This window comes from Streptomyces sp. NPDC054842 (assembly GCF_053611025.1).
The window spans coordinates 1-56,916 of the sequence record NZ_JBSGZN010000011.1; the positions used below are offsets into that span (position 1 = coordinate 1).

The following is a 56,916-nucleotide window of genomic DNA, read 5'->3' on the forward strand; positions in this document are numbered from 1 at the left end:
GGCCACCGCGTGTGAGCGGTGGCCCGGGCCGGTAACTGCGGCCGCCGCCCGGGCGGGTGGGCCGGGGCGGGCGGCTTCGGCGGGTCCTACAGGTCGAACTCGTGCGGCGGCAGGTCCAGCGTGAAGCAGGCCTCGCGCACGATCGCCTGCTCGTCCTTGTCGAAGTCGCCGTCGGCGCCGCCGATGACGATGCCGATCTGGATGACGGCGCGGGCCTCGGCGGGCTTCTTCTTGGCCTTGGCGATCTCCTGGAGGACGCTGACCTTGCCCAGGGCGAAGTCGGCCGTCAGCTTGTTCAGGTTGTCGTCGAAGCGCCGCTGGAGGTCGGCAGCGTCGAAGTTCCTCAGGACCTCGTTCGTGGCGATCAGCTGGCTCACCCGCTGCCGCTCGGACGCGTCGATCGAGCCGTCGGCGGCGGCGACGAGCGCGCACATGGCCATGCTGGCGTCGCGGAAGGCGCCGCTGGTGAGGTCGTTCTTCTTCGCCACGAGCTGGGTCTGCATCGTCGACGCGGACTCTTTGATGCGGTCCCACAGGGCCATGAGAACTCCATACGTTGTCGAGGGCCGGCCCGCCCCGAGGGGCGGGCCGGAACCTCTTCGATTGCTACAGCACCGTGGGAACTAGTGGACCGGCACAGAAGTTCCTGGGCTGTTCCATTCGGCGATCACGGGGCGCCCGTGCTCGGTGGAGAGCCGCCCGACCGTGCCCGTGGCGAGCTGGAACAGCCGCCCGTCGGCGGCCGGGAGTCCCAGGTAGCGGGCGGTGAGCACGCGCAGGAAGTGCCCGTGGGCGACCAGCACCACGTCCCCGTCCCCGAGTGCGGGCGCCACCCGGGCCAGCACGCGGTCGGCCCGTCGTCCCACCTCTTCGGGCGACTCGCCGGGATGACCGTCGGGACCGGGCGGCACCCCGTCGTCCCACAGGAACCAGTCGGGCCGGGTCCGGTGGATCTCGACGGTCGTGACGCCCTCGTACGCGCCGTAGTCCCACTCGTGCAGGTCCGGGTCCGTCACGGCCCCGGACAGGCCCGCGAGTTCCGCCGTACGGAACGCGCGGGCCAGCGGGCTGGTGAGCGCCAGGGCGAAGGTGCGGCCGGCGAGCAGCGGGGCGAGGGACGCGGCCTGTTCCTCGCCGTGCCGCGTCAGGGGCAGGTCGGTCCAGCTGGTGTGCTGCCCCGACAGGCTCCACTCGGTCTCGCCGTGGCGGACCAGCAGCAGGTCGCCCATGACGCCTACTTCGCGGATTCGACGGCGTGGCCGCCGAACTGGTTGCGCAGGGCGGCGATCATCTTCATCTGCGGCGAGTCCTCCTGCCGCGAGGCGAAGCGGGCGAACAGCGACGCGGTGATCGCGGGGAGCGGGACCGCGTTGTCGATGGCCGCCTCGACGGTCCAGCGGCCCTCACCGGAGTCCTCCGCGTAGCCGCGCAGCTTGTCGAGGTGCTCGTCGTCGTCCAGGGCGTTGACGGCGAGGTCGAGCAGCCAGGAGCGGATGACCGTGCCCTCCTGCCAGGACCGGAAGACCTCGCGCACATCGGTGACGGAGTCGACCTTCTCCAGCAGCTCCCAGCCCTCGGCGTAGGCCTGCATCATGGCGTACTCGATGCCGTTGTGGACCATCTTGGAGAAGTGGCCGGCGCCGACCTTGCCCGCGTGCACGAACCCGAAGTCGCCCTCGGGCTTGAGCGCGTCGAAGACCGGCTGCACCTTGGCGACGTTCTCCGGGTCACCGCCGACCATGAGGGCGTAGCCGTTCTCCAGGCCCCACACGCCACCCGAGACGCCCGCGTCCACGAAGCCGATGCCCTTGGCGGCCAGCTGCTCGGCGTGCTTCTCGTCGTCGGTCCAGCGGGAGTTGCCGCCGTCCACGATGATGTCGCCGGGCTCCAGCAGGTCGCCGAGTTCGTCCACGACGGACTGGGTCGGGCCGCCCGCGGGCACCATCACCCACACCACGCGCGGCCCTTCGAGCTTCTCGACCAGCTCTTCGAGGCTGTGCACGTCGGCGAGGTCGGGGTTGCGGTCGTAGCCGATGACGGTGTGGCCCGCGCGGCGTATCCGCTCACGCATGTTGCCGCCCATCCTGCCGAGGCCGATGAGTCCGAGCTGCATCGTGGTCATGTCAGTTCACTTCTTCCTGAGAGTGCGGTAGGCGGCCACGAGGGCGGCGGTGGAAGGGTCGAGTCCGGGCACGTCGGCGCCCTCGGTGAGCGCGGGTTCCACGCGCTTGGCGAGGACCTTGCCCAGCTCGACGCCCCACTGGTCGAAGGAGTCGATGTTCCAGATCGCGCCCTGGACGAACACCTTGTGCTCGTACAGGGCGATCAGCTGGCCGAGGACCGAGGGGCTGAGTTCGGGCGCCAGGATGGTGGTCGTCGGGTGGTTGCCGCGGAACGTGCGGTGCGGGACCTGCTCCTCGGGCACCCCCTCGGCGCGCACCTCGTCCGGTGTCCTGCCGAAGGCCAGCGCCTGGCCCTGCGCGAAGAGGTTGGCCATCAACAGGTCGTGCTGCGCCTTGAGTTCGTCGCTCAGCTCGTCGACCGGGTTGACGAACCCGATCAGGTCCGCCGGGATCAACTTGGTGCCCTGGTGCAGCAACTGGTAGTAGGCGTGCTGGCCGTTGGTGCCCGGGGTGCCCCAGACGACCGGGCCGGTCTGCCACTCCACGGGGCGTCCCTCGCGGTCCACCGACTTGCCGTTGGACTCCATGTCCAGCTGCTGGAGGTACGCGGTGAACCGGGACAGGTAGTGCGAGTACGGCAGCACCGCGTGCGACTGGGCGTCGAAGAAGTTGCCGTACCAGACGCCCAACAGGCCAAGCAGCAGCGGTGCGTTGGACTCGGCGGGCGCGGTGCGGAAGTGCTCGTCCACGGTCCTGAACCCGTCGAGCAGTTCGCGGAACCGGTCGGGACCGATCGCGATCATCAGGGACAGGCCGATCGCGGAGTCGAAGGAGTAGCGGCCGCCGACCCAGTCCCAGAACTCGAACATGTTGGCCGTGTCGATACCGAAGTCCGCGACCTTTCCGGCGTTCGTCGACAGCGCCACGAAGTGCTTCGCGACCGCCTTCTCCTCGCCGTCGAGCCCGGCGAGGAGCCAGGTCCGCGCCGACGTGGCGTTGGTGATCGTCTCGATGGTGGTGAAGGTCTTCGAGGCGATGACGAACAGCGTCTCCGCCGGGTCCAGGCCCTGAAGGGCCTCGTGGAGGTCGGCACCGTCCACGTTCGACACGAACCGGACCGTCAGCGAGCGGTCGGCGAACGCCCTCAGCGCGTCGTACGCCATCGCCGGACCGAGGTCCGAGCCGCCGATGCCGATGTTGACGACGTTCCTGATGCGCCTGCCGGTGTGCCCGGTCCACTCGCCCGAGCGGACGCGCCCGGCGAAGTCGGCCATCCGGTCGAGCACGGCGTGCACACCCGGCACGACGTTCTCCCCGTCGACCTCGACCACCGCGTCGCGCGGGGCGCGCAGCGCGGTGTGCAGCACGGCCCGGTCCTCGGTGACATTGATCCTCTCGCCGCGGAACATCGCGTCCCGCTGCCCGAACACGTCGGTGGCCGTGGCCAGTTCCTGAAGCAGGGCCAGGGTCTCGTCCGTGATCAGGTGCTTGGAGTAGTCGATGCGCAGGTCGCCGACGCGCACGGTGTAGCGGTCCGCGCGCCCGGGGTCCGCGGCGAACAGCTCACGCAGCCGCGGGTGCAGCATCTCCTGCGCGCGGTGGTCCTCCAGCGCCGTCCACTCGGGACGGTGCGTGAGCCTGGGGGTGTCAGACATCGGTGGGAATCTCCTTGGTGCCGTCGCTCCGCAGGGCGACGGCGTACATCTCGTCCGCGTCGAGGCGCCGCAGCTCCTCGGCGATCAGCTCGGAGGTGCTGCGCACCTTCAGAGCGAGGGTGCGCGAGGGCTGGCCCGGCAGGGCCAGGGTGGCCAGCGGCCCCTCGGGGCGGTCGATGCGGATCTCGCCGTTCTCGGTGCCCAGCCGGACGGCGGTGACGACGGGACCCGCGGTGACGACCCGCTCGACGGCGACCCCGAGACGGGCCTCCAGCCAGCGGGCCAGCAGCTCGGCGCTCGGGTTCTCCGCCTCGCTCTCCACGGCGGCCGAGATGACCTTCGTCCGGGCCTGGTCGAGCGCGGCGGCCAGCATCGAGCGCCACGGCGTCAGCCGGGTCCACGCCAGGTCGGTGTCACCGGGCGCGTACGCGGCGGCGCGGGCCTCCAGCGCGGCGAGCGGCGCCTCGACCGCGTACATGTCGGTGATGCGGCGCGCGGCGAGTGCGCCCAGCGGGTCCTTGACCGGGATCTGCGGCGCGTCCACCGGCCACCAGACGACGACCGGCGCGTCCGGCAGCAGCAGCGGCAGGACGACGGAGTCGGCGTGGTCGGACACCTCGCCGTATAGGCGCAGCACGATGGTCTCGCCGGTGCCGGCGTCGGCGCCCACCCGGACCTCGGCGTCCAGGCGCGAGTTGGTGCGGTCGCGCGGGGTCCTGGCGTGGCGCTTGATGACGACCAGGGTGCGCGAGGGGTGCTCGCGCGACGCCTCCTCGGCCGCCTTGATGGAGTCGTAGGCGTTCTCCTCGTCGGTCACGATGACCATCGTGAGGACCATGCCCACGGCCGGCGTGCCGATGGCGCGGCGGCCCTTCACAAGAGCCTTGTTGATCTTGCTTGCCGTGGTGTCGGTCAGGTCGATCTTCATGGCCTGCGCCAGCTCCGTCCGTCTCGTGCGAGCATCTCGTCGGCTTCCTTCGGGCCCCAGGTGCCCGAGGCGTACTGCGCGGGCTTGCCGTGCTTGTCCCAGTACTCCTCGATCGGGTCGAGGATCTTCCAGGACTCCTCCACCTCCTGGTGACGGGGGAAGAGGTTGGCGTCGCCGAGCAGCACGTCCAGGATCAGCCGTTCGTACGCCTCCGGGCTGGACTCCGTGAACGACTCGCCGTAGGCGAAGTCCATCGACACGTCCCGGATCTCCATCGACGTACCCGGCACCTTCGATCCGAAGCGCACGGTCATGCCCTCGTCGGGCTGGACGCGGAAGACGATGGCGTTCGCGCCGAGTTCCTCGGTGGCGGTCGAGTCGAACGGGGAGTGCGGGGCGCGCTGGAAGACCACCGCGATCTCCGTCACCCGCCGGCCGAGCCGCTTGCCGGTCCGCAGGTAGAAGGGGACACCCGCCCAACGGCGGTTGTCGATCTCCAGTTTGACGGCGGCGTAGGTGTCCGTCGTCGACCGCGGGTCGATGCCGTCCTCCTGGAGGTAGCCGACGACCTTCTCGCCGCCCTGCCAGCTCGCCGCGTACTGGCCGCGCACGGTGTGCTCGCCCAGGTTCTCCGGCAGCTTCACCGCCCTGAGGACCTTCAGCTTCTCGGTGAGCAGCGACTCGGCGTCGAAGGCGGCCGGCTCCTCCATGGCCGTCAGGGCCAGCAGCTGGAGCAGGTGGTTCTGGATGACGTCACGGGCGGAGCCGATGCCGTCGTAGTAGCCGGCCCGGCCGCCGATGCCGATGTCCTCGGCCATCGTGATCTGCACGTGGTCGACGTAACTGCGGTTCCACACCGGCTCGTACATCTGGTTGGCGAAGCGGAGCGCCAGGATGTTCTGGACGGTCTCCTTGCCGAGGTAGTGGTCGATGCGGAACACCTGGTCCGGGTCGAACACCTCGTGCACGATCGCGTTCAGCTCGCGCGCGCTCGCCAGGTCGTGGCCGAAGGGCTTCTCGATGACCGCGCGCCGCCAGGAACCCTCCGGAGCGTCCGCCAGCCCGTGCCGCTTGAGCTGCTGCACGACCTTCGGGAAGAACTTCGGCGGCACGGAGAGGTAGAAGGCGTAGTTGCCGCTGGTGCCGCGCGAGGAGTCCAGCTCCTCGACGGCCGAGCGCAGCTGCTTGAACGCGTTGTCGTCGTCGAAGTCGCCCGGGATGAACCGCATGCCCTCGGCGAGCTGCTGCCAGACCTCCTCGCGGAACTCGGTACGGGCGTGCTCGCGCACGGAGTCGTGCACCACCTGCGCGAAGTCCTGGTCCTCCCACTCGCGCCGGGCGAACCCGAGGAGCGAGAAGCCCGGCGGCAGCAGACCGCGGTTCGCGAGGTCGTAGACCGCCGGCATCAGCTTCTTGCGGGAGAGGTCACCGGTGACGCCGAAGATGACGAGCCCCGAGGGGCCCGCGATCCGGGGCAGCCTGCGGTCCTGCGGGTCGCGCAGGGGGTTCTGCCAGTCGGCGTCGCCGCCGTCCACTCCGAGGGCCTTCACCACGTCCGCGGGAACGCCGTCCCCGGCCTCGGTCCCGGCCGCGCCGGCCTTCGCCTCCCGCGCGCCGGCCGCGTTCCCGGCGGCTTCCGCCTTCGGCTTCGCCGCGGCCCCCGCCCGCTTCGGGCCGGTCTTCGCCGTGCTGCTCTTGGCGTCCTTCGACTCCCCGGCGGGGGACGCCGGCGTCACGCCGGTCTCCCGCCCCGCCGTGTCCTCGGTGGGTGTCCCGGTCATGCCTCGTCAACTCCCTTGCGGTCCAGCGACGTCGCCACGGCCTCCAGCAGGTCCTGCCAGGCGGCCTCGAACTTCGCCACGCCCTCGTCCTCCAGCCGCGCCACGACCTCGTCGTAGGAGATGCCGAGGCCCTCGACGGCCGCCAGGTCGGCCCGCGCCTGCGCGTAGCCGCCGGTCACCGTGTCGCCGCGGACGTCGCCGTGGTCACCGGTGGCCCTGAGGGTGGCCTCCGGCATCGTGTTGACCGTGCCGGGCGCGACCAGCTCGTCGACGTACAGCGTGTCCTTGTACGACGGGTCCTTGACGCCGGTCGAGGCCCACAGGGGGCGCTGCCGGTTGGCGCGTGCCGCGCCGAGGGCGGCCCAGCGGTCACCGCCGAAGACCTCCTCGTACGCCTCGTACGCCAGCCGCGCGTTGGCGAGCGCGGCGCGGCCCTTGAGGGCGAGCGCCTCGTCGGTGCCGGCCTTCGCCAGCCGCTCGTCGATCTCGCTGTCGACGCGCGAGACGAAGAAGGAGGCGACGGAGTGGATGCCGGACAGGTCGATGCCCGCGGCCCTGGCCCTCTCCAGGCCGGCCAGGTAGGCGTCCATCACGGCGCGGTAGCGCTCCAGCGAGAAGATCAGCGTCACGTTCACGCTGATGCCGAGGCCGATGACCTCGGTGATCGCCGGGAGGCCGGCCTCGGTGGCCGGAATCTTGATCATGACGTTCGGGCGGTCCACCAGCCAGGCGAGCTGCTTGGCCTCGGCGACCGTCGCGTCGGTGCGGTGCGCGAGACGCGGGTCGACCTCGATGGACACCCGCCCGTCGCGCCCGTCCGTCGCCTCGTACACGGGCCGCAGCACGTCGGCCGCGGCACGGACGTCCTGCGTGGTCATCATGCGGACGGCCTCTTCGACCGTGACGCCGCGCACGGCGAGGTCGGCGAGCTGCTCCTCGTAGCCCTCGCCCGAGCCGATGGCGGCCTGGAAGATCGAGGGGTTGGTGGTGACGCCCACCACATGGTGGGTCTCGACGAGTTCGGCGAGGTTGCCGGACGTGATCCGCTTGCGCGACAGGTCGTCCAGCCAGATGGAGACGCCTTCGTCGGAGAGGCGCTTCAGGGCTCCCGCGGCTGCGGTTGCTTCGGTCACAGTGATCATCTTCTTTCTGGCGACGGGATCAACCACGCGCTGCGGCGAGTGATTCCCGCGCGGCGGAGGCGACGTTCTCGGCGGTGAAGCCGTATGCGGCGAACAGGGTCTCGGCGTCGGCGGAGGCGCCGAAGTGCTCCAGGGAGACGATGCGTCCGGCGTCACCCACATACCGGTACCAAGTCAGGCCGATGCCCGCCTCGACCGCCACGCGGGCCTTCACCGAGGGCGGAAGGACACTCTCGCGGTACTCGGCGGACTGCTCCTCGAACCACTCCACCGACGGCATCGACACCACCCGGGTGCCGACCCCCTCGGCCTCCAGCCGCTCGCGGGCCTCGACGGCGAGCCGCACCTCGGACCCGGTGGCGACGAGGATGACGTCCGGTGTGCCGGTGGACGACTCCCGCAGCACGTAGCCGCCCTTGGCCGCGTCCTCGTTCGGCGCGTACACCGGGACGCCCTGCCGGGTGAGGGCGAGGCCGTGCGGGGCGGGGGCGTCGGCGTGCCGGCGGAGGATCTCGCGCCAGGCGATCGCGGTCTCGTTGGCGTCGGCCGGGCGGACGACGTTCAGGCCGGGGATGGCGCGCAGCGAGGCGAGGTGCTCGACCGGCTGGTGGGTGGGGCCGTCCTCGCCGAGGCCGATGGAGTCGTGCGTCCACACGTACGTCACCGGGAGCTGCATGAGGGCGGAGAGGCGGACGGCGTTGCGCATGTAGTCGGAGAACACCAGGAAGGTGCCGCCGTAGACGCGGGTGTTGCCGTGCAGCGCGATGCCGTTCATCTCCGCGGCCATGGAGTGCTCGCGGATGCCGAAGTGGACCGTGCGGCCGTACGGGTCGGCCTCGGGCAGCGGGTTGCCCCGGGGCAGGAAGGAGCTGGTCTTGTCGATCGTCGTGTTGTTCGAGCCGGCGAGGTCCGCGGAGCCGCCCCACAGCTCGGGGATGACCCCGCCGAGGGCCTGGAGCACCTTGCCGGACGCGGCACGCGTCGCCACCGAGGTGCCCTCCTCGAACACCGGCAGCGCGCTCTCCCAGCCCTCGGGGAGCTGGCCCGCGACGACGCGGTCGAAGAGCTTCGCGCGCTCGGGCTGCGCCAGGCGCCACTCCGCGATCCGCTTGTCCCAGGCGGCGTGCGCCTCGGCGCCCCGGTCCAGGGCCTCGCGGGCGTGGGAGAGGACCTCCGGCTCCACCTGGAAGGTGCGCTCGGGGTCGAAGCCGAGGACGCGCTTGGTGGCCGCGACCTCGTCCGCGCCGAGCGCCGAGCCGTGCGCGGCCTCGGTGTTCTGCGCGTTCGGCGCGGGCCAGGCGATGATCGTGCGCATCGCGATGATCGAGGGGCGCCCGGTCTCGGCCCGCGCCCGTGTCAGCGCCGTGTGCAGGGCGTGCACGTCGATGTCGCCGCCGGCGGCGGGCTCGATCCGCTGGACGTGCCAGCCGTAGGCCTCGTAGCGCTTCAGGACGTCCTCGGAGAAGGCCGTCGCGGTGTCGCCCTCGATCGAGATGTGGTTGTCGTCGTAGACGAAGACGAGGTTGCCCAGCTTCTGGTGCCCGGCCAGGGACGACGCCTCGGCGGAGATGCCCTCCTGGAGGTCGCCGTCCGAGACGATCGCCCAGACGGTGTGGTCGAAGGGGGACTCGCCCTCCGGGGCCTCGGGGTCGAACAGGCCGCGCTCGTAGCGGGCGGCCATCGCCATGCCCACCGCGTTGGCGACACCCTGGCCGAGCGGGCCGGTGGTGGTCTCGACGCCCGCGGTGTGCCCGTACTCGGGGTGACCGGGCGTCTTCGAGCCGTGCGTGCGGAACGCCTTCAGGTCGTCGAGTCCGAGCTCGTAGCCGGACAGGAAGAGCTGGGTGTAGAGGGTCAGCGAGGTGTGGCCGGGGGACAGCACGAAGCGGTCGCGGCCCGTCCACTCCGGGTCGGCGGGGTCGTGTCGCATCACCTTCTGAAAGAGGGTGTACGCCGCCGGGGCCAGCGCCATCGCGGTGCCCGGGTGTCCGTTTCCGACCTGCTGCACGGCATCGGCCGCCAGCAGGCGGGCGGTGTCGACGGCACGCCGGTCGAGATCGGTCCATTCGAAGCCGTCGAAGGTCTGCGTGCTCATCTTCAAGAAGTCCTCTGCGAGAGCGGGATTACTGCGCGGACGTGTTCAAACTTAAAAGTCTGACTTTTGCCGGGGAAGGTGCCCCTGTGTCAGCCTTCGGTGAAAGTGGGACAGCGAGTGCGGGACCGATCGACGCGAGAAGGACATGGCGGACAGAACAACCCGAGACGGCAGCCGGGAGCAGGACGGGATCACGACCTTTCCTTTCCCCGTCGACCTCAGCGTCTCCGGTGTCGGTATGCAGGTCGGCCCCATGGGGGCGGGCCGCGCCTGGCACGCGGACGCGCCCCTGGACCGGGTGCACCGCATCGACTTCCACGTCGTGATGCTGTTCCACGAGGGCCCCGTCCGACACATGATCGACTTCGCCGAGTACGAGGCCGCCGCGGGGGAGCTGCTCTGGATCCGTCCCGGCCAGGTCCACCGCTTCTCCCGTACGAACGGGTACCGCGGGACCGCCCTCACCATGCAACCGGGTTTCCTGCCGCGCGCCACCGTCGAGGCGACCGGGCTCTACCGCTACGACCAGCCGCCGTTGCTGCGGCCCGACGCGGCACAACTCGCGGGCCTCCGGCACTCCCTGGACCAGCTGGAGCGCGAGTACGTCGACACCGCCACGCTGCCGCTCAGCCTGCACACCTCGGTGCTGCGGCACTCGCTGACCGCGTTCCTGCTCAGACTGGCCCACCTGGCGGCCAGTTCGGCCGAGGCGGCGCAGGAGCGGAGCGACACCACCTTCACCCGCTTCCGGGACGCGGTGGAGAAGGGCTTCGCCACCAACCACAGCGTCAGCGCCTACGCCGACGAACTCGGCTACTCCCGCCGGACCCTGGTCCGCGCGGTGCGCGCGGCGACCGGCGAGACACCGAAGGGCTTCATCGACAAGCGGGTCACGCTGGAGGCCAAGCGGCTCCTCGCGCACACCGAGATGCCGATCGGCCGGGTCGGGGCGGCCGTCGGCTTCCCCGACGCCGCCAACTTCTCCAAGTTCTTCCAGCAGCACACGGAGCTGACCCCGGCGCAGTTCCGGCTGGAGCTGCGCTGAAGGGGCGGGCCGCGTGGCCCGCCCCTCCCGTGTGCCCGTGCCGCTTGGCCGTCAGCGGCCGAAGTCGAACCAGTTCACGTTCACGAAGTCGGCCGGCTGCCCGCTGCTGAAGGTCAGATAGACGTCGTGGGTGCCGGTGACGCCGGTGATGTTCGCCGGGACCGTCTTCCAGCTCTGCCAGCCGCCGGTGCTGCCCACGGCGAAGCTGCCGACGGGACTGCTCGTGCGGCTGTCGAGGCGGACCTCGACCAGGCCGCTGACGCCGCCCGCCGCACCGCTGGCGACCCGGCCGTAGAACTGCCTGGCCGCCGTGGAGCCGAAGTTCACGCCCTTGAAGAGGGCCCAGTCGCCGTTGCCGATCGCGCTGATGTTCTGGCCGCCGCCCGAGTCGCTGGTCGCCTCGGTGCTCACGCCGCCCTGCCCGTCGAACGACTCGGCCTGGATCGCGCTGTACGCGTCCCGGTTGCCGGACGGGGGCGGAGTGGTGCCGCCACCGCCGCCGCCGGCGGCCTGAAGCACCTGCACGTAGTCGACGACCATCGGGTGGCCCGGTTCGGTGCCGCTGTCGGGCCCGCCGCCGAAGGCGTCCGGGAAGCCGCCGCCCATCGCCACGTTCAGGATGATGAAGTAGCCGTGGTTCGTGGCGTTCGTCCAGGTGGTCGTGTCGACCTGATTGGCCCTGACCGTGTGGAAGTTGAGGCCGTCGAGGTAGAAGCGCATCTCCTCCACGCTCGTGGACCTGTCCCACTCCACGGCGTACGTGTGGAACCCGGACTGGCAGGTCGTGCCGGTGCACGGGGTGTTCCCGCCGATGCCCGAGGTCTCGTTGCACGGACCGCCCGGGGAGGTGCCGCAGTGCATCGTGGCCCACTCGGTGTTGAGGCCCTGGACGTTCTCCATGATGTCCAGTTCGCCGATGCCCGGCCAGTTCCAGTAGTTGCCCCGGAAGGGTGCGCCGAGCATCCAGAACGCCGGCCAGTAGCCCTTGGCGGCGGGCCCCGTCACGTTCGGCATCTGGATACGGGACTCGACGCGCAGCTTGCCGCCCGACGGGGGCTGGAAGTCGGTGCGCCGGGTCTCGATACGGCCGGAGGTCCACTTGCCCGAGGAGTCGCGGCGCGGGGTGATCCGCAGGTTGCCGGAACCGTCGAGGGAGACGTTGTCGGTGCTGCTCGTCATCGTCTCGATCTCGCCGGTACCGAAGTTGGCGGGACCTCCGGGGTAGCTGGTGCCCGTCGTGTACTGCCAGTTGGTGGTGTTGACGCCCGTGCCCGCGGCGCCGGTGAAGTCGTCGACGAAGACCTGGGACCAGCCGGTGGGGGGCGGGGGAGCGGAGGCGGTGGCGGGGAGGGTGGCGGCCGTGGCCGCGGCCGCCGCCAGGCTGAGCGTGCTGAACACGGCGACGAGCACGCGCCGCAGGGGCGCGCGTCTGCCGGGTGTGCCGGACGTTTCACTCATGGGGGTGCCCTCTTCAGGTACGGAGTGAGGTGTGCGGGTGTTTTTTGAGAGCGCTCTCACAGCAGCTGCGCGGCCAATGTGCTCTCCGGTGGTCCAACCGTCAAGAGGTCAAGCCGAGAAAGTCCTTACGGGGGTGGGGAGTTCAAGGTGTGAAGGCGCCGGGGGAGCGGAACGCGCGGGGTCCTCCCGGGGGGGCCTTCGCGTGCGGGGCCGGCGTCCTCCGCTTGCGAGGTCGGCAGGGGCGGGGGGATACCGGCCGGGTACGGCGGGCGCGGGGGGCGTTCGGCGGGGTGTGGTTTCCGGGGCGGCGGCCTCCCGGGTGAGCACGCCCGGTGCCGGCCTGGGTGCGGCGGCCCGGGCGTGGCCTCCCGGGTACGCGCGCCGGGTGCCGCGGCCTTGATGCGGCGGCCCAGGTGCGGCCACCCAGGTGTGGCGGCGAGGGTGCGCCTGCCCCGGTACGGCCTCTCGGGTACGGGGCCCAGGTGCGCCTGCTGGGTGCGGCGGCCCGGGACGGCGCCGGGATACGGCCGCTCCGGTACGGCGGCCTGGTTGCGGCCCCATGGGTACGCCTGCCCGGGTGCGGCCACCCAGGTGTGGCGGCCCGGGTACAGCCCTCGGGTACGCCGGCCGGGGTGCTGTGGCCCGGGCACGCACGCCCGGGCAGGGCCGCCCAGGGCCACGGCCCGGCCCGTCCGCACGTCCGCCCGCCCGCTCAGTCCTCGTACAGGCCCGCCAGCGCCGCCGCGTACTTCTCGCGGATGACCCGGCGCCGAAGCTTCAGCGACGGGGTCAGCTCGCCGGTCTCCGGGCCCCACTCCTCGGCCAGCAGCTCGTACCGCTTGACCTGCTCGGTCCTGTTCAGGCGGGAGTTGGCGGCGGCGACCGCCCGGTCCGCCTCCGCCCGCACGACGGGATGCCGGGCCAGGGCGGCCGGCCCGAGCCCCGCCTCGACGCCGTGCGCCGCCGCCCAGACGGGAGTCGTCTCCGGGTCCAGCACGAGCAGGGCGACCAGGTACGAGTGGTGGTCGCCGTGCACGAGTGCCTGGCCGATCAGCGGATGCTCCTTGAGGGCGTTCTCCACCAGCGCCGGGGAGACGTTCTTGCCCGTCGAGGTGATGATCATCTCCTTCTTCCGGTCCGTGATCCACACGAATCCGTCCTCGTCCACGCGGCCGATGTCGCCGGTGCGCAGCCAGCCCTCGTCGTCCACCGCGGGCACCACCTCGCCGTCCTCCCGGAGGTACCCGGCGAAGACCGACTCGCCACGCACCTCCAGCTCGCCGTCCTCGGCGACGCGGATCTCCACCGACGGCACCGGGCGCCCCACCGAGCCGAGCCGGAACCCGCTGTGCGGGCTGTTCGCCGTGGTCACACCGGCCGTCTCGGTCATCCCCCAGGCGTCCATGACGACGATCCCGAAGCCGGCCCAGAAACGCACCACGTCGATCGGCATGGGCGCCGAGGCGCTGGCCGCCCAGGCGACCCGGTCGAGCCCTCCGACCGCCAGCAGCGGCACCAGGACCCGCTCCCGCGACTCGTCGTACGCCGCGGCCAGTTCGGGCGGCGGCTCCTCGCCGCGCTCCCGGTAGCCGACGTACTCCCGTGCCACCCGGGTGGCCTCCTCGACGGCCTCCCGGTGTTCCGGGGGCAGGGCGGCGAGTCCGGTGCGTACGGTCGCGGCGAGCTTCTCCCAGATCCTCGGCACCCCGAAGAACTGCGCCGGGCGCACCGTCCGCACGGCCCCGGCGACGCGCTGCGGGTCCGGGCACAGGTACACGTGGGCGAGGCGCAGGCAGGGCACGTAGATGCTCAGCATCCGCTCCGCGATGTGGGCGAACGGCAGATAGCTGATGTGCTCGGTCTGCGGCGGGAGTTCGACGACGCCTTCGATGGCGCGGGCGTTCGCCAGCACCTGCCGGTGGGTGAGCACCACGCCCTTGGGCTCGCCGGTGGTGCCGGAGGTGTACACGACGGTGACCGGATCGTCGGGACGGGACGCGTCCAACGACTTGCCGAACTCCTCCGGCACCGGTTCCGCGGTCAGGGCGGCGTACGGCAGGTGGGTGCCCTCGCTCCCGGGCTCCACGACGACGAGCCGGGTGAGCGGTGTGCCGGCGTCGTCCAGCAGCGCCGTCCACCGGTCCACCTCGGCGGCGCCCTCCACCACGGCCACGTCGGCACGGCAGTTGCGGGCGATGTGCGTCATCTGCGGCACGGCGGAGGTCCCGTACACACTGACCGGCACCGCGCCCAGGCGGACCAGCGCGACGTCGCAGAGCCAGTGCTCGGGCCGGTTGGCCATCATGAGCAGTACGTGGTCGCCCCGGCCGACACCGAGTGCCGCGAATCCCGCCGCCAGCCGCGTCGTGCGCTCCCGCACCCCGGCCCAGTCCAGAGTGCTCCACTCCTCGGCACCGGGCTCCCGCCAGGACAGGGCGGGCCGGTCGGCGTGGAGGCGGGCGTTGCGTTCCACGAGCCCGGGGACGGTCCACGGCTCGGACCGGTCTCCTGCGGTGCGCGGGGTGTGCGACATGTCGGCCTCCTGGCGGGCTGCGGCGGGATCGTCGGCAGGCTGGTCGGCGCTCGCTCGGACAGTAGGAGCGGCGTACGGGACGGTCAACGCCCGGCACCGCACCGGCCGAACTCCGCTGCCCCGGTGGCTCGTTCATGCCTCACGAGCGTCGGCCCGACCGGCGGACCGGCCGACCGCCCGACCGCGCGCCCGACCGCTGACTCCGCCGGACGTCCGCGTGGGCGCACGTCCCGCCGGTATCGCGCCCGTCCTCGCCCCACACCGTCCCGGACCGTCGTGGAGGATCAGTCCGTCGCGTCCGGAGCGGGCCGCCAGCCCAGGGCCCGGGAGATGCCGCGCGCGGCCAGCCGTACCGCCGGGACCAACGCGGCCACCTGCGCGTCCTGTTGCGGCACCACCACCGACACGGCCGCCGTCACCGCCCCGCCCCGGCCGCGCACCGGAGCGGCCACCGACACCGCGTCCTCGGTGACCTGACGGCTGCTCACCGCCACCCCGGTGCGCCGCACTTCGGCCAGAACCCGGCGCAGCCGCTCCGCGTCGGTGAGGGTGTACGGCGTGAACGAGGCGAGCGGGCCCTCGCAGTACGCCTCCTGGAACGCGCTGTCGCCGTGGGCGAGGAGCGCGAGGCCCACCCCTGTCGCGTGCAGGGGCCAGCGGGCGCCCACCTGGATGCGGACCCCGACCGCTGAACGCCCCGAGAGCCACTCGGTGTAGACCACCTCGGAGCCGTCGCGGACCGCCAACTGGACGTTCTCGTGCGTCGCTTCGTACAGGTCCTCGAGGTACGGCAGCGCGACCTGCCGCAGGGCGGGCCCGCGTGGCGCGAGGGCGGCGAGTTCCCACAGCCGCAGGCCCACCTGGTAGACGCCGCTCGCGTCGCGTTCCAGGGCGCCCCACTCGGTGAGCGCGCCCACGAGCCGGTGCGCGGTGGTCAGGGTCAGCCCCGCGCGCCGGCTGATGTCCGTGAGGCTCAGCGCCGGGTGCTCGCGGTCGAAGGCGGCGAGCACGGCGAGGAGTCGGCCGGGCGCGGAGCGCGCGGACGCGGGCGGCACGGCGTCGGCGGTCACGGCGCCGCGTCAGCCGGGTCCGGACTCGGCGAACCGCCCGACGGCGTGCGCGCGAAGGGGCGCGGACCCGACCCCGACGCGCGGAGGAATAGGGTCGACGACTGCCCGGAGTGCGGGTCCGGCGCGGTGCGGCAGCCGGCCGCTGTCCGGGTGCGGCCCGCGCGTCCACGGCTCCCGGCCGTCGACGGGGGCGGATTCGTCGGCTGTGGCTCGCGGGCGATGGCGGGCTCCCTGGTCATGGCCCGGGCGGGTTCGCGTGACCCGGGGCCGGGGCGGTCGTGCGTACCCCTGCCCCGGGCCGGGCGGGCACGCGGCGGTACGTGTACGGACCCCAGCATGACGCACACTCCCCCCGCCGTTCCGGCGCAGGTCTGCGGCGTCCAAGGGCTCGACGTGGTAGAGACGGACACGGCGATCGACGCTTCGACGCGGTTCTCCTCCGCGGAGACGGGCGTACAGGCGATCGTGGCCGGAGAGCCGGGAAAGGCGGGCGTGGCATGAAGCTGACGATTCTGGGAGGCGGCGGATTCCGGGTGCCGCTCGTGTACGGGGCGCTCCTCGGCGACCGGGCCGGGGGCCGGGTCACCCATGTGGTGCTGCACGACCTGGACGCGGAACGGCTATCCGCCGTCGCCCGGGTCCTCGCCGAGCAGGCGGCCGGACGGGCGGACGCCCCCGTGGTGACGGTCACCACGGATCTGGACGACGCGCTGCGCGGTGCCGACTTCGTGTTCTCCGCGATCCGCGTCGGCGGCCTCGAAGGGCGCGCGGCGGACGAGCGGGTCGCCCTCGCGGAGGACGTCCTCGGCCAGGAGACGGTGGGCGCGGGCGGCATCGCGTACGGACTGCGGACCGTGCCGGTCGCCGTCGACATCGCGCGCCGCGTGGCCCGGCTCGCCCCCGACGCCTGGGTCATCAACTTCACCAACCCCGCCGGCCTGGTCACCGAGGCCATGTCACGGCACCTGGGCGACCGGGTGATCGGCATCTGCGATTCCCCCGTCGGCCTCGGCCGCCGCATCGCGCGCGTGCTCGGCGCGGACCCCGGCGAGGCATGGATCGACTACGTCGGCCTCAACCACCTCGGCTGGGTACGGGGTCTGCGCGTCGCGGGCCGGGACGAACTGCCGCGCCTGCTGGCCGACGACGGGCTGCTCGGCTCCTTCGAGGAGGGCAAGCTGTTCGGCGTGGACTGGCTCCGCTCGCTGGGCGCCGTCCCGAACGAGTACCTGCACTACTACTACTTCAACCGCGAGACCGTACGGGCCTACCAGCAGGCCAAGAAGACCCGCGGCGCCTTCCTGCGCGACCAGCAGGCGGCGTTCTACGAGCAGATGCGGCGCCCGGAGGCCTCGGCGCTGGCGGCCTGGGACCGTACGCGGGCCGAGCGCGAGGCCACGTACATGGCGGAGAACCGGGACGCGGCGGGCGCCGGCGAGCGCGACACCGACGACCTCTCCGGCGGCTACGAGAAGGTCGCCCTCGCCCTGATGCGGGCCATCGCCCGCGACGAGCGGACCACGCTGATCCTCAACGTCCGCAACCGCGGCACCCTCGGCGTCCTCGACGCCGAGGCCGTCATCGAGGTGCCGTGCCTGGTCGACGCCAACGGGGCGCATCCGGTGGCCGTCGACCCGCTGCCGGACCACGCCACCGGTCTGGTCTGCTCGGTCAAGGCGGTCGAGCGCGAGGTCCTCGCCGCGGCCGAGTCGGGCTCGCGCGCCACCGCCGTCAAGGCGTTCGCCCTGCACCCGTTGGTGGACTCCGTGAACGTGGCCCACCGCCTCGTCGACGGCTACACGAAGGCACATCCCGGCCTGGCCTACCTGAGGTAGCCGCGGTGCCCGGGTCACCGGTGGCGCGCACAGGCGTGCGGGGGCACCCGGCCGGTGGCCGGATGCCCCCGCGTCCCGCGGGTTGTGTGCGTCAGCCGGTGAAGCCGGCCGTGATGGAGGTGAACTGCCAGGTGCTCTGGCTGATGCCGGAGCAGTTGCTGGTCACGCCGCCGCCGGGGCAGGCGCGGTCACGGTTGACCGACCAGAAGGCGAGGCGGGCGATGTGGTGCGCGTTCGCCCAGTCGCGGATCTGGGTCCAGATCGCCGGAGTCGTGTTCTCCTGCTGGTCGCTCAGGCCGTTCATGCCCGAGATGCCGATGTGGGAGTACGCCGTGGCGTCGTCCCACCCGAAGGTCGACTTGAGCTTGGTCTTGAGGCCCTCGGTGGCGCCCACCGTGTTGCCGTACATGTCGGAGCCGCCGCCGAAGTCGAACGGCATGATGGTGAAGACGTCGATACCGGCGTTGAGCGCCTGCGCCTGCTCGATGAGCCGGTTGCCCCAGTACGTCGGACCGGTCGTCGTCGTGCCGAACGTGACGATCGTGCGCAGGCCCGGGTTGTTGGCCTTGACGGTCTTCAGCGCGGTCAGGATGCGGTCCTGGACGGCGGCGTTCTCGAACTCGTCGGTGTTCTCGATGTCCATGTCGATCGCCTTGAGGCTGTATGCGTCGATCACCTTCTGCAGGGCCGCGGCGAGGGCGCTCGCGGAGGAGCAGTTGGCGCCGAGCTTGCTGCCCGACCAGCCGCCGAACGACGGGACGATGTCACCGCCCGCGGAGCGGATGGAGTTGATGACGCTCTGGTCGTTGCCGCCGGTGAGGGGACGGCTGCCGTCCCAGGCGGGGTTGCAGCCGCCCTGGTCGAGCATGAACGCCATCGTGTACCACTTGACGCCGGTCGAGCTCATCACGGACGTCGCGCTGGGCGGGTCGCCCCAGCCGAGGTAGAGGTAGGGCGCCGCCTGCTTGAAGCCGGTGCCACCGCCGCCGCCCGCGTCGGTCGTCACGCTCACCGCGTTGGAGGCGCCCGAGGTGTTCCCTGCCGCGTCGCGTGCCTTGACGGTGAAGGTGTAGGCCGTGCTGGGCGACAGCCCGCTGACGGTCGCGCTCGTGCCGGAGACGGTCAGCACCTGGTTCGAGCCGCTGTAGACGTCGTAACCGCTCACGCCGACGTTGTCCGTCGACGCGTTCCAGGCGAGGGACACGCTGGACGAGGTCTTGGCGGTGGAGCGCAGGCTCGCCGGAGCCGAGGGCGCCTGCGTGTCCGAGCCACCGCCGCCGCCGGGGCCGTCCAGGCTGACGTCGTCGGCGTAGTAGGTGCCCTGGCCGTACCAGCCGTGGGTGTAGACCTTGGCGCTGGTCTGCGAGGCGCCGGTGGTGAAGGACAGAGTCAGCCGGCTGTAGGCGGAGGTGGAGGTCGTCCACGTCGAGGCGCCGCCGTCGACCCCGAGGTAGACGTAGCTGCCGCGCACCCAGGCCGAGAGGGTGTACGTGGTGTTGGGCTGGACGGAGACGCTCTGGGTGCACTTGGCGTTGTCACTCGAACTGGCGGCCCCGGCAAGGGCTTTGGAGCCGCCGTGCACAGGGCTGGAGACCACCGATCCGAGGTTGCCGGTGCAGGACCAGGGGGAGAGGGCGCCCGACTCGAAGCCGGGGTTGGTGAGGATGTTGGCCGCCTGCGCCGTACCGGGCAGGGCGACCGCTCCGGTGAAGGCCAGGGCGGCGGTGCCGAGCAGGGCGAGGAGGCGACGTCTGGAACGTCCGAACAGGTGGATGCGCACGCGATCTCCCTGGGGAAATGGGGGTGTTCGGGAGTGCAGGGGGTGGTGCGGGGACGTGCGGGGGAGTGCGCAACCAAGTTGGTATGGACCAATGCGGCTGTCAAGGGTTCGGCGCGAATTGGTCCAGACCGGTGTGCGGAACCGACGCGCCGGGTTCGGCCGGAGCGTGAGGGGAGGGGATGGGCCCGACTTGTCGAACGACCGCGGCCGAGGCACGAGGTGCGTCACGCGACGCACGGCAGACGTCGCCGAGGTCCGGCCCGAACCGGGTCGGGGTGTCCGCGCGTGCCGGTGCCGACTGCCGACTGCCGGCGGCCGACTGCCGCGGCTACTTCCGTACGCGGAAGCGGAGCATCGTGACGGCGCCCGACCGGGTGTTGGACAGAGGCTCCAGATCGATCCGGTGGACCTCGTCGCGGCTGGGGGGCGAGAAGCGGACACCGTCGCCGAGCAGCACCGGCAGGACGTACACCAGGATCTCGTCGACCAGCCCCCGCTGGAGGCACTGGGCGGCCACGTCGGCACCGAGGATCTCGACGTTCTTGCCGCCCGCGGCGCCGCGTGCCGTGGCAAGGGCTTCCTCGATGTCGCAGGTGAGGAAGGTGACGGTGGGGTCCGGCTCGGCGGGAGGTTCGTGAGTGAGGACGAACTGCGCTCCCCCGTCGTAGGAGGTGTCCTCGGCGGCCATGCCCTTGGCGACCTCGTACGTGCCCCGGCCGACGAGCATGGCGCCCGTGGCCGCCATGACCTCCGGGAACGTGTCCGCAGTCAGGTGCTCGCCGATCCAGTCCATCGCGTGGCCGGGACCGGCGATGAACCCGTCCAGCGACATCGCCCTGTTCACGACGACTACGCCGGTGCCGCTGCTGACATCGCTCATGCGTCTTCTCCAGGGATGCGGAGCCCGAAGCCGAAATCATAGTCGGCAGGTGGGAAGGGCGACGGCGGAAGCCGCATGCGTGTCCGCCCAACGCGGCGAAGGCCCGACGCGGGCGACCGGCATCCGGACGTGCCGGTCGCGCGGCGTGGGGAACGTGCTCAAGTGCGGGGTGAACGGCGCGTGGGGTCCCCCCGTCCCGGACCGCGTGACCGATCCGGGGACGCGCGAGGTCACCGCGTCAGGCGGACGCGCCGGCCGTCGTCGCCGCGCCGGTGGTGGCGTCCTCGACGGCCGCCGGTGACGCCGGCGAGGGCACCGCGGGCAGTGCCGGTGCAGGGATCTCCGTCCGCTGCGACGGCAGGGAGACCGGGCGCAGTGGACGCGGCCCCGCCACCACGGTGTAGTCCTGACCCAGCCGCGCGGGAACCAGCTCGCCCGGGTCCTCGCCGAGCGCCAACTGCACTGCCGCGTAGGGCGCGTTGATGCCGCACAGGGCGAGCTGGTGCAGTCCGCCCGCCGGGCGGGTGTTGACGTCCATGAGGACGGGCTCGTCCCCGAGCATCCGGAACTGAATGTTCGTCAGGTAGTGCAGGTCGAACGCCTCCGCGATCCGCCGCGCCGGTTCGATCCACGACGGGTGCAGCGTGAAGCCGCGGCGCCGGCCGTTCTTCGTACGGCCCACCGCCATCCGCACCCGGCCGTCGGGACCGGTGAGGCAGTCCACGGACACCTCGGGCTGCTCCAGGACCGGCATCACCAGCCAGTCGACCGGCTCCTCGGCCCGCCGCACCGCCTCCACGACCAGGTCCAGCGGCATGTACGGGCTGGGGAACCCGGTGAGGTGCGTCAGCGAGAAGGGCGCGCGAGTGATCTTGCGGAAGCCCACCCCGCCGGCTCCGGAGGCCGGCTTGAAGCACGCCTTGTGGCCGTCGGTCTCCAGCGCCTCGACCGCCGCGAGGAGTTCCTCCGCCGTCCGCACCCGCCACCACGGGGGCACCGGCACGCCCTGCGCCCGCAGCGCCTCGTACGCCGTCACCTTGTCGTGGAAGACGGCCACGGCCTCGGCCGGCGGCGCGAGCAGAGCCGTCCCGAGCGCCGCGAATTCCGCGCGGTGCTCCACGATCGCCGCCTGGTGCAGCACGGGCACGAAGACGTCGATGCCGTGCCGCGCGCACTGGTCCAGGGCGTACTCCACGTACGCGGCCCGGGAGAGGCCCTCCGGTTCCAGGGCGGCGGTGTCGGCCGCCGCCAGGACGGGGGAGTCGGCGTCACCGTGCGTGGCATGGATCTCGACCGGCCGGTCGTGCGGATTGCACCGCAGCTGATCCATGAAGAACACGTTCTCCGCGTACGTGCGGTTGAGCCAGACGCGTACGCGAGAGACCATGCAGGCCGCCTTTCACGGTTCGCGGGCACGGCGAAGCAGGCCGTGCCCGGCCAGGGGGGAGGGAGGTACACCGAGCCGCCGACACCGAAAGAAGGTCGGTTCGTGGCAGCCGTGTTGGCCCGATCATAGGGGGCGCGCGACCCCTCTGGCGCTACGGGCGTGTTACGGATTGGCCCGGCGCCCGCGCGGCCCGCCCCGCGCCGGACTCGTGACCTGGTCGAGCCGCCCTTGTCGCCGCCGGGGAGACTGTGCTGTTGTGTTCCCGATTCGGTTCGCGGAGGGAGCGGGTGTGGAGTTGACGGCCGGCCGTCCCGGGCACCTGCTGGCCATCAGCGACCTCCACGTCGGCTACCGCGAGAACCGCGCCCTGATCGAGGGGATGCGCCCCACGACCGACGACGACTGGCTGCTGGTGGCCGGTGACGTCGCGGAGACCGTGGCCGACATCCGCTGGACCCTCGAAACTCTCGCCGGACGCTTCCGCAAGGTCATCTGGACGCCCGGCAACCACGAGCTGTGGACCCACCCGAAGGACACCGTCACCCTGCACGGCGTGGCCCGCTACGAGCACCTCGTCGCCCTCTGCCGCGAACTCGGCGTCGTCACCCCCGAGGACCCCTATCCGGTGTGGGAGGGCCCGGGCGGGCCCGTGGCCGTCGCGCCGCTCTTCCTGCTCTACGACTACTCGTTCCTGCCGCCGGGCTGCGCGACCAAGGCGGAGGGCATGGCCTACGCAGAGTCGACCGGCATCGTGTGCACCGACGAGTACGTCCTGCACCCCGACCCGTACCCGAGCGCCGACGCCTGGTGCCGGGCCCGCGTAGCCGAGACCGAGCGCAGGCTCGCGGAACTGCCCGAGGACCTGCCGACGGTACTGGTCAACCACTACCCGCTGGACCGGCACCCGACCGACGTCCTGCACCACCCCGAGTTCGCGATGTGGTGCGGCACCCGGCTGACGGCCGACTGGCACCACAGATTCCGCACGACCGTCATGGTCTACGGCCACCTGCACATCCCCCGGACCACCTGGCACCAGGGCGTCCGCTTCGAGGAGGTGTCGGTGGGCTATCCCCGCGAGTGGAGCACGCGCCAGGGACCCCCCGCCGTGCTGCGCCGCATTCTGCCGATGGAGGTCGGAGCAGGTGATCGAGGAGCTGCTCCCGGAGTCGGTCGTGGCCGTGGAGGCGCACGGTGACGACGGGTCCGGGCACACCGAGCTGTACCCCGGGGAGGAGGCGCTGATAGCGCGCGCGGTGCCCAAGCGGCGCCGCGAGTTCACCGCGGTACGCGCCTGCGCCCGCCGCGCCATGGCGAAGCTCGGGGTGCCTCCGCAGGCCGTCCTGACCGGCGAGCGCGGAGCCCCCCGGTGGCCGGAAGGTCTCACCGGCAGCATGACGCACTGCGACGACTACAGCGCCGCCGCACTGGTCCGCGTCACCGACCTGGCCTCCCTCGGCATCGACGCCGAGCCCCATCTGGAGCTGCCCGAGGGCGTCCTCGGCGCCGTCGCCCTGCCCGCGGAGCTGGAGCGGCTGCGCCGGCTGGCGTCGGCCACCCCCGCCGTCCACTGGGACCGGCTGCTGTTCAGCGCCAAGGAGTCGGTCTACAAGGCGTGGTTCCCCCTGACCGGCCGGTGGCTGGACTTCTCGCAGGCCGACATCGACATCCGCCCGGATCCGGCCACTCCCGTGACGGAGGCCCGCTCCGGCCGTCTGCGCGCCGAACTCCTCGTGCCGGGCCCGCTCGTGGGCGGTGTACGCGTCGGCGCCTTCGAGGGGCGCTGGACGGTCCAGGGAGGCCATCTGGCGACGTCGTTCACCGTGCCGCACCCGTAGCGGCGCGCCGGCGGCTCCGTGGCCCACCCGGAGCGCCCTGCCGTCGGTACTTGGCGCCGCACGCGTAGCGTCCCGCCGTCGGTGCTCCGCGCCGCATCAGAAGAGGTGCGACGCCGGTGCCAGGCGCCGATGCCGTCCCGGCGCCGACGGCCCGTCCCGGCGGCCCGCCCCCGGTGTCTCCGCCTCGGCCACGCCCGCGCCGTACGACGGCACCGGCATCCCGCGACGCCCCCGGACGCTTCGGGGCGGGCCGGTCCTCATCCGGGCTCCGGGCACCAGCTGTGCAGCAGGCGGAAGAACTCCTCCTCGTTGCCCGCGAGTCCGGCGGCCGCCAGCGCGCGCTCCGCCTCGGCCAGCGCGGACGGCGGCACCACGGGTGGGCGCCGCCCGCTCGCCGGGCCGTCGAAGGCGGCGCGGACGGTCTGGAGGAGGCGCAGATAGGCCTGCACGGCGGCGCGCTCGTGGTCGGTCAGTACGGCGGTCGGCATCGGACGGCTCTCCCCGGGTCGGCTTGTCGAAGCGGTACGTGACTCAAGCTTGCCGTCCACCACTGACAATCCCCCCGGCGTCGGCGGAGGTTCGCCCGCTTAGCGGAGGTGAAACCTCCTTGAAATCCCCTGTCTTACAGGGGTCCTAGGCTGGAGAGCGGAGCTGGGGGCCGACCGCCGGACGGTCCCGGAGAACGGGAGGCGAGCCGTGGCCGACGTACCGCCCCGCCGCCCGCGCCGCAGCCATCGGCTGCGCTCGGTGGGCGACGCGGACCTGAGACTGCGCCACAAGGTCGTGCACGGCTACCGCCGCGCCTACCGGCTGGCGGGACAGGGTCCGGCGCTCGTCCTGATCCACGGCATCGGAGACTCGTCGGCGACGTGGACGGAGCTGATCCCCGACCTCGCGCGCACCCACACGGTCGTCGCCCCCGACCTGCTCGGCCACGGCTCCTCGGACAAGCCGCGGGCCGACTACTCGGTGGCCGCGTACGCGAACGGCCTGCGGGACCTGCTCACCTCGCTCGACATCGAGTCCGCCACCCTGATGGGGCACTCGCTGGGCGGCGGGGTGGCCATGCAGTTCGCCTACCAGTTCCCCGAGCGCACCGAACGGCTGATCCTGGTCAGCGCGGGCGGGGTCGGCCGGGAGGTGAACCCCGTACTGCGGGCGGTCTCCCTGCCGGGCGCCCATCTCGCGCTCGCCGCGCTGCGGCTGCCCGGCATGCGCCTCCAAGTGGGCCTGTTCGCGCAGCTGATGAAGGTGCTCGACACCGATTTGGGCCAGGACGCGCGCGAGTTGCTGACGCTCGTGGACGCGCTGCCCGACGCGACCTCCCGCAGCGCCTTCATCCGCACACTGCGTGCCGTGGTCGACTGGCGCGGGCAGGCGGTCACCATGCTCGACCGCTGCTATCTGACCGAGGGCATGCCGACGTTGCTGCTGTGGGGCGACCGGGACGGCGTCGTACCGGTGCGGCACGCGTACGGCGCGCACGAGGCGATGCCGGGCAGCCGCCTGGAGATCTTCGAGGGCGCCGGCCACTTCCCCTTCCACAGCGATCCCGCACGCTTCGTCTCCCTCGTCGAGGAGTTCACCGGCACGACCCGGCCGGCCGACTGGAGCCGTGAGCACTGGCGGGACCTGCTGCGCGCGGGCCGTCCCGGCAGCGCCGCGGGCCACCCCGACACGGCCCGCAACCGCTTGGTGGAACGCGGCCTCAAGGACGCGAGCGAACGCAGCGCGACCTGAGCCGCCGGTTCCCGTCCCCGCGCGAGCCGGGACCGCCGGCCGCACGCCCCGGACCCCGTTCGAGTCGGCCGGGACGGACCGCCGGTCATGGTCCGCGCCGGACCTCGTTCTGGACGGCCGGGACGGACCGCCGGTCACGGTCCGTGCCGGATCCCGTTCGGGTCGGCCGGGACGGACCGCCGGTCGCAGTCGGCCTCATCCGGGCGGCAGACCCCGGCGGGCCCGCTCGCGGGGGTCCGGGTCCGGTTTCGCCGCGGCCCGCTCCCGGGCGGCGGCGACGACGGGGGAGCGGCGCAGCGCGACGGACATCCGTACCAGGTCGCGGGGGCCCTCGGCGCCGCCGGCCGTCGGCTCGGCGCCGCCGGTCGCGGCCGAGCTGATGACCCTGCCCTCCGGGTCGGCCGCCCGGGCCCGCACGGCCGCCGTCACCATCGCCGCGTCGGCCTCGGCCCGTGCCTGCGCGGCCTCCGCGCCCGCCGCGAGGGCCGCCGCGTGGGCGCGGGAACGCACCTCGGGGTCGAAGTAGGGGTACAGACCGAGCATGCCGTCGTGGATGTCGGACTCCCGCTGCGTGACCTGGAGTTCGGCGGGGGACCACCAGGCGATCCGCACCGCCCGGTCCCCGCCCGCCGCCACCGCGTTCAGCTCGCGCCACAGCGGCCCGAGCCGCCGGTACGTCGACCAGGTGCCCCACACGTCCCCGACGCGCCGCCCCGCCAGCGGCAGGCAGAAGCCGACCGCGCTCAGCTGCGCCCCGAGGGAGGCCAGCGCCGGCGCCACGTACGTGCTCAGGGAGTCCAGGTCGCCGCCGTTCCAGCGGGCGACCACGGCGGTCAGCTTGGCGGCCGCGTACGGCACGTTGCACAGGAAGCCCGCGGCGATCGTGACCAGCCCGGCCCGCAGCCAGCCGTGCACCTGGAGCGCCCAGCGCCAGCACATGACGTTCATCGCGACGCCCGCGACGGTCAGCGCCACCAGGTAGAGCACGATCATCTCGCGGACGAAGGGCGTGTTCGCGTAGTAGGTGTCGAAGTCCCGCAGCCGCTCCTCGGGGGTGTCCCCGAGCGCGAACAGGACGACGAGGGCGACGCTCACCAGTGTGTAGCCGCCGGTCCAGCGCCGGGAGACACGGCGGGTCGACTCGGCCGGCCCGCCACGCCAGTTGACGATCAGCACGAGACAGGAGGCGCTGAACGCGCTCAGCAGGCAGTAGACGAGCGGCGCCGAGACGTTCGCCACGCCGGTGATCTCGTTGACCTCGGCGATGGTCGGCGGCGCGGCGAACAGGAAGACCAGTGCGGCCAGTGCGAGGAGCACGCCCACCGACCGCAGCAGCGGGTCGCGCCAGCCGCGCAGCAGGGCGGGCGCCTTCAGGGCGAGGGCGAGGCCCATGGCGACGGCGGGGATGTAGTAGCTGGATGCGTCCACGGGCGTCGGCGTCTTCCGGTGCGGTCAGGCGTGTGGCCCGCGGCAGCCCAGCGAGGCCTCGATGCGGCCCGCCAGGTCGTCGCGCCGCACGGGACCGCGCAGGGCCGAACCGGCTAGCCAGCGGCGGCACTTGCTGGCGAGCAGCAGGCCGAAGCTCTCGGCGTCCTTCTCGTCGCCGAGGTCGAACCGCGTGCGGGCGGCCACCTTGAGCACCGTGTCCTGGAGGTCCGCCTCGTCCGAGAGCAGCCGGGCCGCGACGGCGGCGCCCTCGACGTGGTGGCTGCAGTGCCCGGCCTTCATGTGCCACAGCTCGTGCCCGAGGATCACCAACTGGTGGTCGGGGGCGGTGCGTTGCTCGATGACGACGAGGTCCTGGTCGGCCATGTCGAGCCACAGTCCGCTGGCGGTGCCGGGCGGGAAGGCGGCCGTGCGGTACTGGACGGGCCGGCCGCGGCGCCGGCTCATCGCACCGCACAGGGCGGCGTACAGATCGGCGGGCTCCGCCGGGGCCGGGAGTGAGAGTTCCGCGACCAGCTCGCCGCACAGGCGGCGCATCTCCCTGCCAATGCCCACTCTCGTCCCCCGGATCACGACTCGGGCCGCTTGACGCTTTCCAGGAGCATGTCCAGCCATTCCGCGACCTTGTCCCGGTGCTGGTCCGTGGGCAGCTGTGCGGCCCGCCAGGCGATACCGCGGACACCGTGGTCCTGCAGCAGGCGCTCCAGCGGGTCGTCGGCCGCGAGGGCCGCCGCCCGCTCACGGTCGGCGAGCTGCTGGAGGAGTTCCTGCTCGCAGCGCTGGAGGGCGCTCGCGAGCGCCTCGGGGTCCTCGGCCGTCAGGAATCCGGCGTGCACGCGGAAGAAGCGTTGGATCGCGTCGCAGTGCTCCATCGTGGGGCGCCGGTCGCCGTTGATCAGGGCTCCCGCCTGCTGGCGCGACATCCCGGCGCCGTCGGCGATCTCCTGCTGGGTGTACTTGCGTCCGTTGGGCTTGAGGCGGGTGCGGCGCAGCAGGTCGAAGCGCTGGAGGAAGCGCGTCTGAAGATCGGGCTCCCCGGCGGGCCGGCCGCTCAGCAGCGCCTTGACCACCGGTTCGGAGACGCCGGACTCGGCCGACAGCCGGCGCACGTCGAAGATCTCGCCGTGCGGTACGCCGAGCCGGTCGGCGAGTGCGGTGACCCGGGCCACGACGGCCGGCAGCAGAACCGTCGCCGTGGCGCCCGGAACCTCGAAGCCATCCGTCACCGACAGTTCTCCTACGTCTCTCTCAGGTCTCTCACAAGATACTCAGGAACCAACCGGAGAGTAGCCGCATGTTCGAACCCGCATCCAGGTCTCGCCACAACTGTGGCGAGATTCAGCCGTCAACAGGCGCCAAATGCCACGATAGTTGACACGACTCCGGTCAGGGCACCAGGATCAGGGCGCCGCGTGAAGGCCGCATAGGCAAGAGGGGTGACCTCCCGATGGCGTACCAGGCAGGAGGGCAGCGGTCACAGCCGCGGCCCGTCCCCGAGAGTCTCGAGGCTCAGGCGTATCTCCAGGACTACGCCACGCTGCTCGAGGCGCTCCCCTACCCGTCGGTCGTGTTCGACCACCGGTGGGACGTCGTCCTGTCCAACGCCGCGTTCGAGACACTTTTCCGCGGGGTCGGCCCGCATCCGACGGCCATGCCGGGCGACAACTTCCTGCGGTTCGTCCTGTTCCACCCCGACGCGGGCACGGTGCTCGGCGAGCACGAGTCGAGCTGGTGCCTGCCGATGCTGGCGCACTTCGCGGCCGCCGTGGAGCGGCACGGCCAGGACCGCGGCCTGCAGTCGATCCGCCGGGACATCGCCCAGGACCCCCTCATGGAGGCCGCCTACCGGCAGGGGCTGCCGCACTGGATCCGCGCGGTGGGCCCGGAGGGCGTGGAGCAGGACGGCGCCGTGCGTCCGCTCGTGCACCCCGACCCGCGCTGGGGCCGCACCGACTGTCGGATCATCGGCGAGACCCCCAAGACCCTTCAGGGCATGGGCTATACGCGGATGACCCTCGTCCTGCGCGAGACGCGCCGCCCGCCGTCCGCCCCGCACAGGACCCGCCCGGCCCGCCACGGAGCCGCGCACCTGCGGGTCGTCTAGCGGCGCCCGCCCCTGTTCCGCTGTTCGGTGAGGGGTGCAGCGCGGACGTGCCATGGCGCGCACCGCTTCCTCGATAGTGACGCCGTCTCGTTCGTTCATGCTCCCGCCGCTCCCGCCGCTCCCGCCGCTCCCGCCGATCGGCGACCTGCGTGAGCGCTCCCCGACGAGACGGCCCTCCGGGCGGTGATGATCCGCCACTCAGGTATGGCGGAGGCCAGTCGGACGAGCCCGACTCCCACCGGACGCGCGGCCCGCCCGCCGGTGACCGCACGCCTGTGCGCGATGCCGGATCGGCAGCCCCGGCCGGCCCGACGCAAGCCGCCCGAAGGGCCGACGCAAGCCGTTCGGCGAAGGGGAGACCGCACCCCGGCCGGGGTGCGAACGACTTCACGGAGCAGCGCAAGTCGTTTGCATGGCTTGCGCTATTCTTGCGCGCATGACGCGACGACTTGCTCAGGTGGCGAAGAAGGTCGGGGTCAGCGAGGCGACGGTCAGCCGGGTGCTCAACGGCAAGCCGGGAGTCTCCGACGCCACCCGGCAGGCGGTGCTCTCCGCGCTCGACGTGCTCGGCTACGAGCGCCCCACGCAGCTGCGCGGGGAGCGGGCGCGGCTGGTGGGCCTCGTCCTGCCCGAACTCCAGAACCCGATCTTCCCGGCGTTCGCCGAGGTCATCGGCGGGGCCCTCGCGCAGCTCGGCCTCACGCCGGTCCTGTGCACGCAGACCAAGGGCGGCGTCTCCGAGGCCGACTACGTCGAGCTGCTGCTCCAGCAGCAGGTGTCCGGCGTCGTCTTCGCGGGCGGTCTCTACGCGCAGGCCGACGCGCCGCACGACCACTACCGCCGGCTCGCCGACCGCAAGATCCCGGTCGTCCTGGTCAACGCGTCCATCGAGCACCTCGGCTTCCCCGGCGTCTCGTGCGACGACGCCGTCGCCACCGAGCAGGCCTGGCGCCACCTGGCCTCACTGGGGCACGAGCGGATCGGCCTGGTGCTGGGCCCCGCCGACCACATGCCCTCGCAGCGCAAGCTGGCGGCGGCCCGCGCGTTCGGCGCCGACCTGCCCGACGAGCACATCGCCCGCGCGATGTTCTCCCTGGAGGGCGGGCAGGCGGCGGCCGCGCGGCTGCTGGACCGGGGGGTCACCGGCATCATCTGCGCCAGCGACCCGCTCGCGCTGGGTGCGGTGCGGGCCGCGCGCCGCAAGGGACTCGCCGTCCCCTCGCAGGTCTCGGTCGTCGGCTACGACGACTCCGCGTTCATGAACTGCACCGAGCCTCCGCTGACCACCGTGCGCCAGCCCATCGAGGCCATGGGGCGCGCGGCCGTCGAGCTGCTGAACGCCCAGATCGGCGGCAGCTCCGTCCCCGCCGAGGAGCTGCTGTTCGAACCGGAGCTGGTGGTTCGCGGGTCGACCGCGCAGCCGCCGCGCGACTGACGGGGAGAACCCGGTTCCCGCCGTACGGAGGGCCGGTGAACGACGCGGAAGCCCACGGTGGGACGGCTCGCGAACGACGCGGAGGCCCCCGGTGGGACCGGCTTGCGACCGACGCGAAGACCCTCGCCGTGCGGCCGGCCCGGAGTGACCCGGGACTGACCCGGGGGCCGACGCGCGGTCACCCCGTGAGTGACGGGGAGTGCCAAGGGCCGGTCCCGTACCGACGGTGACTCGGTCGGCCACCCGGACGCGACATCTCCACCGGCGCGGAGCGCGCCTGTCCGCCCCGCGGAAGCGGGCCGGCGTCCCGCGCCCGCGGCCGTGCGGTGTCCGACGGCGCCGGTGCGCCCCGCAGCGCAAACGCCGCACCGGCCTGGGGCTCTTTCGTGCAAGCGTGACGCCACGGAGATCCACGTCGCTGTCAAATAATTACAGATTCTGCGCGACATATTGCGGACCGATGTCGGTGGTGCTTGAGTTTGCGGCGCCAGACACGGCCGCGCACCGCCCGGTGTGCCGCCGTGGGCCTTCCATGCGCCTGCCCAAAGGGGTCCACCGATGAGAAGCACCGGGTTCCGCCGTACCTGTACCGCACTCGTGGCCTCGGCCCTCACGCTCACCGCCGTGAGCGCCTGCGGTTCCGACGACGACAACGCCGCGGGCGGCAAGACCCGCATCACGGTCAACTGCATGCCGCCCAAGAGCGCCAAGGTCGACCGCTCGTTCTTCGAGGCCGACATCAAGGCCTTCGAGAAGCAGAACCCGGACATCGACGTCGTCGCCCATGACGCCTTCCCGTGCCAGGACCCCAAGACCTTCGACGCCAAACTCGCCGGCGGTCAGATGGAGGACGTCTTCTACACGTACTTCACCGACGCCCGGCACGTCGTCGACATCAACCAGGCCGCCGACCTGACGCCGTACGTGAAGGACCTCAAGAGCTACGACACCATCCAGCAGCAGCTGCGCGACATCTACACCGTCGACGGCAAGGTCTACGGCATCCCGCGCACCGGCTACTCGATGGGCCTCATCTACAACAGGAAGCTCTTCGAGAAGGCGGGCCTCGACCCCGACAAGCCCCCGGCGACCTGGGAGGAACTGCGCGCCGCCGCCAAGAGGATAGCCGGGCTCGGCGACGGCACCGTGGGCTACGCCGACTACAGCGCCCAGAACCAGGGCGGCTGGCACTTCACCGCCGAGATGTACTCCCAGGGCGGGAACGTGGTCAGCGAGGACGGCAAGAAGGCCACCGTCGACACCCCCGAGGGCAAGGCCGTCCTGCAGAACCTCAAGGACATGCGCTGGAGCGACGACTCCATGGGCAGCAAGCAGCTCCTCGTCATCAACGACGTCCAGCAGCTGATGGGTTCGGGCAAGCTCGGCATGTACCTCTCCGCGCCGGACAACATCCCGATCCTGGTGAAGGAGAAGGGCGGCAACTACAAGGACTTGGCGCTCGCCCCGATGCCCGGCGGCAAGGGCACGCTCATCGGCGGCGACGGCTACATGTTCAACAAGAAGGACACCCCGGCGCAGATCAAGGCCGGCCTCAAGTGGCTCGACCACATGTTCCTGACGCCCGGCGACGGCTTCCTCGGCGACTACGCCCGCGCCAAGAAGAACGACGCCCCGGTCGGCCTGCCCGAGCCGCGGCTGTTCACCGGCGCCGCAGACGCCAAGGACCAGGAGGTCAAGAAGGCCAACGCCAATGTGCCGGTGGAGAACTACCAGGCGTTCCTCGACGGCAACCAGAGCCTGGAGATGAAGATCGAGCCGCCGCAGGCCCAGCAGATCTACTCCGTCCTGGACGGCGCCGTCTCCGCGGTGCTCACCAAGAAGGACGCCGACATCGACAAGCTGCTCAAGGACGCCTCCGGCAAGATCGACTCCATCCTGGCCCGAGGCTGACCCCGTACATGAAGACCGCATCGAAGCCCCTCGTCCCGCCTCCGGCCGCCACCGGCGTGCCGGAGGCGGCGCGGCCGGCCGGGCGCCGGACGGGGAGTCCGTGGCGCCGGCGCCTGGCCGACCAGTCGCGCGCTTACGCCTTCCTGACCGGCGGGCTGCTCTGCTTCGCGCTGTTCTCCTGGTACCCGGCGGTCCGCGCCGTCGTGATCGCCTTCCAGAAGTACACCCCGGGAGCCGGCGCCGAGTGGGTCGGCACCGCCAACTTCACCCGGGTCTTCCACGACCCGGAGTTCTCGGCCGCCTGGCGCAACACCCTCACCTTCACCCTGCTCGCCCTGCTCATCGGCTTCGCCGTCCCCTTCGTGATGGCGCTGGTCCTCAACGAACTCCGGCACGCCAAAGCCTTCTTCAGGGTCGTCGTCTACCTGCCGGTGATGATCCCGCCCGTGGTCAGCGCGCTCCTGTGGAAGTGGTTCTACGACCCCGGGGCGGGCCTCGCCAACGAGGCGCTGCGCTTCCTGCACCTGCCGACCTCGAACTGGTCCAACGGCGCCGACACCGCGCTCGTCTCCCTCGTGATCGTCGCCACCTGGGCCAACATGGGCGGCACCGTCCTGATCTACCTGGCCGCGCTCCAGGGCATCCCGGGAGAGCTGTACGAGGCCGCCGAACTCGACGGCGCCAATCTGCTCCAGCGCGTCCGGCACGTGACGATCCCGCAGACCCGCTTCATCATCCTCATGCTGATGCTGCTGCAGATCATCGCCACGATGCAGATCTTCACCGAACCCTTCGTGATCACGGGCGGCGGCCCCGAGAACGCGACCGTCACCGTGCTGTACCTGATCTACAAGTACGCCTTCCTCTACAACGACTTCGGCGGCGCCTGCGCGCTCAGCGTGATGCTGCTCGTCCTGCTCGCCGTGTTCTCCGCCGTGTATCTGAGGCTGACCCGCTCGGGAGGCGAGGACTCATGAGCACCCGCACGCTGGTCTCGCCCCTCACCCTCGCCCGCCCCCGCGGCCGGGCCGTCTACTGGACCGTCTTCACCGGCGTGGTCCTGCTGTTCGCGGTCGCCTTCCTCTTCCCCGTGTACTGGATGGTGTCCGGCGCGATGAAGTCGCCGGACGAGGTGGTGCGCACCCCGCCGACCCTCGTGCCCGAGCACTGGAGCCTGACCGGGTACACCGACGCCTGGGACCTGATGGACCTGCCCACGCACCTGTGGAACACGGTCGTCCAGGCGACCGGCGCCTGGATCCTCCAGCTCGTGTTCTGCACGGCCGCCGCCTACGCGCTGTCCAAGCTGAAGCCGGCCTTCGGCAACGTGATCCTCGGCGGCATCCTCGCCACCCTGATGGTCCCGGCCCAGGCCCTGGTCGTACCGAAGTACCTCACGGTCGCCGACCTGCCGCTGATCCACACCAGCCTGCTCAACGACCCGCTCGGCATCTGGCTGCCCGCCGTGGCCAACGCCTTCAACCTCTATCTGCTCAAGCGCTTCTTCGACCAGATCCCGCGCGACGTCCTGGAGGCCGCCGAGATCGACGGCGCGGGCCGGCTGCGCACCCTGTGGTCGATCGTGCTGCCCATGTCCCGGCCGGTGCTGGGCGTCGTGTCGATCTTCGCGCTGGTGGCGGTCTGGCAGGACTTCCTCTGGCCGCTGATGGTCTTCTCCGACACCGACAAGCAGCCCATCAGCGTGGCCCTCGTCCAGCTCTCGCAGAACATCCCGCTGACCGTCCTCATCGCCTCCATGGTGATCGCCAGCATCCCCATGGTCCTGATGTTCCTGGTGTTCCAGCGGCACATCATCGCCGGTATCAGCGCGGGCAGCACCAAGGGCTGACGCCACCCCCCGTACGGCTTCACAGAAAGGTAGGCACAGTGGGACAGCCTTCCCCTGCCCGCACGCAGGACGAGTGGTGGCGCTCCGCCGTCATCTACCAGGTGTACGTCCGCAGCTTCGCGGACGGCGACGGCGACGGCACCGGCGACCTCGCGGGCGTCCGCGCCAGACTCCCGTACCTCGCCGAACTCGGCGTGGACGCCCTCTGGTTCAACCCCTGGTACCTGTCACCCCTGGCCGACGGCGGCTACGACGTCGCCGACTACCGGGTCATCGACCCCGCCTTCGGCACCCTCGCGGACGCCGAGAAACTCATCGCGGAAGCCCGCGAACTGGGTATCCGCACCCTCGTCGACATCGTGCCCAACCACGTCTCCGACCAGCACCCCTGGTTCCGCGCCGCCCTCGCGGCGGGACCCGGCAGCCCGGAGCGGGAGCTGTTCCACTTCCGGCCCGGACGCGGCGAGCACGGTGAACTCCCGCCCAACGACTGGCCGTCGCAGTTCGCGGGCTCCGCCGAACCCGTGTGGACCCGGCTGCCCGACGGCGACTGGTACCTCCACCTGTTCACCCCTGAGCAGCCCGACCTCAACTGGGCACACCCGGCCGTCCGGCAGGAGCACGAGGACGTGCTGCGCTTCTGGTTCGAGCGCGGTGTGGCGGGCGTCCGGATCGACTCGGCGGCGCTGCTCGCCAAGGACCCGGAGCTGCCCGACTTCGTCGAGGGCCGCGATCCGCACCCGTACGTCGACCGCGACGAACTCCACGACATCTACCGCTCGTGGCGGGCCGTCGCCGACGCGTACGACGGCATCTTCGTCGGCGAGGTGTGGCTGCCCGACACCGAACGCTTCGCCCGCTACCTGCGCCCCGACGAACTGCACACCGCCTTCAACTTCTCCTTCCTGTCCTGCCCCTGGGACGCCGGGCGGCTGCGCACCTCGATCGACGAGACCCTCGCCGAGCACGCACCGGTCGGCGCGCCCGCCACCTGGGTGCTGTGCAACCACGACGTGACCCGCACGGTGACCCGCTACGGCCGCGCGGACACCGGCTTCGACTTCACGGCCAAAGCCTTCGGCACGCCCACCGACCTCGCCCTCGGCAGCCGGCGCGCCCGTGCCGCCGCCCTGCTCTCCCTGGCCCTTCCCGGCGCCGTCTACGTCTACCAGGGCGAGGAACTCGGCCTGCCCGAGGCCGAGATACCGCGCGAGCACATCCAGGACCCGATGCACCACCGCTCCGGCGGGACCGACCCCGGCCGCGACGGCTGCCGCGTGCCGCTGCCGTGGCTCGCCGACGCGCCGCACGCCGGGTTCGGCGGGGACCCCTGGCTCCCGCAGCCCGCGAACTGGCCCGCGTACGCGGCCGACCGCCAGGCCCGGGACCCCGACTCCATGCTGAGTCTCTACCGCGAGGCGCTCCGCGTCCGCCGCACCCGGCCCGGCCTCGGCGACGGCCCGCTCACCTGGCTGCCCGCACCCGACGGCGTCCTCGCCTTCGCCCGCGGCGACGACACGCTCTGCGTGGTCAACCTCTCGGACCGACCGGCCCGACTCCCCCCGCACGGCGAGTTGCTGCTCGCCAGCGGCGCCCTGGACACCGACGGGCGCCTGCCCCGCGACACGGCGGCCTGGCTGCGCGCCTGACACCGCGGCCCGGCCGCCGCACCACCCCGCTGTCCCGGCACCCCCCCACCACGAAAGGGATCAGCCATGTCCAGACCTGTCAGGCGCGTGTCGACCACGGCGGCCGTCGCCGTCGCCCTCGCCGCCGGCCTGCTCGGCGCCGGACCGGCGCATCCGGCGGCCTCCGCCGCAGGCGCCGACCTGCCCTTCACCTCGGTCGAGGCCGAGTCCGCCACCTCCACCGGCACCCGGATCGGCCCCGATTACACCCAGGGGACCCTCGCCTCCGAGGCGTCCGGGCGCCAGGCCGTCCGCCTGGCCACGGGGCAGCGCGTCGAGTTCACCGTGCCGCGCGCCGCCAACGCCGTGAACGTCGCCTACAGCGTGCCCGACGGCCAGTCCGGCACCCTCGACGTCTACGTCAACGGCACCAAGCTCGCCAAGCCGCTCACCGTCACCTCCAAGTACTCCTACGTCGACACCTCCTGGATCGCGGGCGCCAGGACCCACCACTTCTACGACAACGCCCGGCTGCTCCTCGGCCGCGACGTGGCCGCCGGCGACAAGGTCGCCCTCCAGGCCGTCTCCACCCAGGTCACCGTGGACGTCGCCGACTTCGAGCAGGTGGCCGCCGCCGCCGGCCGGCCCGCGGGATCGGTGTCCGTCACCGACAAGGGCGCCGACCCCGGCGGCCAGGGCGACTCGACCCAGGCCTTCCGGGACGCGATCTCCGCCGCCCGGGGCGGAGTCGTCTGGATCCCGCCGGGCGACTACCGCGTCACGTCCTCCCTCAGCGGCGTCGCGAACGTCACCCTCCAGGGCGCCGGCAACTGGCACTCCGTCGTCCACACCTCGCGCTTCATCGACCAGACCGGCTCCTCCGGAAACGTCCGCATCAAGGACTTCGCGGTCGTCGGCGAGGTCACCGAGCGCGTCGACTCCACCCCGGACAACTTCGTCAACGGCTCGCTCGGGCCGAACTCCGGCGTCTCCGGGATGTGGATCCAGCACCTGAAGGTCGGCCTCTGGCTGACCGGCAACAACGACAACCTCGTCGTCGAGAACAACCGCATCCTCGACACCACGGCCGACGGCCTCAACCTCAACGGGAACGCGCGCGGCGTCCGCGTCCGCAACAACTTCCTGCGCAACAACGGCGACGACGCGCTCGCCATGTGGTCCCTCAACGCGCCGGACACCGACAGCAGCTTCGAGAACAACACCGTCACCCAGCCGAACCTCGCCAACGGCATCGCCGTCTACGGCGGCACCGACATCGCCGTGAAGAACAATCTCGTCTCCGACACCAACGCCCTCGGCAGCGGCATCGCGATCTCCAACCAGAAGTTCCTCGACCCCTTCTCCCCGCTCGCCGGAACCATCACGGTCTCCGGGAACACCCTCGTGCGCACCGGTGCGATGAACCCCAACTGGGGCCACCCGATGGGCGCGCTGCGCGTCGACGCCTACGACAGCGCGATCGAGGCGCGTGTCGACATCACGGGGACCACCATCACCGACAGCCCCTACAGCGCCTTCGAGTTCGTCTCGGGCGGCGGCCGGGGCCTCGCCACCAGGAACATCACGGTGGACGGTGCCACGGTGAGCAAGGTCGGCACGGTCGTGGTCCAGGCCGAGACGCCCGGCGCGGCCCGGTTCAGCAACGTACGGGCGTCCGGGGTCGGCGCGGCGGGGATCTACAACTGCCCCTACCCGAGCGGCTCGGGCACCTTCACCCTCACCGACGGCGGCGGCAACTCCGGCTGGAGCAGCACCTGGTCGAACTGCTCCGCCTGGCCGCAGCCCGGCTCCGGGAACCCGGACCCCGACCCGGCCCGCAACCTCGCGAAGGGCCGCCCGGCCACCGCGAGCGGCTCGCAGGACGTCTACACACCGGGCAAGGCCGTCGACGGTGACGCCACCACCTACTGGGAGTCCGCCAACAACGCCTTTCCGCAGAGCTGGACGGTCGACCTCGGCTCGGCGCAGGGCGTCCGCCGGGCGGTGCTGAAGCTGCCCCCGGCGGCGGCCTGGCAGGCGCGCACCCAGACCCTGTCCGTCCAGGGCAGCACCGACGGCTCCGCATACGCGACCGTGGTCGCGCCTCAGGACTACCGCTTCGACCCCGCGAGCGGGAACACGGTGACCGTGAGCCTGCCCAGCGGCACGAATCTGCGGTACCTGCGGCTGCACGTGACCGCCAACACCGGCTGGCCCGCCGCCCAGTTCAGTGAGGTGGAGGCATATCTGTCGTGATCTTCGCGGACGCCCCGCGCGCCGCCCGGGCCTGCCCGTACACCGGGGTCCGCGGCTCGGCGAAGCGCGGGGCGCCCCGCGCGGGCGACCGGTCGCGCCGGATTCCGCTGCCGCCGCTGCCCGCGGCGGCAGCCCGCGTGTAGGCGTACTTCCCCGTCACAGGTCGAGCACGAGCCGCTTCCCGCGACACCGGGACACGCAGACGAGCATGGTCTCGCCCGCCGCCCGCTCCTCCTCCGTGAGGACCGAGTCGCGGTGGTCGGGGACGCCCTCCAGGACGTCCGTCTCGCAGGTCCCGCAGGTGCCCTCGATGCAGGAGTGGAGCACCTCGACACCGGCGGCCAGCACGGTGTCCAGGACGGACACGCCCGCGGGGACGGTCAGGGTACGGCCGCTGCGCTCCAGGACGACCTCGAACGCACCGTCCGCGCCCGCCTCCTCCGGGACCTTCGGCCGGAAGCGCTCGACGCGCAGTCGCGCGGCCGGGCACAGCTCCTCCACCGCGTCCAGCAGTGGACCCGGCCCGCAGCAGTAGACGAGGGTCCCGTCGGGCGGACCGGCGAGTTCGGCGGTGAGGTCGAGCAGCCCCGACTCGTCCTGCGGGGCGATCCGGACGCGGTCGCCGTACCGGGCCAGTTCGCCGGTGAACGCCATGGACGCGCGTGTCCGGCCGCCGTACAGCAGGGTCCACTCGGCGCCCGCCGTCCCGGCGGCGGCCAGCATCGGGAGGATCGGGGTGATGCCGATTCCGCCGGCGACGAAGCGGTAGCGGGGTGCGGGTTCGAGGGCGAAGTGGTTGCGCGGGCCGCGGACCCGCACCCGGTCCCCCTCGCCGAGCCGGGTGTGCACGTGGTCGGAGCCGCCGCGCCCGTCCTGCTCGCGCAGCACCGCGATCCGCCAGCCGTGCCGGTCCGCCGGATCGCCGCACAGGGAGTACTGCCGCTCCAGTCCGGGGCCGAGCACCACGTCGATGTGGGCGCCCGGCTGCCAGGCGGGGAGTTCTCCGCCGTCCGCCCGGCGCAGCGTCAGGGCGAGGACGCCGTCGGCCGCGGACTCCCGCCGGGCGACGACGAGTTCGGTCTCGTACGGGGTCATCAGCCGTGTCCTCGGAGTGTGAGTGTGTGTCCTTCGGGGTGGGCGAGCATCCACTCCCACATCTCGACGGGGTCCTGGGAGGTGTGCTCGGCGCCGCAGTGGCAGGTGCCGTGCAGCAGGTCGGTGCCGGGGAGCCAGTCGACGCGGTAGACCTCGCCGGCCGGGGACGTCACTGGACGCGCTCCACGGGCTTGTCGCCCTCCTCGACCAGCCGGGCGAGGATGCGCCGGGCGGCGAGACCGCCGGTGTCGATGTTGATGCTGAGTTCCTGGTAGCCGGCCCGCTCCGAACCCAGCGCCCGCTGGAGCAGGTTGAGCGCGTCCACGTCCTGCATGACGACCTTGTGGTTGAAGTCCCGCAGGAACGAGGTGACTTCGTCGTCGTCACGCGCGAAGTCGCGGGACACCGCCCAGAAGTCGTAGACGTGACCGTCGCCCGACGGCGTGATCGCGTACGTGATCTCGGTGTGGAAGCCGTTCGGGTCGCTGCCGTCCGCATCTGGCAGCACCCCGGCCGGAGCGATCCGGCTGTGCAGCAGATACAGGCAGGGCGCGTGGTACTCGATGTCCTGCCAGCGGGTGATGCGGCCCTCGATGCCGGTCGAACGGGCGTAGAACGGCGGGCACTCGGCGTCGTCCATGTGCCGGCTGACCCGGACGATCCCGGCGCCCTCGTCGACCTCGGTCCTGATGGGTGTCTCCGCCACCTCGGGCGTGCCGATGTAGCCGCCGTGCAGATAGGTCTCGTGGGAGAGGTCGAGCAGGTTGTCGACGAGGAGGCCGTAGTCGGCGTCGATCGGCTCCATGCCGCGGACGGTGACCCAGTCCGGGTCGGCGAGATGCGTCGCCCGGGGGATCGTCAGCGGGTCGGCGAGGGCCGGGTCGCCGATCCAGACCCAGACCAGGGAGTCCTGCTCGACCAGCGGGTAGGCGGCGACCCGGGCGGTGCGCGGGATGCGCTTCTGGCCCGGCACGTACACGCAGGCGCCCGTCGTGTCGTACGTGAAGCCGTGGTAGCCGCACACGATCCTGTCGCCGTCGAGGCGGCTCTCCGAGAGCGGGAAGCGGCGGTGCACGCACCGGTCGGCCAGCGCGACGGCCGTCCCGTCGTCCTCGGTGCGGTAGAGGACGAGCGGCTCGCCCAGGACCGTCCGCCCGAGCAACTCCCGCCCCACCTCCTCGGAGTAGGCGACGACGTACCACTGGTTCCTGGCGAAGGCGGTGGTGTGCGGCATCTTTGCGGCTCCCGTGTCTCGTGGTGGTGGCATCGTCGGGGAGGGCGTCACGGGGCCGCAACGGCGCTTCCGTCTCGCGGAAGGCGTGCTGAGACCGACTGGTCAGGACGTGCGACAGCCGGGTGCGGGGCGTGTCCCCGGTTGGCCCCGAAGCCCGGTGGGCCGGATGCCGGGGCGCGGCCGGTTCCCCGGGCGGTCCCGAGGCGCCGTGTGCCGGACGCCGGTAGTCCACTGTCAGTGCCGTGTGCCGTGTGCCGGTTGCCGGGGGTCCGTTGTCAGTGCCGTGTGCCAGAGTCTGCGCATGATCGAGATCGTGGTGCGGACGGAGGGCGCGCGGCGGCACGTCCGCGTGTCCGCGGAGGAACTGGCCGGGCTCGTCCGGCGCATCGGCGGGGACGGCGACCGGTTCCTGGTGCTCCAGCGCATACCCGACCTGCCGGACGTCTTCGCCCAGGTCTGGCACGAGGACGGCGGCGACTACACGGTGGAGCACCGCGACGGCGCCGCCGACCGGCACTTCCAGGCCGCCGTCGGCCGCGCCGAGGACGTGATCGCGGTGCTGACCGGCTGGGCCCGTCGGCAGCCCGGGTGGGACGCCGGTCCGGCGTGGTCGCCGCTGGACATGGGACCCGAGCGCGAGGTGCCGCCGCTCGGCCTGGACGCGGACGAGCGCGCGGAACTGGAGCGGCGCGTCCGCGAGGTGCTGGTCGGCGGCTACGCCACCCGCGCCGAACTGGCGGAGACCGCCGAGGAGTTCCTGGCCGGACCGGACCGCAGGCCCGTGTCGCGCGCGCAGGCCGAGGCGCTGGCCGACCGGATGTGGCTGGAGCGGGTGGCGGAGCAGGCGTCCTGGGAGGGCGAGACCGACCCCGAGCGGCTCACCCGTGCCTTCACCGCCCTCCAGGACGCCGGCATCACCGCCCGCGAGAACTTCACGTGCTGCCGCACCTGCGGCCAGTCCGAGATAGGCGCCGAGGGGCCGCGCGACGCCCGCGGGTTCGTCTACTTCCACTCCCAGTGCACGGATTCCGCGGCGGCCGGCCAGGGCCTCATGCTCCTCTACGGCGGCTTCGACGGATCGCCGGAGACCACCGCGGCCGTCGGGCACGAGATCGTGGCGGCCCTGGACGCGGTCGGTCTGCCCGCCGCCTGGGACCGCGACCCGGGCCGCGCCATCACCGTGACGCCCTTGGACTGGCGCCGCCGCCTGGTCGGTTGAGGCGCGTTCCCCGCCGGGCGGCGCGTGCCGGGTCCCCGGTCTCGGGACCTGTGCTGACCGGGCTCCCGGGGCCGCCGGTTGCCGTGGCGGCGCGGGCGGCGGCGCCGCTTTCGCGGAGCGGGCGGGCGGAGCGGCATGATGGGCCGGTGCCCCGTTCCTCCCCGCCGCAACCGCACCGGCCGGCCACCCGCGGGTGTGCGAGCGCGGGCCCCCGCACAGCCTGTTCAGGCCAAGTACAGCGAAAGGCCGGCCATGACCGCCAGCGACAGTGGACCCACCACCGCTCCCCGGGTGCTTCTCGGCACCTGGCCGACACCGTTGGAGGCGGCACCGCGACTGGCCGCGCACCTCGGCCTCGGCCCCGACGACCTCTGGCTCAAGCGCGACGACCTGAGCGGGCTGGGGGGCGGTGGCAACAAGGTGCGCAAGCTGGAGTTCAGCTGCGGCCAGGCCGTCGGCCGAGGGGCGACCGTCCTGGTGGCCAGCGGTGGTGCGCAGAGCAACTTCGCGCGGCTGACGGCCGCCGCGAGCCGCCGGCTGGGGCTGAAGGCGGTGCTGGTCCTGCGCGGCGACGGCCCGCAGGGCAGGACCGGGAACCTCAGCCTCGACGGTCTGCTGGGGGCGAAGGTCGTGTGGGCCGGGGACGTCGACGCCGCCGGCCTGGACCGGGCCGTGGCGGACACCGCCGCCGGACTGACCGCACAGGGCGAGCGGGTCGAGGTGCTGCCCTTCGGCGGGAGCGACCGGAACGGGGCGCTCGGCTACCTCGAAGGCGGCCGTGAACTGCGCGGGCAACTGCCGGACGTGGAGCACGTGGTCGTCGCGGGCGGCTCGGGCGGCACCATGGCGGGGATGGTCGCCGCACTGGGCGCGGACCGGGTCCTCGGCGTGGACGTCGGCGCCGTCCAGGACCTCGGCGCCCGCGTCGCCGCCCTGGCGGGCGAGGTGTCGGACGGCGCCGTCGACGCGTCGGCGCTGCGCCTGCGCCACGACCAGGTCGGCGACGGTTACGGACTTCTCACGCCCGCGGCCTCCTCCGCGTTGCGAGCGGCGGCGCTGTGCGAGGGCGTGATCCTGGACCCGGTCTACACCGCCAAGGCCCTGGCCGGCCTCGCGGCGGCCGTCGCGGACGGCGACATCCGGCCGGGCCGGCGCACCGTGTTCGTGCACACCGGGGGACTTCCGGGCCTGTTCGGGCACGACGTCGCCGCGGAACTGGCGGAGCGGACGGCCTGACCGACGGCCCGCCGGCCGCGGACGTGACCGGGCGGGCGGCGGGCCCTGCCTACGGCCGCACGGTCGGGCCGGTCACCGGGAGCACGGAGTGTCCGGCCCGCTCGTCATGCCCCGTGTGCCGCGTCCGCGGGCTCACGGCAGCCCCCTGGGCGATGCTCACGGGGCAGGCCGCGACCCCCTTGCGAGGCCCCGAATTCCCCTGGCCGAAACCGTTGGCCGCACGTACCGCTGTCTTTCACGTGGATGCCACGCGACCCTTCCCCGACGTTTGGTGCTCTTGGAACACTCCATTCGCGCACGTTCCCCCAGCACCCGGCATCCGCGCCCCGTCAGGACAGAGGTCACCCACCCATGCCCCCAGTGAATCGGCGTCGCTTCCTCCAACTCGCGGGCGGCACAGCGGCCTTCACCGCGCTGTCCGACAGCATCGCCAAGGCCGCCTCGATACCCGCCGGGCATCGCAGCGGCACGATCGCCGACGTCGAGCACATCGTCGTCCTGATGCAGGAGAACCGTTCCTTCGACCACTACTTCGGTTCGCTGCGAGGCGTCCGCGGCTTCGGGGACCCGCGGGTGGCCACCACGACGGGCAAGAAGCCGGTCTGGTACCAGTCGGACGGCACCAAGGACGTGCTGCCCTTCCGTCCCGACGCCGACGACCTGGGCCTCCAGTTCATCCAGGACCTCCCGCACGGCTGGAACGACGGACAAGCCGCCTTCAACAAGGGCAAGTACGACAAGTGGGTGCCCAACAAGTCGTCCACGACGATGGCGTACCTGACGCGCGAGGACATCCCGTTCCACTACGCCCTCGCCGACTCCTTCACCGTCTGCGACGCGTACCACTGCTCGTTCATCGGCTCCACCGACCCGAACCGCTACTACATGTGGACGGGTTACACCGGCAACGACGGCAAGGGCGGCGGCCCGGTCCTCGGCAACGACGAGGTCGGCTACGACTGGACGACGTACCCCGAACGCCTGGAGAAGGCCGGGGTCTCCTGGAAGATCTACCAGGACGTCGGCGACGGACTGGACGCCAACGGCTCCTGGGGCTGGATCCAGGACGCCTACCGCGGCAACTACGGCGACAACTCGCTGCTGTACTTCAACCAGTACCGCAACGCCGAGCCCGGCGACCCGCTCTACGACAAGGCCCGCACCGGCACCGACGCCCGCAGGGGCGAGGGGTTCTTCGACCAGCTGAGGGCGGACGTCAAGGGCGGCAAGCTGCCGCAGATCTCCTGGATCGTGGCACCCGAGGCGTTCACCGAGCACCCCAACTGGCCCGCGAACTACGGCGCCTGGTACATCTCCCAGGTCCTGGACGCCCTCACCTCCGACCCCGAGGTGTGGAGCAGGACCGCGCTGTTCATCACGTACGACGAGAACGACGGCTTCTTCGACCACGTCGTGCCGCCGTTCCCGCCGCAGAACGCCGGCCAGGGCAAGTCCACGGTCGACGTCGGCCCGGACCTCTACCAGGGGGACACGCGCCACACCGCGGGACCGTACGGGCTCGGCCAGCGCGTGCCGATGATCGTCGTCTCGCCCTGGAGCAAGGGCGGTTACGTCTGCTCCGAGACCCTCGACCACACGTCGATCATCCGCTTCATGGAGTGCCGCTTCGGGGTGCACGAGCCCAACATCTCGCCCTGGCGGCGCACGGTCTGCGGCGACCTCAGCTCGGCGTTCGACTTCTCCCGCAAGGACGTCCGTCCCGTCGCGCTGCCGGACACCGACGGCTACGAGCCGCCGGACAACCAGCGTCACCCCGACTACGTGCCCACGCCGCCCGCACACCCCGTCCTGCCGAAGCAGGAGCGCGGTTCCCGGCCGGCCCGCCCGCTCCGGTACGCGCCGCTGGTGGACGGTTCGCTGGACGCGGCCACCGGGAAGTTCACCCTCGCCTTCGCCTCGGGCGCCAAGGCGGGCGCCGCCTTCCTCGTCACCTCGGGCAACCGCACCGACGGGCCCTGGAGTTACACCACCGAGGCCGGCAAGACGGTCTCGGACACCTGGAACTCGGCGTACTCCGGCGGTTCCTACGACCTCACGGTGCACGGGCCGAACGGTTTCCTGCGCACCTTCCGGGGGCCCGCCGGCGCCGCTGGACCCGAGGTGACCGCGCGGCACGCGGGGGACGACCTGGAGCTCACCCTCACCAACAAGGGCTCCAAGGCGGTGACTCTGCGGCTCGGCGACGGCTACGGCGGCAAGGCGCGGACGTTCCGCGTGCGGGCCGGCGCGACCGTCAGGCACACCGTCGACCTGCGGGCGAGCAGGCGCTGGTACGACGTGAGCGTCACGTCCGAGGCGGATCCGGCGTATCTGCGCCACTTCGCCGGACATGTCGAGAACGGCCGGCCGGGCGTCAGCGACCCCGCTCTCGTGACCGCCTGATGGTTACCCGGCCGCCCGTTCCTTTCCGCGCCGAGCGAGGTAGTGTGCCCCGGTGACCACGCATTCGAACACTCCTGCAGGTTGGTACCCGGACCCCCAGGGGGCGGCCCAGACGCTGCGTTACTGGGACGGCTCCCAGTGGACCCAGCACACCAACGCCGACCAGCAGGGCCAGAGCACGCCGCAGATCCCGCAGCAGGCGCAGGCGGCTCCGCAGCAGCAGCAGGGGTACGGTCAGCCGGCCCAGCAGCCCGTCGCGGGTCCCGACCCGCGCGTGCAGAACCAGGTGCGGCAGCAGGCCGGGGTGGCCGGCGGCGGCGCCGGGGGCGGCACCCTGTTCACCGAGCCGGTCCTGGTGGTGAACCAGAAGGCCAAGCTGATCGAGCTGACCAACGAGTACAAGGTCATGGACCAGCAGGGCAACCAGCTCGGCTCGGTCGTCCAGGTCGGCCAGAACATGCTGAAGAAGATCCTCCGGTTCGTCTCCAGCCTCGACCAGTTCATGACGCACAAGCTGGAGATCCGCGACGCCTACGGTCAGCCGCAGTTGCTGCTGACCCGGCCCCGCAAGTTCCTGAAGTCGCGGGTGCTGGTGGCGCGTCCGGACGGACAGCCCGTCGGCGAGATCGTGCAGCAGAACATGATCGGGAAGATCAACTTCGCGATCAACGCCAACGGTCAGCAGATCGGCGCGATCAAGGCGGAGAACTGGCGCGCCTGGAACTTCGCGATCGTCGACCACGCGGACAACGAGGTCGCCCGGATCACCAAGACCTGGGAAGGCCTCGCGAAGACGATGTTCACGACGGCCGACAACTACGTCCTCCAGATCCACTACCAGCTCCCCGAGCCCCTGCTGAGCCTCGTCGTGGCGACCGCCCTGACGGTCGACACGGCCCTGAAGCAGGACTCCCGCGGACTGGGATGACCCGCACGGTGATCCGACGGCGGCTGCGTGGACGCGATGCGTCCGGCAGCCGCCGTTCGGCGTTGACGGCGGAGTCCCGAGGCCGCTACAGCCGGGTGAGGTGGCGCCTCGCGCGACGGGGCGGCCGGGGCACGAGCGCGGGCTCGTACGCCGCCGATCCGGGCTCCAGCGCCAGCACCGCGGCGACGGGATGCTCGTCCTCCGGGACGGGCGCGGGTGCCGAACGCGACAGCGTCACCACACCCCAGGCCGCGACCGCGGCGCCCGCCCCGGCCAGCAGCACACCCGCCGCGCCGTACTGGAGCCGCTCGCCCAGCAGCGAGAGGCCGATGGCCGCGGCGGCGACCGGGTTGGCCAGTGTCACCACGGCCAGCGGCGCCCCGAGCCCGCCCCGGTAGGCGGTCTGCGACAGCAGCAGCCCCCCGGTCGCGAACGCGGCGACCAGCAGTGCCACCACCACGACCTCGACGCTGAGCAGCGGTCCCGTCCGGTCCGTCGCGGCGACGGTGACGGTCTGGGTGAGGGCGGACGCGACACCCGAGGCGAAGCCGGAGGCGCTCGCGTGCCGCAGGCCGGGCCGGGCGCCCCGCCGGGACAGCGCACCGATGACGACCGCCGTCGTGGCGGCCACGCCCAGCGCCTGGGGCACGCTCAGGATGTCGTCCGGCGCGGGGCCCGAGGCCGTGACGAGCAGGGCCGCGAGGCCGAGCAGGGTGAGCGCGGTGCCGCGCCACTCCGGCGCGCTGACCCGGCGTCCGGCCACCCGGGCGCCGAGCGGCACCGCCGCGACGAGGGTGAGCGCGCCGAGCGGCTGCACCAGCGTGAGCGGCCCGTACTTGAGGGCCGCGACGTGCAGCAGGGCGGCGGACGCGTTCAGCGTCACGGACCACCACCAGGCGCTGTTGCCGAACAGGCGCAGGACGCCGGTCCCCGCGGCCTTGGCGGCGAGACGCTCCTGGGCCACCGCCGCCGCGGCGTAGGCGACCGCGGAGAACAGCGACAGGACGACGGCGGTGAGAGTGGCGCTCATCGTCCGGCCCCCACGAGTTCCGGCACGGAGTCCGCCTTCCCGGGGCCGCCGAGGTGGCGGGAGCGGCCGGCGGTCGTCACCGTCCGGTGCGGGAGGTGGATCACGGCGAGGGCGACGCCGAGCAGGGCGGTGGCCGCGATGGCGTCGAGCCAGTAGTGGTTCGCCGTGCCGACGATCACCAGCAGCGTGAACAGCGGGTGCAGCAGCCACAGCAGGCGCCACCGGGACCGGGTCGCCACGATCAGGCCGACCGCGACCATCAGCGCCCAGCCGAAGTGCAGCGACGGCATCGCCGCGAACTGGTTCGCCATCGAGTCGGTCGCGGGCCGCGCCCCGTACACCGTCGGCCCGTACACCTGCCCGGTGTCGACGAGCCCCGCCTCGCCCAGCATCCGGGGCGGGGCGAGCGGGAACGCGAGGTGCAGCACGAGCGCGGCGGCGGTGACCGCGGCGAGGATCCGGCGGGCCCACACGTAGTGCGCCGGGCGCCGCAGGTACAGCCAGACCAGGAAGGCCGCGGTGGCCGGGAAGTGGACGGTCGCGTAGTAGGTGTTCGCGACGTGCACGAGCGTGTCGCCGTGCAGCAGGGCGTGCTGCACCGTGCCCTCGCCCGGCAGGTGCGCGGCGCGCTCCCAGTCCCAGACGCGGTGGGCGTTGCGGAAGGCCTCGGCGGTGTGGCCGTTCGCCAGCTGCCGGCCGGCCTTGTAGACGACGAACAGCCCGACGACGAGCAGCAGCTCGCGGACGAGCGGCGGGCGCGCGGAGGTGTCCCGCGGCGCGGGCCGTGCGGGAGTGTGCGGCGGACGCGGGCGCGTCCGTCCTACGGCCGCGTCCGGCGGCCGGTCTGCAGGCTCGGTCTGGGAATCCATCCCCCGGCCCCTTTGCTGACGGTCTTGCGTGGGGTGGTGCGTGGTGAGCCCAGGACAAGGCCCACTCGGGGGAGTGGGTCCTGTCCAGGACTCATCGATACGCCAGTGTACCGATACGACACTGTACCGATACGCCAGTGTACCGATACGTCGGCGTACCGATACGTCGGCGTACCGGTACACTGGCGTATCGATACACTGGACGAGCAGGTGCAGCGGACCCCCGACACGAGCGAGGAGAAGAGCCATGACGTCGCAGGCAGCGGAGGGACCGGAGACGGTCGCCGCCTCGCGCCGCTCCAAGATCACGCCCGAGCGTGAGCAGGAGTTCTACGACGCCGTGCTCGCCCAGATCCGCGAATGCGGGTACGAGGCGCTGACCATGGAGGGCGTGGCAGCCAGCGCGCGCTGCAGCAAGTCCACGCTCTACCGCCAGTGGAAGACCAAGCCCCAGTTCGTGGCGGCGGCGCTGCGGGCCAGCCGCTGTCCGCGGTTCCACGGGATCGACACCGGCTCGCTCGCCGGGGACCTGCGCGCGGCGGCGCGCACGGCGGGGGACCGCTCGGGCGACACCCAGCTGCTCCAGGCGCTCGGCCACGCCGTCATGCAGGACGAGGAGCTCCAGAAGGCGCTGCGCGACGCGCTCGTCGAGCCCGAGGTGGCCGAACTCAAGGAGATGATCGCCCGCGCCGTCGAGCGCGGCGAGATCGCCGCCGACCACCCGGCCCTGGAGTACATCCCGGCCCAGCTGCTGGGCGTCCTGCGGGTCCGTCCCGTCCTGGAGGGGCGGTACGCGGACGGGGACTACCTGGAGGGCTTCGTGGAGGCGGTCGTGATTCCGGCCCTCGGCCTGACCTGAGACCCAGGCCGCCGTCCGCGGGATGACCGGACGTCGGCCTGACCGCGCCGCACCGTGGGGACGGGGGCGGCGCGCACCCCGGCCGGGTGGGGTTCCTCTTGAGCGGAGAGGAGCCCCACCCGGCCGACTCGTGTGCGGGCGGGTCCTGCGCCCCGCCTACACCTTCTCGCCGCTGCCGCCGGTCGCCGCCTGCTTGATGCCCTCGGTCATCTCGTCGATGACGGCCGCCTTCGTACTGACGTCGACGCCGAAGCGCACGACGACCAGCTGCTCGGAGTTCGCCGGCGCGGGAAAGGCCAGGGACTGGACGTAGCCGTCGTCGCCCTTGCTCGTCACGACCTTCCAGCGGACCAGGTAGCCCTTCCGCCCTGCCACGGTGACCGCCTCGGAGGCCAGCTCCTCGTGCGAGGTGATCTTGCCGTAGGACGCGCCGCCGTAGGACTCCTCGGCGTTCTTGGAGATGTCCTCCTTGGCCGCCGCCTCGGGCGTGGTGGCCTTGAGCTTCAGGGCGAGCGCGGGCGCCGAGTACGCCCCGCCCTTGGTGCACTCCTTGGAGGTGTCGCCCGGGCACTTGTAGGAGTCGTCCGAGGTCACCGCGGCGCTCATCCCGCTCTGGCCGGTCCAGCCGTCGGGGACCGGGATCGCGATGCCGTTCAGCGCGTCGGTGGCGAAGCCGTCCTCCGTCGGCGGCCGCCCCGACGGGTCGGGCGACGGCGTCCGGCCGTCGGGACCGCCCGGGCCGCCGGGAGTGCCGTCCTCGGAGCCGCCCGTACCGCCCCGGTCGTCCTTCCCGCCCGGCACCCGGGGGCCGGCGCCGGTGGTCTCGCCGCCGTCGTCCTTCGTCAGCGCGTACACGCCGCCGCCTATGCCGGCGAGCACCGCGACCGCGACGGCGACGGCTATGCCCGTGCGCAGCCGGCGCCGGCCCGGTGCGCCCGGCGGGGCCCCGGCCCCCGGCGGGTACGCCGGGGGACCCCAGGGCGCGGCCGGCCCGGCGGCGCGGATCCGGTCCGTCCATGCGTTGCCGTCCCACCAGCGCTCGGTGGGCGGGCCGTCACTTGTCTGTCCCGGGTCGGGATACCAGCCGGGAGGAGTCGCCTGCGTCATGGTGCCCACCGTATGAGCCCCGGGTGAAAGGCGGATGAGAGGGCTCCCGAAGTGGGGCCCCCGGAACTCCGCGAGCGTCTTCGTGGGCGTCGCCGCCCGCCGCGTCCGGCACGGGTCACCGCCCGACGGCGGACGTCCTCGCGGGCGTCGCCGCCCTGCGCGTCGGTCACCGCGCGGAGAGCCGCACCGGACGGGTCGCGTACCGAAGGGAAAAAAGCTTCAGTGGCAACCCCGTTGACGGTCGGAAACTTTCACGCGGGCAGGTCGGGACACTGAGCCGTCGTCCTCGGGCACCCGCCGTCACCCCTGCAGGCAAGAGGTGCCCGGTCCCGCCTCCACTTCGGCCCCCGGACGGCTAGGCTCGTGGTCTGTACGTCGTTTGGGCGACCTGGGGAGGTAGCGGGATGACGGAGGCACGGCCCGGGGTGGCCGCCTCGGCCTCCCTGTGGGAGCGAGACGAGGAAGTCGCCACGGTCCGGCGGGCGATCACCGCCCTGCGCGCGGACTCGGCGTCCTCGGGAAGCCTGTTGGTGGTCACGGGCGAGGCGGGCCTCGGCAAGACCGCCCTCCTCGCCGAGGTTCGCCGGATCGCGGAGGACAGCGGCTGCACGGTGTGGTCGGCACGCGGCGGCGAGACCGTCACGTCCGTCCCCTTCAACGTCGTACGCCAGTTGCTGCAACCCGCGCTCGTCTCGCTCCTGCCGGAGGAGGCGCGCGAGTACCTGGGCGACTGGTACGACATCGCCGGACCCGCGCTCGGTGTGGCCGAGCCGGGCGACCGCCAGCCCGACCCGCAGGGCGTGTGCGACGGACTGGTCGCCGCGGTACGGCGGCTGGCCAAGCGCGAGTGGCCGCTCGTGCTGCTCGTGGACGACGCGCACTGGGCCGACCAGGAGACGCTGCGCTGGCTCGCCGCGTTCGCCGAACGGCTCGACGACCTGTCCGTCCTGGTCGTGGTCGCCCGCCGCCCCGGCGACGTGCACGGCGAGAGCGCCCGCCTCCTCGACGCGGTCGCCGCCGCGGCCCGCCCCGTCACCCGGCTGAGCGCGCTGACCCCCGACGCGACGGCCGGCATCACCCGCGCCACGCTCGGCGAGCACGCCGACGCGCCGTTCTGCCGCGAGGTGTGGGCGGTCACCGGCGGCAACCCGTACGAGACCGTGGAACTCCTCGCCAAGGTGCAGGACAGCGGCCTGGAACCGGTCGAGGCGTCCGCCGCCGAACTGCGCGCCCTCAACCGCTCGGCGCGAGGCCGCGGTCTCGTCGCCCGCCTCGAAGGGCTCGGCATCGACGCCACCCGCTTCGCGTGGGCGGCCGCGATCCTCGGCACCCAGATCTCCCTGGACCTCGCCGCCCAGCTCGCCGGGATGCCGCACGAGGACGCCGTGCGCTGCGCCGAACTGCTCCGGGCCTCACGCATTCTGACGACCACTCAGGACGCCGCCGCGCAGACGGTCGAGGGCGAGCTGGAGTTCGTGCACCCGCTCATCGCCAGCGCCGTCTACCGCTCCATCCCGGACGCTCTGCGCACGGCGATGCACGGCCAGGCCGCGTGGGCGGTCACGGACTCCGGGCGCGGCGCCGCCGCCGCCTCCCGCCACCTCCTCGAAGTGCACCCGGACGACGACCCCGAACTGGTCGACCAGTTGCGCGAGGCCGCCCGGGAACACCTCGCGGTCGGCGCGCCCGACGCGGCCCGCCGCTGCCTGGAGCGCGCCCTCCGGGAGCCTCCGCTGCCGGACACCCACGCCCGCGTGCTGTACGAACTGGGCTGCGCCACACTGCTGACGGCACCCGCCAGGACCATCGGCCACCTGCGCGCCGCGCTGGAGATGCACGGCCTGGAGGGCGAGGAACGCGTCGACGCCGTCTACCGCCTCTCCCAGGCCCTGCTGCACAACGACCAGCTGGAGGAGGCCGTCCGCACGGTCGACGCCGAGGTCGCCCGGCTGGAACCGGGCCCCGCCAGGATGCGGTTGCAGGCCGTGCACTACATGTGGGAGGGCCTGCACGCCGGGGAGGACGGAGCCTCGGGCGGCTCCCACGGCCTCGCCGACCTCGTGAAGACGTGCACCGGGCGGGACAACTCCGAGCGGGCGCTGCTCATCCTGCGCGGCTTCGACGCGATGATGCACGGGGAGAACGCCGAGGAGGTCGCGGAACTCTGCGACCGCGCCCTCGTCAACGGCCGCCTCGCACCGGGACTCGGCTGGACCGACACCGAGTGGGGCATCGAACTCCTCATGATGCTGAGCAGTTCGTACGCCTACGCGGACCGGCTCGACCGTGCGGAGAGCCTGTTCAGCGAGGCCCTGCGCGCCTACGAGTCGGCCGGCTGGAGCGGCGGCCACCTCGCCCTGGCGCACGCCTACCTCGGCCTCGCCCACCGCAGGCGCGGCCGTCTCGTGGACGCCGAGACCTCCCAGCGCGAGTCCCTGCGCCTCGCCGAGCGGGTCGGACGCGGACTGCCCCTGTACTGGTCGGCGACCTGCGGACTCATCGACACGCTGCTCGCCCGCGGTCACGTCGACGAGGCCGAGGAGATCGCCGAGCGCTACGGCTTCGCGCCGCCCTACCCGTCCACGATCGTGCTGCCGGACACCCGGTCCGTGCGCGGCCGGCTGCTGCTCGCCGTCGGCCGGACGAAGGAGGGCATCAACGAACTGGAGGCCGCGGAGAAGGCCGCGACCTCGCGCGGGCACCACAACACGGTGCTGGCGCCGTGGGCCGTCGACCTCGCCCGGGCGCTGGCCGCGGACGACCCGGTGCGCGCCGCCGCCCTGGCCGCGGAGGCCCGCCGTCAGGCGGAGCGGTTCGGCACGGACACCGCCATCGGGGAGGCGCTGCGCTGCGCGGCGGCCCTGGAGTCGGGGCAGCGCGCGGTACGGCTGGCCGGGCAGGCCGTCACCTACCTCGAAGCCTCGCCCTGCCAGTACGAGCACGCGGCGGCCCGCATCGAGTACGGCATCGTCGCCCGGTCGGCCGCCGAGCTCAACAAGGGCCTGACGCTGGCCCGTTCGTGCGGTGCGGACGGCCTGGTGACCAAGGCGGAGCTGGCCCTCAGGGGCCTCTGACCGGCTCGATCCGGCGTCCGGCCGCTGCCGGACGCCGGCGGCGGGCCGCCGACCCGGCCCGCCGCCGGCGTGTCAGTGGGGCAGGCCCGGGTCCGCCTCGTCCTCCGCCAGCACCCGCTGGGCCACGGCGAAGGCCGAGTTGGCGGCCGGCACACCGCAGTACACCGCGGTCTGCAGCAGCACCGACCCGATCTCCTCCGGCGTGAGCCCGTTGCGGCGCGCGGCGCGGACGTGCATCGCCAGTTCGTCGAGGTGCCCGTGCGCGACCAGGGCGGTCAGCGTGATCATGCTGCGCTCGCGGCGGCTCAGCGTCGGGTCGGTCCAGATCTCGCCCCACGCGTAGCGCGAGATGAAGTCCTGGAAGCGGGCGGTGAAGGGGGTCTGCCGGGACTGCGCACGGTCCACGTGCGCGTCGCCGAGGACCTCGCGGCGTACGCCCATCCCCCGCGGCGCGGGTCCACCGAAGTGCCCCCGTAGCGCGGCGAGTACGGCCTCCGGGCGCTCCGCGGGCGCCAGATGCGAGGCGCCCGCGATCTCGGTGAGCGAGGAGCCCGGCACCGCGTCGGCGATCTCCCGCAGGTGCGCGGGCGGTGTCGCCGGGTCCTCGCGGCCCGCGACCAGCAGGGTCGGGACGGTGACCGACGCCAGCCGGTCCCGCAGGTCGAAGGCCGCCAGCGCGTCGCAGCAGGCGGCGTAGGCGTCCGGGTCGGCGTTCCGGTGGTCCTCGACGAGCCGCGGCACGGTGAACCCCGGTGTGAACCAGCGGGCGTCGGCGGTCGCCGCGAGCTGCGCGAGGCCGTCCCGGCGGACGAGTTCGGCCCGCTCCCGCCACGGCCGGGCGCCGCCGAAGTGGGCCGAGGAGCAGATGACGGCGAGGGACGACACCCGCTCGGGGTGGTGTGCGGCCAGGTGCAGCCCGACCGCGCCGCCCAGGGACACCCCGGCGTACGCGAACCGCTCGGCGCCGAGGGAGTCGGCGAGCGCCAGGACGAGCGCCGCCAGGTCGGCGACCGTCGCGCCGGGGCCGATCAGGTCCGCGGGCGAGCCCCCGTGCCCGGGCAGGTCCCAGCGGACCACCCGGTGGGTGACCGACAGCTCGGGCGCGACCGCGTCCCACAGCGCGGTGGACGTGCCCAGCGACGGGCCGAGGAGCAGCGGGGGAGCGGTGGCGGCCCCTTCGGCCCGGTGGTGCGGCAGCCTGCCGGACGGTTCGGTGGTCACGATCGCTCCAGGGCACGGTCGGTGAGGGCTCCGGCGGAGCCGAGATAGTTGGCGGGGTCGGTGAGTCCGGCGAGGTCGAGACCGGCGAGCCGGGGCTCCTCGTGGAGCACGTCGGCGAGGGGCCGGTCCTCCGCGACGGCCCGCCCGGCGGCCCGCGTGAGCAGTTCCTTGGCGTGGGACCGGCCGAGGACGGGGGCGAGTTCGGCGGCGAGCCGCTCGGAGACGATCAGCCCGTGGGTGAGGCCGAGGTGGGCGCGCATGGCGTCCGCGTCGACCTTGAGGCCCTCGGCGAGTTCCGCGGCGTCGCGGGCCGCGCCGCCGGCCAGCCGCAGCAGGTCGCGCAGCGGTTCCCACTCGGCGTGCCAGGCACCGGCGGGCCGCTCGTCCTCGGCGGCCATCGACGCGTAGAGGCCGGCCGCGAGATGCGGTGCCCGTCGGGCCGCGGCGGCGATCAGCGTCGCCCGTACCGGGTTCGCCTTGTGCGGCATCGCCGAGGATCCGCCGCCCGTGCCCTCCGCCAGCTCGCCGATCTCGGTGCGGGAGAGGGTGAGCACGTCGGCTGCGGTCTTGCCGAGCGCGCCCGCCGTGAAGGCCAGTGCCCCGGCCAGGTCCGCGACGGGCGTGCGCAGCGTGTGCCAGGGCAACAGCGGCGCGACGAGACCGAGTTCGCGGGCGTAGGCGGCCGTCAGCGCACGTGTGTCGACGGGCTTGTCGGCTGTCGCCCCATCCGCCGCGTCCGCCCCGAACACGGTGAACGCGGCCAGCGTGCCCGCCGCGCCCCCCAGCTGGGCGGGCAGTGAGTCCCGTACGGCTGTGAGGCGGTCCCTGGCGTCCAGCACCAGCGACCGCCATCCCGCCGCCTTCAGGCCGAAGGTCGTGGGCACCGCGTGCTGGGTGAGCGTCCGGCCCGGCATCGCGGTGTCCCGGTGGCGCGCGGCGAGCCGGGCCAGCGCCGACTGGGTGCGGTCGAGGTCGGCCATCACCGTCGCCAGCGTGCGCGCGGCCACCAGCATGGCGGCCGTGTCGAGGATGTCCTGACTGGTGGCGCCCCGGTGGACGTACGGTCCGAACTCCTCGCCGACCGCCGCTGTCAGGTCCTTGACCAGGGGAATCACCGGGTTGCCGCCCGCCCGGGCGCGCAGCGCGATCGCCCCGGCGTCGAAGCGCGCGGCGTCGGCCGCCGCGTCCACCGCGGAGGCCGCCGCCGCCGGGGCCAGCCCCAGCGACACCTGGGCACGGGTCAGCGCGGCCTCCGCGTCGAGCAGTGCCTGCAGATACGCGGTGTCGCCGGTCGCGTCCGCCGCGGGCGAGCCCGCCCAGCCGGGGGCGAGCAGGCCCGCGTCGGAGCCGAGGGGGTCGACAGCTGTCACTGGAACTCCAGGAAGACCGTTTCGCCTTCGCCCTGAAGGCGGATGTCGAAACGGTACGTCCGGTGCTCCCCCTCGGCCGCGAGCAGCGTGGCGCGCCGGTCGGCCGGAAGGGAGTCGAGCAGCTGGTCAGCGCCGTCCGCCAGGTAGGCGCGGGTGAAGAGGTGGTGCAGCAGGCCGCGGGCGAACACGCACACGCTGATGTACGGCAGCCCGGTGTTGCCCGGCGGCAGCGTGTGCAGGGCGTAGTGCCCGTCGGCGTCCGTGGCGACCCGGCCGAAGCCCGTGAAGTCGGTGCCGTTGCGGCCGAGGTGGCCGCCGGTCACCGGGTCGCGGCGCAGGGAGCCGGGGGCGCCCTTCAGCGATCCGTCGGGGGCCGCCTGCCAGAACTCCAGGAGGGCGTCCGGGATCGGGTCCCCGGCGCCGTCGAGCACGTGTCCGTGCAGGGTGATCGTGTCGGGGTGCCCCTTGGGCGCCACCTGCCCGCCGTCCGGGAACGGCAGCGCGTACCCGTAGAACGGGCCGACGGTGTGGGAGGGGGTGGGGAGCGGCTTCTCGCTCATGGCGGTCAACGGCCTTCCTCGATCCAGGTGGCGGAGGGACCGTCGAGCACGATGTCCCACTCGTAGCCGAGCGAGAACTCGGGCCGGGACAGGTCGTGGTGGTACGTCGCGACCAGCCGGCTGCGGGCGGCCTCGTCGGTCACGGACCGCAGGATCGGGTCGTAGCGGAACAGCGGGTCGTTCGGGAAGTACATCTGCGTCACGAGCCGCTGGGTGAACGCCGTGCCGAACAGCGAGAAGTGGATGTGCGCGGGCCGCCAGGCGTTGGTGTGGTTGCGCCACGGGTACGCGCCCGGCTTGATGGTGGTGAAGGAGTACCGCCCCTGATCATCCGTCAGGGTCCGTCCCACACCGGTGAAGTTGGGGTCGAGCGGCGCCGGATGCTGGTCGCGCAGGTGCGCGTAGCGGCCCGAGGCGTTGGCCTGCCAGATCTCGACGAGCTGTCCGCGCACGGGACGGCCCCGGCTGTCGAGGAGGCGCCCGGAGACGGTGATGCGCTCGCCGAGCGGCTCGCCCTGGTGCCGGCGCGTGAGGTCGTTGTCGGTCTCGGTGGTGTCGGTGGCGCCGAAGACCGGTCCGGACAGCTCGACCGTCTCCGGGTCGCCGCCGTTCACGGCGACCAGCGGCTGCTTGGGGTGGCGCAGCACCGAGCTGCGGTACGGCGCGTAGTCGCGCGGTGGGTGGTGGCGGACCGGCGCGCCGCCGGCCACGGCCTTGTCGTAGGCGTTCTGGAGGTCGTCGACCTCGGTGTCGATGTCCGACTGGGTGAGAGTCATGGGCGGCTTCCTAGCG

49 protein-coding genes (1 of these 49 only partly in view) are annotated in these 56,916 nt (G+C 72.6%); 20 read left to right on the forward strand and 29 right to left on the reverse strand.

Annotation, left to right across the window (positions count from 1 at the left end):
- Positions 1-86: 86 nt before the first annotated feature.
- From ACWGIS_RS10880 to tkt, 8 genes are all read right to left on the reverse strand, one after another.
- Positions 87-542, reverse strand: a complete 456-nt coding sequence (locus ACWGIS_RS10880) for a tellurite resistance TerB family protein (protein WP_355795345.1) — start codon at positions 540-542, stop codon at positions 87-89.
- A gap of 81 nt (positions 543-623) precedes the next feature.
- Positions 624-1,229 (reverse strand): histidine phosphatase family protein, encoded by a 606-nt coding sequence (locus ACWGIS_RS10885; RefSeq protein ID WP_453362067.1) that lies wholly within the window; start codon positions 1,227-1,229, stop codon positions 624-626.
- Positions 1,230-1,234: 5 nt separating this feature from the next.
- Positions 1,235-2,113: a phosphogluconate dehydrogenase (NAD(+)-dependent, decarboxylating) gene (gene gnd / locus ACWGIS_RS10890; RefSeq protein WP_453362217.1), complete on the reverse strand. Its 879-nt coding sequence runs from the start codon at positions 2,111-2,113 to the stop codon at positions 1,235-1,237.
- A 15-nt stretch (positions 2,114-2,128) separates the two neighbouring features.
- A complete protein-coding gene (gene pgi, locus ACWGIS_RS10895; RefSeq protein ID WP_453362068.1) occupies positions 2,129-3,778 on the reverse strand; it encodes a glucose-6-phosphate isomerase in 1,650 nt (549 codons plus the stop codon).
- Positions 3,771-4,706, reverse strand: a complete 936-nt coding sequence (gene opcA / locus ACWGIS_RS10900) for a glucose-6-phosphate dehydrogenase assembly protein OpcA (RefSeq protein WP_453362069.1) — start codon at positions 4,704-4,706, stop codon at positions 3,771-3,773. The genes pgi and opcA overlap by 8 nt, the downstream gene beginning before the upstream one ends.
- The gene (gene zwf / locus ACWGIS_RS10905; RefSeq protein ID WP_453362070.1) at positions 4,703-6,487 is read right to left on the reverse strand and encodes a glucose-6-phosphate dehydrogenase; all 1,785 of its coding nucleotides are present in this window, start codon (positions 6,485-6,487) and stop codon (positions 4,703-4,705) included. The genes opcA and zwf overlap by 4 nt, the downstream gene beginning before the upstream one ends.
- On the reverse strand, positions 6,484-7,629 hold the full coding sequence (tal, locus tag ACWGIS_RS10910) for a transaldolase (protein ID WP_453362071.1): 1,146 nt from the start codon (positions 7,627-7,629) through the stop codon (positions 6,484-6,486). Before tal ends, zwf begins: the two co-directional genes overlap by 4 nt.
- Before the next feature lie 19 nt (positions 7,630-7,648).
- Positions 7,649-9,724: a transketolase gene (tkt, locus tag ACWGIS_RS10915; protein WP_453362072.1), complete on the reverse strand. Its 2,076-nt coding sequence runs from the start codon at positions 9,722-9,724 to the stop codon at positions 7,649-7,651.
- A 145-nt stretch (positions 9,725-9,869) separates the two neighbouring features.
- Between tkt and ACWGIS_RS10920 the strand changes: the two genes are divergently transcribed.
- A complete protein-coding gene (locus ACWGIS_RS10920; RefSeq protein ID WP_453362073.1) occupies positions 9,870-10,769 on the forward strand; it encodes an AraC family transcriptional regulator in 900 nt (299 codons plus the stop codon).
- Positions 10,770-10,820: 51 nt separating this feature from the next.
- On the opposite strand, the gene ACWGIS_RS10925 is transcribed toward ACWGIS_RS10920, so the two are convergent.
- The 3 genes from ACWGIS_RS10925 to ACWGIS_RS10935 form a co-directional block, all read right to left on the reverse strand.
- Positions 10,821-12,227, reverse strand: coding sequence for a glycoside hydrolase family 16 protein (locus ACWGIS_RS10925; protein ID WP_453362074.1), 1,407 nt, complete (start codon positions 12,225-12,227; stop codon positions 10,821-10,823).
- Positions 12,228-12,939: 712 nt separating this feature from the next.
- Positions 12,940-14,760 (reverse strand): AMP-dependent synthetase/ligase, encoded by a 1,821-nt coding sequence (locus tag ACWGIS_RS10930; protein ID WP_453362075.1) that lies wholly within the window; start codon positions 14,758-14,760, stop codon positions 12,940-12,942.
- 284 nt (positions 14,761-15,044) lie between these two features.
- On the reverse strand, positions 15,045-15,830 hold the full coding sequence (locus ACWGIS_RS10935) for an IclR family transcriptional regulator (RefSeq protein ID WP_453362076.1): 786 nt from the start codon (positions 15,828-15,830) through the stop codon (positions 15,045-15,047).
- A gap of 336 nt (positions 15,831-16,166) precedes the next feature.
- On the opposite strand from ACWGIS_RS10935, the gene ACWGIS_RS10940 reads away from it, so the two are divergent.
- Positions 16,167-16,331: a hypothetical protein gene (locus tag ACWGIS_RS10940; protein ID WP_453362077.1), complete on the forward strand. Its 165-nt coding sequence runs from the start codon at positions 16,167-16,169 to the stop codon at positions 16,329-16,331.
- Positions 16,328-17,665 carry a 6-phospho-beta-glucosidase gene (locus ACWGIS_RS10945; protein ID WP_453362078.1) on the forward strand — a complete coding sequence of 446 codons (1,338 nt, stop codon included), beginning with the start codon at positions 16,328-16,330 and terminating at the stop codon, positions 17,663-17,665. The genes ACWGIS_RS10940 and ACWGIS_RS10945 overlap by 4 nt, the downstream gene beginning before the upstream one ends.
- Positions 17,666-17,756: 91 nt before the next feature.
- Here the strand turns inward: ACWGIS_RS10945 and ACWGIS_RS10950 are convergent, their stop codons facing one another.
- The 3 genes from ACWGIS_RS10950 to ACWGIS_RS10960 form a co-directional block, all read right to left on the reverse strand.
- Positions 17,757-19,445 carry a carbohydrate binding domain-containing protein gene (locus tag ACWGIS_RS10950; RefSeq protein ID WP_453362079.1) on the reverse strand — a complete coding sequence of 563 codons (1,689 nt, stop codon included), beginning with the start codon at positions 19,443-19,445 and terminating at the stop codon, positions 17,757-17,759.
- Between the two features lie 328 nt (positions 19,446-19,773).
- Positions 19,774-20,325, reverse strand: a complete 552-nt coding sequence (locus tag ACWGIS_RS10955) for a dihydrofolate reductase family protein (protein WP_453362080.1) — start codon at positions 20,323-20,325, stop codon at positions 19,774-19,776.
- 238 nt (positions 20,326-20,563) lie between these two features.
- Positions 20,564-21,712 carry an ATP-grasp domain-containing protein gene (locus ACWGIS_RS10960; protein WP_453362081.1) on the reverse strand — a complete coding sequence of 383 codons (1,149 nt, stop codon included), beginning with the start codon at positions 21,710-21,712 and terminating at the stop codon, positions 20,564-20,566.
- A gap of 289 nt (positions 21,713-22,001) precedes the next feature.
- On the opposite strand from ACWGIS_RS10960, the gene ACWGIS_RS10965 reads away from it, so the two are divergent.
- Both ACWGIS_RS10965 and ACWGIS_RS10970 read left to right on the forward strand, forming a co-directional pair.
- Entirely contained in the window at positions 22,002-22,910 is a 909-nt protein-coding gene (locus ACWGIS_RS10965; protein WP_453362082.1) for a metallophosphoesterase family protein, read from the forward strand.
- A complete protein-coding gene (locus ACWGIS_RS10970) occupies positions 22,858-23,550 on the forward strand; it encodes a 4'-phosphopantetheinyl transferase family protein (RefSeq protein WP_453362083.1) in 693 nt (230 codons plus the stop codon). Before ACWGIS_RS10965 ends, ACWGIS_RS10970 begins: the two co-directional genes overlap by 53 nt.
- A 257-nt stretch (positions 23,551-23,807) precedes the next feature.
- Here the strand turns inward: ACWGIS_RS10970 and ACWGIS_RS10975 are convergent, their stop codons facing one another.
- Positions 23,808-24,038, reverse strand: a complete 231-nt coding sequence (locus tag ACWGIS_RS10975) for a hypothetical protein (RefSeq protein ID WP_453362084.1) — start codon at positions 24,036-24,038, stop codon at positions 23,808-23,810.
- 208 nt (positions 24,039-24,246) lie between these two features.
- On the opposite strand from ACWGIS_RS10975, the gene ACWGIS_RS10980 reads away from it, so the two are divergent.
- Entirely contained in the window at positions 24,247-25,290 is a 1,044-nt protein-coding gene (locus ACWGIS_RS10980) for an alpha/beta fold hydrolase (protein ID WP_453362085.1), read from the forward strand.
- 195 nt (positions 25,291-25,485) lie between these two features.
- Here the strand turns inward: ACWGIS_RS10980 and ACWGIS_RS10985 are convergent, their stop codons facing one another.
- From ACWGIS_RS10985 to ACWGIS_RS10995, 3 genes are read right to left on the reverse strand one after another with little or no spacing between them, the layout of a single operon-like run.
- Positions 25,486-26,718, reverse strand: coding sequence for an MAB_1171c family putative transporter (locus tag ACWGIS_RS10985; RefSeq protein WP_453362086.1), 1,233 nt, complete (start codon positions 26,716-26,718; stop codon positions 25,486-25,488).
- Between the two features lie 24 nt (positions 26,719-26,742).
- Positions 26,743-27,273, reverse strand: a complete 531-nt coding sequence (locus tag ACWGIS_RS10990; protein ID WP_453362218.1) for a toxin-antitoxin system, toxin component — start codon at positions 27,271-27,273, stop codon at positions 26,743-26,745.
- Positions 27,274-27,305: 32 nt separating this feature from the next.
- Entirely contained in the window at positions 27,306-27,962 is a 657-nt protein-coding gene (locus tag ACWGIS_RS10995; protein ID WP_453362087.1) for a helix-turn-helix domain-containing protein, read from the reverse strand.
- Positions 27,963-28,183: 221 nt separating this feature from the next.
- Here ACWGIS_RS10995 and ACWGIS_RS11000 point away from each other — a divergent pair, with 221 nt between their 5' ends.
- The 8 genes from ACWGIS_RS11000 (at position 28,184) to ACWGIS_RS11035 (ending at position 38,062) form a co-directional block, all read left to right on the forward strand.
- Entirely contained in the window at positions 28,184-28,840 is a 657-nt protein-coding gene (locus ACWGIS_RS11000) for an MmyB family transcriptional regulator (RefSeq protein WP_453362088.1), read from the forward strand.
- A 436-nt stretch (positions 28,841-29,276) separates the two neighbouring features.
- The gene (locus tag ACWGIS_RS11005; RefSeq protein WP_355787902.1) at positions 29,277-30,275 is read left to right on the forward strand and encodes a LacI family DNA-binding transcriptional regulator; all 999 of its coding nucleotides are present in this window, start codon (positions 29,277-29,279) and stop codon (positions 30,273-30,275) included.
- 558 nt (positions 30,276-30,833) lie between these two features.
- Entirely contained in the window at positions 30,834-32,186 is a 1,353-nt protein-coding gene (locus tag ACWGIS_RS11010) for an ABC transporter substrate-binding protein (RefSeq protein ID WP_453362089.1), read from the forward strand.
- Between the two features lie 8 nt (positions 32,187-32,194).
- Positions 32,195-33,163 (forward strand): carbohydrate ABC transporter permease, encoded by a 969-nt coding sequence (locus ACWGIS_RS11015; protein WP_453362090.1) that lies wholly within the window; start codon positions 32,195-32,197, stop codon positions 33,161-33,163.
- A complete protein-coding gene (locus ACWGIS_RS11020) occupies positions 33,160-34,035 on the forward strand; it encodes a carbohydrate ABC transporter permease (RefSeq protein WP_453362091.1) in 876 nt (291 codons plus the stop codon). Before ACWGIS_RS11015 ends, ACWGIS_RS11020 begins: the two co-directional genes overlap by 4 nt.
- Positions 34,036-34,073: 38 nt before the next feature.
- Positions 34,074-35,684 (forward strand): glycoside hydrolase family 13 protein, encoded by a 1,611-nt coding sequence (locus tag ACWGIS_RS11025; RefSeq protein WP_453362092.1) that lies wholly within the window; start codon positions 34,074-34,076, stop codon positions 35,682-35,684.
- A gap of 66 nt (positions 35,685-35,750) precedes the next feature.
- Positions 35,751-37,919, forward strand: coding sequence for a discoidin domain-containing protein (locus tag ACWGIS_RS11030; protein ID WP_453362093.1), 2,169 nt, complete (start codon positions 35,751-35,753; stop codon positions 37,917-37,919).
- Positions 37,916-38,062: a hypothetical protein gene (locus ACWGIS_RS11035; RefSeq protein ID WP_453362094.1), complete on the forward strand. Its 147-nt coding sequence runs from the start codon at positions 37,916-37,918 to the stop codon at positions 38,060-38,062. Before ACWGIS_RS11030 ends, ACWGIS_RS11035 begins: the two co-directional genes overlap by 4 nt.
- Before the next feature lie 13 nt (positions 38,063-38,075).
- Here ACWGIS_RS11035 and ACWGIS_RS11040 read toward each other — a convergent pair whose 3' ends face one another.
- From ACWGIS_RS11040 to ACWGIS_RS11050, 3 genes are read right to left on the reverse strand one after another with little or no spacing between them, the layout of a single operon-like run.
- A complete protein-coding gene (locus tag ACWGIS_RS11040) occupies positions 38,076-39,014 on the reverse strand; it encodes a PDR/VanB family oxidoreductase (protein ID WP_453362095.1) in 939 nt (312 codons plus the stop codon).
- Positions 39,014-39,187, reverse strand: a complete 174-nt coding sequence (locus ACWGIS_RS11045; RefSeq protein WP_453362096.1) for a hypothetical protein — start codon at positions 39,185-39,187, stop codon at positions 39,014-39,016. Before ACWGIS_RS11045 ends, ACWGIS_RS11040 begins: the two co-directional genes overlap by 1 nt.
- The gene (locus tag ACWGIS_RS11050) at positions 39,184-40,248 is read right to left on the reverse strand and encodes an aromatic ring-hydroxylating dioxygenase subunit alpha (RefSeq protein WP_453362097.1); all 1,065 of its coding nucleotides are present in this window, start codon (positions 40,246-40,248) and stop codon (positions 39,184-39,186) included. The genes ACWGIS_RS11045 and ACWGIS_RS11050 overlap by 4 nt, the downstream gene beginning before the upstream one ends.
- Positions 40,249-40,549: 301 nt before the next feature.
- Between ACWGIS_RS11050 and ACWGIS_RS11055 the strand changes: the two genes are divergently transcribed.
- The 4 genes from ACWGIS_RS11055 to ACWGIS_RS11070 all read left to right on the forward strand — a co-directional run bounded on the left by ACWGIS_RS11055 (position 40,550) and on the right by ACWGIS_RS11070 (position 46,034).
- The gene (locus ACWGIS_RS11055; RefSeq protein WP_453362098.1) at positions 40,550-41,467 is read left to right on the forward strand and encodes a DUF6891 domain-containing protein; all 918 of its coding nucleotides are present in this window, start codon (positions 40,550-40,552) and stop codon (positions 41,465-41,467) included.
- Positions 41,468-41,719: 252 nt separating this feature from the next.
- Positions 41,720-42,703: a pyridoxal-phosphate dependent enzyme gene (locus tag ACWGIS_RS11060; RefSeq protein WP_453362099.1), complete on the forward strand. Its 984-nt coding sequence runs from the start codon at positions 41,720-41,722 to the stop codon at positions 42,701-42,703.
- 351 nt (positions 42,704-43,054) lie between these two features.
- Positions 43,055-45,106, forward strand: coding sequence for a phosphocholine-specific phospholipase C (locus ACWGIS_RS11065; RefSeq protein ID WP_453362100.1), 2,052 nt, complete (start codon positions 43,055-43,057; stop codon positions 45,104-45,106).
- 52 nt (positions 45,107-45,158) lie between these two features.
- Complete coding sequence (locus ACWGIS_RS11070; RefSeq protein WP_453362101.1) at positions 45,159-46,034, forward strand: phospholipid scramblase-related protein; 876 nt, start codon at positions 45,159-45,161, stop codon at positions 46,032-46,034.
- Positions 46,035-46,119: 85 nt separating this feature from the next.
- Here ACWGIS_RS11070 and ACWGIS_RS11075 read toward each other — a convergent pair whose 3' ends face one another.
- Positions 46,120-47,064, reverse strand: a complete 945-nt coding sequence (locus ACWGIS_RS11075) for a DMT family transporter (RefSeq protein WP_453362102.1) — start codon at positions 47,062-47,064, stop codon at positions 46,120-46,122.
- Entirely contained in the window at positions 47,061-47,933 is an 873-nt protein-coding gene (locus tag ACWGIS_RS11080; RefSeq protein ID WP_453362103.1) for a phosphatase PAP2 family protein, read from the reverse strand. Before ACWGIS_RS11080 ends, ACWGIS_RS11075 begins: the two co-directional genes overlap by 4 nt.
- A 247-nt stretch (positions 47,934-48,180) precedes the next feature.
- Between ACWGIS_RS11080 and ACWGIS_RS11085 the strand changes: the two genes are divergently transcribed.
- A complete protein-coding gene (locus ACWGIS_RS11085; protein ID WP_453362104.1) occupies positions 48,181-48,792 on the forward strand; it encodes a TetR/AcrR family transcriptional regulator in 612 nt (203 codons plus the stop codon).
- Positions 48,793-48,948: 156 nt separating this feature from the next.
- Here the strand turns inward: ACWGIS_RS11085 and ACWGIS_RS11090 are convergent, their stop codons facing one another.
- Positions 48,949-49,899 carry a DUF2510 domain-containing protein gene (locus tag ACWGIS_RS11090; RefSeq protein WP_453362105.1) on the reverse strand — a complete coding sequence of 317 codons (951 nt, stop codon included), beginning with the start codon at positions 49,897-49,899 and terminating at the stop codon, positions 48,949-48,951.
- A 404-nt stretch (positions 49,900-50,303) separates the two neighbouring features.
- Here ACWGIS_RS11090 and ACWGIS_RS11095 point away from each other — a divergent pair, with 404 nt between their 5' ends.
- Positions 50,304-52,973, forward strand: a complete 2,670-nt coding sequence (locus ACWGIS_RS11095) for an ATP-binding protein (protein ID WP_453362106.1) — start codon at positions 50,304-50,306, stop codon at positions 52,971-52,973.
- 72 nt (positions 52,974-53,045) lie between these two features.
- Here ACWGIS_RS11095 and pcaDC read toward each other — a convergent pair whose 3' ends face one another.
- The 5 genes in view from pcaDC to ACWGIS_RS11120 are tightly spaced (at most 10 nt apart) and all read right to left on the reverse strand, a layout consistent with a single transcriptional unit that may run on beyond the window.
- Positions 53,046-54,194 (reverse strand): bifunctional 3-oxoadipate enol-lactonase/4-carboxymuconolactone decarboxylase PcaDC, encoded by a 1,149-nt coding sequence (gene pcaDC, locus ACWGIS_RS11100; protein WP_453362107.1) that lies wholly within the window; start codon positions 54,192-54,194, stop codon positions 53,046-53,048.
- Complete coding sequence (gene pcaB / locus ACWGIS_RS11105; protein WP_453362108.1) at positions 54,191-55,564, reverse strand: 3-carboxy-cis,cis-muconate cycloisomerase; 1,374 nt, start codon at positions 55,562-55,564, stop codon at positions 54,191-54,193. The genes pcaDC and pcaB overlap by 4 nt, the downstream gene beginning before the upstream one ends.
- Entirely contained in the window at positions 55,561-56,124 is a 564-nt protein-coding gene (gene pcaG / locus ACWGIS_RS11110; RefSeq protein ID WP_453362109.1) for a protocatechuate 3,4-dioxygenase subunit alpha, read from the reverse strand. Before pcaG ends, pcaB begins: the two co-directional genes overlap by 4 nt.
- Positions 56,125-56,129: 5 nt before the next feature.
- Positions 56,130-56,900 carry a protocatechuate 3,4-dioxygenase subunit beta gene (gene pcaH, locus ACWGIS_RS11115; protein WP_453362110.1) on the reverse strand — a complete coding sequence of 257 codons (771 nt, stop codon included), beginning with the start codon at positions 56,898-56,900 and terminating at the stop codon, positions 56,130-56,132.
- Between the two features lie 10 nt (positions 56,901-56,910).
- Positions 56,911-56,916, reverse strand: the final stretch of a protein-coding gene (locus ACWGIS_RS11120) for a thiolase family protein (RefSeq protein ID WP_453362111.1). Its footprint extends 1,197 nt past the window's final position; the window shows 6 of its 1,203 coding nt (coding positions 1,198-1,203); the start codon falls outside the window, past its right edge; the stop codon is at positions 56,911-56,913.

Excerpts from the sequence above, each read along its gene's own strand:
- ACWGIS_RS10880 (WP_355795345.1), bottom strand. The coding sequence starts at position 542 with ATGGCCCTGTGGGACCGCATCAAAGAGTCCGCGTCGACGATGCAGACC.
- ACWGIS_RS10885 (WP_453362067.1), bottom strand. The coding sequence starts at position 1,229 with ATGGGCGACCTGCTGCTGGTCCGCCACGGCGAGACCGAGTGGAGCCTG.
- gnd (WP_453362217.1), bottom strand. The coding sequence starts at position 2,113 with ATGCAGCTCGGACTCATCGGCCTCGGCAGGATGGGCGGCAACATGCGT.
- pgi (WP_453362068.1), bottom strand. The coding sequence starts at position 3,778 with ATGTCTGACACCCCCAGGCTCACGCACCGTCCCGAGTGGACGGCGCTG.
- opcA (WP_453362069.1), bottom strand. The coding sequence starts at position 4,706 with ATGAAGATCGACCTGACCGACACCACGGCAAGCAAGATCAACAAGGCT.
- zwf (WP_453362070.1), bottom strand. The coding sequence starts at position 6,487 with ATGACCGGGACACCCACCGAGGACACGGCGGGGCGGGAGACCGGCGTG.
- tal (WP_453362071.1), bottom strand. The coding sequence starts at position 7,629 with ATGATCACTGTGACCGAAGCAACCGCAGCCGCGGGAGCCCTGAAGCGC.
- tkt (WP_453362072.1), bottom strand. The coding sequence starts at position 9,724 with ATGAGCACGCAGACCTTCGACGGCTTCGAATGGACCGATCTCGACCGG.
- ACWGIS_RS10920 (WP_453362073.1), top strand. The coding sequence starts at position 9,870 with ATGGCGGACAGAACAACCCGAGACGGCAGCCGGGAGCAGGACGGGATC.
- ACWGIS_RS10925 (WP_453362074.1), bottom strand. The coding sequence starts at position 12,227 with ATGAGTGAAACGTCCGGCACACCCGGCAGACGCGCGCCCCTGCGGCGC.
- ACWGIS_RS10930 (WP_453362075.1), bottom strand. The coding sequence starts at position 14,760 with ATGTCGCACACCCCGCGCACCGCAGGAGACCGGTCCGAGCCGTGGACC.
- ACWGIS_RS10940 (WP_453362077.1), top strand. The coding sequence starts at position 16,167 with ATGACGCACACTCCCCCCGCCGTTCCGGCGCAGGTCTGCGGCGTCCAA.
- ACWGIS_RS10945 (WP_453362078.1), top strand. The coding sequence starts at position 16,328 with ATGAAGCTGACGATTCTGGGAGGCGGCGGATTCCGGGTGCCGCTCGTG.
- ACWGIS_RS10955 (WP_453362080.1), bottom strand. The coding sequence starts at position 20,325 with ATGAGCGATGTCAGCAGCGGCACCGGCGTAGTCGTCGTGAACAGGGCG.
- ACWGIS_RS10960 (WP_453362081.1), bottom strand. The coding sequence starts at position 21,712 with ATGGTCTCTCGCGTACGCGTCTGGCTCAACCGCACGTACGCGGAGAAC.
- ACWGIS_RS10975 (WP_453362084.1), bottom strand. The coding sequence starts at position 24,038 with ATGCCGACCGCCGTACTGACCGACCACGAGCGCGCCGCCGTGCAGGCC.
- ACWGIS_RS10990 (WP_453362218.1), bottom strand. The coding sequence starts at position 27,273 with ATGCGCCGCCTGTGCGGCGAGCTGGTCGCGGAACTCTCACTCCCGGCC.
- ACWGIS_RS11000 (WP_453362088.1), top strand. The coding sequence starts at position 28,184 with ATGGCGTACCAGGCAGGAGGGCAGCGGTCACAGCCGCGGCCCGTCCCC.
- ACWGIS_RS11005 (WP_355787902.1), top strand. The coding sequence starts at position 29,277 with ATGACGCGACGACTTGCTCAGGTGGCGAAGAAGGTCGGGGTCAGCGAG.
- ACWGIS_RS11010 (WP_453362089.1), top strand. The coding sequence starts at position 30,834 with ATGAGAAGCACCGGGTTCCGCCGTACCTGTACCGCACTCGTGGCCTCG.
- ACWGIS_RS11015 (WP_453362090.1), top strand. The coding sequence starts at position 32,195 with ATGAAGACCGCATCGAAGCCCCTCGTCCCGCCTCCGGCCGCCACCGGC.
- ACWGIS_RS11020 (WP_453362091.1), top strand. The coding sequence starts at position 33,160 with ATGAGCACCCGCACGCTGGTCTCGCCCCTCACCCTCGCCCGCCCCCGC.
- ACWGIS_RS11030 (WP_453362093.1), top strand. The coding sequence starts at position 35,751 with ATGTCCAGACCTGTCAGGCGCGTGTCGACCACGGCGGCCGTCGCCGTC.
- ACWGIS_RS11040 (WP_453362095.1), bottom strand. The coding sequence starts at position 39,014 with ATGACCCCGTACGAGACCGAACTCGTCGTCGCCCGGCGGGAGTCCGCG.
- ACWGIS_RS11050 (WP_453362097.1), bottom strand. The coding sequence starts at position 40,248 with ATGCCGCACACCACCGCCTTCGCCAGGAACCAGTGGTACGTCGTCGCC.
- ACWGIS_RS11055 (WP_453362098.1), top strand. The coding sequence starts at position 40,550 with ATGATCGAGATCGTGGTGCGGACGGAGGGCGCGCGGCGGCACGTCCGC.
- ACWGIS_RS11060 (WP_453362099.1), top strand. The coding sequence starts at position 41,720 with ATGACCGCCAGCGACAGTGGACCCACCACCGCTCCCCGGGTGCTTCTC.
- ACWGIS_RS11065 (WP_453362100.1), top strand. The coding sequence starts at position 43,055 with ATGCCCCCAGTGAATCGGCGTCGCTTCCTCCAACTCGCGGGCGGCACA.
- ACWGIS_RS11075 (WP_453362102.1), bottom strand. The coding sequence starts at position 47,064 with ATGAGCGCCACTCTCACCGCCGTCGTCCTGTCGCTGTTCTCCGCGGTC.
- ACWGIS_RS11080 (WP_453362103.1), bottom strand. The coding sequence starts at position 47,933 with ATGGATTCCCAGACCGAGCCTGCAGACCGGCCGCCGGACGCGGCCGTA.
- ACWGIS_RS11085 (WP_453362104.1), top strand. The coding sequence starts at position 48,181 with ATGACGTCGCAGGCAGCGGAGGGACCGGAGACGGTCGCCGCCTCGCGC.
- ACWGIS_RS11090 (WP_453362105.1), bottom strand. The coding sequence starts at position 49,899 with ATGACGCAGGCGACTCCTCCCGGCTGGTATCCCGACCCGGGACAGACA.
- ACWGIS_RS11095 (WP_453362106.1), top strand. The coding sequence starts at position 50,304 with ATGACGGAGGCACGGCCCGGGGTGGCCGCCTCGGCCTCCCTGTGGGAG.
- pcaG (WP_453362109.1), bottom strand. The coding sequence starts at position 56,124 with ATGAGCGAGAAGCCGCTCCCCACCCCCTCCCACACCGTCGGCCCGTTC.
- pcaH (WP_453362110.1), bottom strand. The coding sequence starts at position 56,900 with ATGACTCTCACCCAGTCGGACATCGACACCGAGGTCGACGACCTCCAG.